Below are 55,247 nucleotides of genomic sequence, written 5' to 3' on the forward strand. Positions count from 1 at the left end.
GACCGGGCGATGGTTATCGGCGACATCCGCCTGCTCAGCAAACAGGGCGGCCGCTCCGGCCACTTTCAATGGGAGAACCCGCAATGATTCTGATCAACTACTTCGCCAGCTACCGTGACCGGCTCAATCTGGGCGGTGAAAAGATTCCGGCCAGCGACACCCTCGCCTGTGTCGAGGACGTGCGGCAGATGCTGATGCAGCGCGGCGATGTCTGGCGTGAAGTGCTCGGCGCCGGCAACCTGATGTGCGCGGTGAATCAGGAACTGTGTCAGCCGGATCAGGCAATCGAGGATTTCGATGAGATTGCGTTTTTCCCGCCGGTCACGGGGGGTTGAAACATGGGTGTTCGAGTCCAGCGTAAAGGCTTCGATGCCGGTCAGTTGATTGCCAATCTGCATGCGCGCAATCCACGGGTGGGCGCGGTGGTGAATTTCATTGGTTATGTACGGGATCTGAACGTCGGGCAGTCGGTGACCGAGCTGTTTCTGGAGCATTATCCGGGCATGACCGAGAAGGCTCTGGAGCAGATCGCCGAACAGGCCCGGGAGCGCTGGCCGTTGCTGGCGGTGGAGATTGTGCATCGGGTCGGCGCGCTGTCGGTGACCGAACCGATCGTGTTCGTTGGCGTCAGCAGCAAGCATCGGCATGCGGCGTTCGAGGCCTGTGCGTTCATCATGGATGTGCTGAAGACGCGTGCACCGTTCTGGAAACGTGAGACCACGCCGGAGGGTTCGCATTGGGTCGAGGCGCGGGAGAGTGATCAGAATGCGGCGGTTCGCTGGAGTTTGGCGCATGCCTGACGATCGAAAAGCCCTCACCCTAGCCCTCTCCCAGAGGGAGAGGGAACCGATTGGGGGATATTTCAGAAATACGCCGACCTGAACGTATAGCGTTGAATCCGGATGCCGGTATGAGCGCGTAGCACTGAATCCGGATGCCAGCCTGAAGGCAGTGTGCCGAATCCATAATCGACTCGGACGCTCAGGTCGATGTATGACGCAAGACACCTCGGTCGGCCCCCTCTCCCTCCGGGAGAGGGCTGGGGTGAGGGCAGCAATCTGGATACCACTCCTTAACAAAAGCCTGATTAGATAGCCGCTACACCACAACTCAACTCGGGAGCCACACTTGAGCCAGACACCAAAGGGCTTGCCCCGCCCCCAACCCATCACCCTGCGCCAGGCCTGGCCCTTCTGGCTGAAACTCGGCTGCATCGGCTTCGGCGGCCCCGCCGGGCAGATCGCGATCATGCATCAGGAACTGGTGGAGCGTCGGCGCTGGATTTCCGAGCGGCGCTTCCTGCATGCGCTCAACTACTGCATGTTGCTGCCCGGCCCGGAGGCCCAGCAACTGGCGACTTACATCGGCTGGCTGCTGCACCGAACCCGTGGCGGCATATTGGCCGGGGCGCTGTTTGTGATGCCCTCGTTGCTGATCCTGATCGCTCTTTCCTGGATTTATATTGCGCTTGGCGACGTGCCGGCGGTGGCCGGGGTGTTTTACGGGATCAAACCGGCGGTGACCGCGATTGTGCTGCACGCGGCCCATCGCATCGGCTCCCGAGCCTTGAAGAACAGCTGGCTCTGGGCGATCGCCGGAGCGGCGTTCGTGGCGATTTTTGCCTTCAACGTGCCGTTCCCGCTGATCGTGCTCGGCGCGGCATTGATCGGTTATTTCGGCGGACGCTGGGCGCCGCAGCGGTTCAGCAACGGCGGCCATCGCGGCGGCGAAAAATCCTTCGGCCCGGCGCTGATCGATGACGACACACCGCCGCCCGAACATGCGGGGTTCAACCTGCCGAAGCTGCTGCGTCTGGCGCTGATCGGTGCGTTGCTATGGTGTCTGCCCATGGCGTTGCTGACCGCGTTGTTCGGCTGGGACGGCACCTTCACGCAGATGGGCTGGTTCTTCACCAAAGCGGCGCTGCTGACGTTCGGCGGCGCCTACGCCGTGCTGCCCTACGTGTATCAGGGCGCGGTCGGGCATTACGGTTGGCTGACGCCAACGCAGATGATCGACGGCCTGGCCTTGGGCGAAACCACGCCGGGGCCACTGATCATGGTGGTGGCGTTTGTCGGGTTCGTCGGCGCTTACGTGCAACCGACGTTCGGCCCGGAACACGCGTTCGCCGCCGGAGCCTTGGCCGCGACGCTGGTGACCTGGTTCACTTTTCTGCCCTCGTTCCTGTTCATCCTCGCCGGCGGGCCGTTGGTGGAGTCGACGCACAATGAACTGAAGTTCACCGCGCCGCTGACCGCGATCACGGCGGCGGTGGTCGGGGTGATCCTCAATCTGGCGTGTTTCTTTGCCTGGCATGTGTTCTGGCCCAATGGATTCGCCGGGCAACCGGACGTTTTCTCGATCCTGCTGGCCGTGGCAGCCGCTATCGCCCTGTTCTTTTTCAAGCGCGGAGTAATCGAGGTGTTGATCGTTTGCGCCCTTATCGGGCTGGGGTTTTACCTGCTGCGCTGAACCGGGGTGCACGCCAACGCCTGCGGAAACAGGCGTTTACTTATCCGGGGATTCCCCCTTACTATCCAGCCACACCGGCCTGGCGGGACACTCCCGCCGCCGACGTTTTCCGCCAACGGAAACACGCGTCATGAGCACGTCACCACAACAATCAGAATCGTTGAACGTCTCTGCACTGTGCGCCCTCCTTCACAGGGGCCGCGCATGAATCGCATCGTCAATCTCCCCATGGCCCTGAGCCGTTCCAAGCTGCGTCACTCCGCACGCCCGCCGGATATCTGCCTGCCTGTCTGATCGCGCCGATAAAAAACCGCGACAGCTCCCCCTCTTTTTTCGATATCCCTGCCAGGACGTCCGCGCCTTTTGCCGAGCTGCGTCCGGCCCGAATCTGCGCGCCTGTGCGGCGCCACCGTGAGTGATTGATTATGAAATTCGCAGCCATTGAAGACGCCCGTCACTTTCTCGAGCAGAACCCCGACATCGACATGATCGAGCTGTTCATCCTCGACGCCAACGGCGTGCCGCGCGGCAAGCTGTTGCACCGCGAAGAACTGCTCGCCGTGTACGAAAGCGGCCGCCCGCTGCCGAGCACCATTCTCGGCCTGACCGTGCATGGCGAAGACGTGGAAAACTCAGGCCTGGTGTGGGACGTCGGCGACATCGACTGCCGCGCATACCCATTGGAAGGCAGTCTGGTGCGCCTGCCGTGGCGGCAGATTCCGACTGCGGCGGTGCAGGTCAGCATGCACCCGGAACAAGGCATGCCGGCGAGCATTGCCGACCCGCGTCACCTGTTGATCAAGGTCATCGACCGCCTGAAAGCCGAGGGCTACCACCCGGTGATGGCCTGCGAGCTGGAGTTCTATCTGCTCGACGCCAAACGCGATCACAACGGCCGTCCGCAACCGGCGCTGGATGCCGACGGTGGGCGACCGCGACACACGCAGGTCTACGGTTTGCGTGAGCTGGAGCAGATCGAACCGTTCCTTGCCGACCTCTACAGCGCCTGCAAACTGCACGGCATTCCGGCGCGTACGGCAATCTCGGAATACGCGCCGGGCCAGGTGGAAATCACCCTCGAACACGGCGATGCGCTGGAAGCAATGGACCAGGCCGTGCGCTACAAACGGCTGGTCAAAGCCGTGGCGCACAAGCACGGGATGCAGGCGACGTTCATGGCCAAGCCGTTCGATCACCTCGCGGGCACCGGCATGCATATGCACGTCAGCCTCGCCGATGCCGAAGGGCACAATCTGTTCGCCTCCGAGGATCCGGCCGGCACCCCGCTGCTGCGCACGGCGATTGGCGGGATGCTCGCCTCGTTGCTCGATTCGCTGCTGCTGTTCTGCCCGAACGCCAACTCCTACCGCCGTTTCCAGGCCAACAGCTACGCGCCACTGGCACCGACCTGGGGCGTCGACAACCGCACCGTCAGCCTGCGCGTGCCCGGCGGTCCGGCCAACACCCGGCACATCGAACACCGCATCTGCGGCGCCGATGCCAACCCGTATCTGGCAGCGGCAGCGATCCTGGCGGGCATTCATCGCGGGATAAAAGAGGACATCGATCCGGGTGAACCGGTGGAAGGCAACGGTTACGCGCAGGCGAAAGAATTGCTGCCGACCGACTGGCTGACCTCGCTTACGGCGCTGGAAAATTCGGTGTGGGCGCGGGATGCCTTGGGGCAGGAATTTCTCGGGGTGTATCTGGCAGTGAAACGCTCGGAATACCGGCAGTTCATGGCCGAAGTGGGTGAGCAGGACTGGCGCTGGTACCTCACAGAGGCCTGATCTTTCACAACTCCCCCTGTGGGAGCGGGCTTGCCCGCGAAGGCGTCGTCACATCCAACACTTCAGGTGACTGACACATCGCTTTCGCGAGCAAGCCCGCTCCCACAGGGTCCGTGCACCGACTCCCGAATCTGGACACTGAAATGACTGAACGCAGCAATTCCTACTACACCGCGACCCTCAACTGCGACACCGACTACCCGACCCTGCAAGGTCGGCACAAGGTCGATGTGGTGATCATCGGCGGCGGTTTTACCGGCGTCGCCACAGCCGTCGAGTTGGCCGAAAAAGGCCTGAAAGTCGCCATCGTCGAAAGCCACAAGATCGGCTGGGGCGCCACCGGACGCAATGGCGGGCAGGTCACGGGCAGCCTGTCCGGCGACGGTGCGATGCGCAAACAGATGCGCAACACATTGGGCGATGAGGTCGACGATTTCATCTGGCACCTGCGCTGGCGTGGGCACGAAATCATCAAGCAACGGGTCGAGAAATATGCGATCGATTGCGACCTCAAGCACGGCCATTTGCATGCGGCATACAAGCCAAGCCATATGGCCGGTTTGCGCAGCGACTACGACGAAGCCGTGCGCCGAGGCATGGGCGATGAGGTCAGCCTGCTCGACCGCAGCCAGGTCCGTGATCTGCTGCAAAGCGATCTCTACCACGGCGCCATCAAGAACACCCGCAACATGCACCTGCACCCGCTCAACCTGTGCATCGGCGAGGCGCGAGCGGCGCAAAGCCTCGGCGCGCTGATCTTCGAAAACAGCGAAGTGCTGGAGATCATTCACGGCGACAGCCCTGCCGTGCGCACCGCCCACGGCCGGATCGACGCCAATCAGGTGCTGCTGGCCGGCGACGTTTACCACAAACTCGAACCGGGCCAGCTCAAGGGCAAGATTTTCCCGGCCATGGGCGGCATTGTCACCACCGAACCATTGGGCGATCTGGCCAAACAGATCAACCCTGAAGACCTCGCCGTTTACGACTGCCGCTTCGTGCTCGACTACTACCGCCTCACCGCCGACGGTCGCCTGCTGTTCGGCGGTGGCGCCAACTACAGCGGCAAGGACTCACGGGACATCGCCGGCGAACTGCGGCCGTGCATCGAACAGACTTTCCCGGCGCTCAAAGGGGTGAAGATCGACTACCAGTGGAGCTGCGCGATGGGCATCGTCATCAACCGCATTCCGCAACTGGGCAAGCTTTCGGACAACGTCTGGTATTGCCAGGGCTACTCCGGCCACGGCATCGCCACGACCCACATCATGGGCGAAATCATGAGCCGGGCGATCACCGGGCAGATACAGCAGTTCGACACGTTTGCCGCGTGCTCGCACATTCGCGTGCCGATGGGGGATCTGCTGGGGAATCCGATGCTGGCGGCGGGCATGTGGTACTACCAGATGCTGGAAAAACTTCGCTGATCGAGCGGGCCCCATCGCCAGTGATGGGGCCTCTTTTTGCCGCAAAACCTCAGTCAAGCAACTGCGCCACCTCAATCCCCAACCGCCGATAATCCTCGACACTCCCCGACGCCACATGCCGTTCGGTGATCAGCGTGTGCAAGCGCTCGCACGGCGCGACCACAAACGGCTCCACCGCCCCGAGCTTGTCCGCCGTGGTCACGGCAATCACCCGCGCCGCGCAGTCGAGCAGCGCCTGCTTGACCGGCACTTCGTCGAAATGCAGCGAGGTGATGCCCACCTCCGGATGAATCGCGCAGACCCCGGTGATCGCCAGATCCGCCTTGATCCCCGACAGCAGCCGCAGCGCCTCGTGACCGCCAGCCGACATGGTTTTCGGATTGAGCTGCCCACCCGCCAGAATCACCTTGATGCCCGGATATTCTGACAACGCGATCGCCGTCATCGGTGACGCCGTGACCGCCGTGAGGTTGATATCCCTGGGCAACGAGCGCGCTACCTGCAACGAGGTGGAACCGGAATCGAACATCACCGTCTGCCCGTTCTGTACCTGCTGCGCCGCCAACTGCGCCAGGCGGATTTTCGCCTCGTCGATCTCGTCCAGCCGGGTGAAGTAATCCTTGCCGGTGTCCTTGGGCCGCGGCAGCGCGCCGCCGTGTACCCGCTGCACCAGTCCGGCGTTGTCCAGCTCGGCGAGATCGCGGCGGATGGTGTCTTCAGACACCGCAAAATGCTGGCTCAACTCGGACGCCATGACCTTGCCGTCACGTTCCAGGATGAGAAGGATTTTCTGCCGACGCAGGGAGGGAAGCTCGGAAGCGGAATGATCGTGCATGGTTTTGCCTGTTTGTGCTTGTCATTGCAGGTTTTCGCGAGCTTAGCCAAGCAAACAAGCAAACACAACGCCGGTATCAATGGCTTCGATCATTGGAATCACAAAGCCGAATTTTTTCTTTCGACCCGCCCCCGGCAGAATGGCCCCACTTTCAAAAGGACCAGGATGAACACCCCATGAACCTCAATTTCGCTTTCGCCTGCATGGTCGTCGTGTCGTTTGCCATCGCGCTCGGCCACGCTTGATTCACACCGACGCCGCCAAGTGTTCGCGCAACCATCTGTGCGCTGGATCACGATGGGATCGTTCGCCCCAGAACATCGCCATCTCGTAGCCCGGCACCTCCAGCGGCGCAGCGACCACTTGCAGTGCAGGGTTGTCACGCATCAGGCGTGACGGCAGCATCGCCACCAGATCAGTGCTGGCGAGCACCGACATCACCAACAGAAAGTGCGGCACCGACAGCACGACTTTTCTCGACAGGCCCACTTCGGCCAGCGCCTTGTCCGTCACCCCGAAAAAGCCCCCGCCCTCGCGCGACACCATGACGTGTTCCAGCGCGCAGAACTGTTCGCGAGTCGGTCTGGCGTTCAGGCCCGGATGCCCGACTCGTCCGGCCAACACATAACGCTCGGTGAACAGCCGGCGCTGATACAACTCCAGTGGCGCGTCTTCGGTGATGTGCAATGCCAGATCGAACACCCCCTGCTCCGCCTGCTTGACCATTTCTCTGGGCATCAGGTCGATCACCGCCAGCCGTGTGCCCGGTGCCTGCCTGCGCAAACCGTTCAGGCCCGGCAGGACAATGGTCGACCCGCCGTAGTCCGTTGCCGCGATTTTCCAGGTATTCGTCGCTTGCGCCGGGTCGAACGGCCTGGCCGGCGCCACCGCTCGTTCCAGCGCCTCCAGTGCGTCCCGCAACGGCTCGCGCAGCTCATCCGCCCGCGCCGTCGGACGCATGCCTCGGGGGCCGGGCAGCAACAGCGGATCGCCGAAGATGTCCCGCAACTTGGCCAGATGCACGCTTACCGACGGCTGCGACAGGTGCAGCCGCTGGGCGGCACGGGTGACGTTGTGCTCCGCGAGCAAAACATCGAGGGTCAGCAGCAGGTTGATATCCAGCCGTCTCAAATTATTCATGGCTATACCAGACATATCAGACATTCATTTCCAATATACCCGGCAAACGTCGATCCTGCTGTCACACAGCAACGGAACTTCAACATGAATGTACTTCTGGTCTATGCCCATCCCGAAGCGACCTCACTCAACGGCTCGCTCAAAGACTTCACCGTCCAGCGCCTGCAAGCCGCCGGCCATACCGTGCAGGTCTCCGACCTCTATGCGATGAACTGGAAAACCACCCTCGACGCCGATGACAGTCCCGGTCGCGACACGAGCCGGCCGTTTCATGCCTCCCTCGATTCGAAACTTGCTTTCGAGCAGGGCCGACAAGCCGCCGACATCGCCCGCGAGCAGGAAAAACTGCAATGGGCCGACGCACTGATCCTGCAATTCCCGCTGTGGTGGTTCTCCATGCCGGCGATTCTCAAGGGCTGGGTCGAGCGCGTGTATGCCTACGGATTTGCCTACGGCGTGGGCGAGCATTCCGATGCTCGCTGGGGCGACCGCTACGGTGAAGGCCACCTGAAAGGCAAGCGGGCCATGCTGATGGTCACCACCGGAGGCTGGGAATCACACTACAGCCCGCGCGGGATCAACGGCCCGATCGACGACGTGCTGTTCCCCATCCAGCACGGAATCCTCTACTACCCTGGTTTTGACGTGATGCCGCCCTTCGTGGTGTACCGCACCAGCCGGATGGATGAAGCCCGGTTTGCCCAGACCTGTGAGGCGCTGGGCACGCGGCTCGATGAACTGTGGAGCACGCGGCCGATCGCGTATCGGCAGCAGAATGGCGGTGATTACGAGATTCCGTCGCTGACCTTAAAGGACGACATTGCGCCAGGCAGCGAGGGCTTCGCCGCCCACCTCAAATGACACAGGGGGCTTATGCCCCCTGTTTTCATTCCGCCACCACCCGCGCCTTGCGCACGAACAACGCATGCACCTTGTCCCAGAAGTTGCCGCCCAGCACGAAAAAGCTGCCGATGAACATCAAGTCGCCCAGCGCCTGCAACTGCCAGAGATTGGGCCGCACGCCGGGGAAGAAGTTGTCGAAATAAGGTTCCAGGAATGACGACAGCAGCGGCAGGCAGAACATCACCACGCCGATCTTGTGGCGCAGCGGGCTGACTTCGGCCACCGGGGTCGGGATCACGCCGGAAATGTAGTGGCCGATCGTGCGCTTGAGTTCAGCGAACCCGGCCTTGCCCATCACCGCGATCACCAGCAGCAACAGCACTTTATTGCTGATGAACAACACCCCGGTCAGCGCCGCGACTTTCGAGCCCGGCACGTCGAGGGCGGCGGCGATCGGGACCATCAGCCACGAACCGAGCATCAGGCAGATGATTGCCACGCCGACCTTGAAACGCCAACTGGCGCTGGTGGGGGCAAGCGGTTCTTGAGCAGTGTCCATGGCTTCCTACCTTTTTATCCGGGGCGGGGTTCGGTGGCGTTCGCCTGAAAAAGCGTAGCAGCTGATTGCTTCGAACAACCCGCAATCTGCGGTCTATGCTCCAGTGACATTTCCCGCTGGGGCCTCCCGGTATGCCTGCAACGCCAGCCCTGCTGATCCGTCCCGGCCACCTGCTGTTGCTCGGTGCGCTGAGCCTTGGCGGCTGCCTGCGGCTGGGCCCGGATTTCCAGCCACCGGCGCAGGACTGGAGCAAGCAGTGGCAAAGTCCGGCGCTCGAGCAGGCCAGCGAACGCGGCACCGTGCCAGATCTGCGCCAGTGGTGGCAGGTGTTTGCCGATCCGATCCTCGACCGTTTGATCAGCGACGCCGAAGCCCGCAACAGCAGCCTGAAAATCGCCGGCCTGCGGGTCCTCGAAGCCCGCGCGCAACTGGGCATCGCCGACAGCGGTCGCTACCCGCAGGTGCAACAGGCCAGCGCCGACAGCCTGTACATCGACCGCCGTCAGTCCGGCGGCAACAACCCGCAGGACTTGCACTTCTGGCAGCACAGCGCCGCATTCGATGTCGGCTGGGAACTGGATTTCTGGGGTCGCTTCAGCCGCGCCATCGAGTCCGCCGACGCCAGCTACTTCGCCGCCCAGGCCAACTACGAAGACGCCCTCGTGCTGCTGCGCGCTCAAGTGGCCGATACCTACTTTGCCCTGCGCACCACCGAAGCCCGGCTGCGGGTCGCACGGGAAAATGCCACCCAGCAAAAACGCAATTTCGAGATCACCGAAAAACTCTTTCGCAGCGGCCAGACCGCCGAACTCGACCTGCAACAGGCCAGAACCCAATACCTCGGCACCCTGAGCAGCATTCCGGCGTTCGAAGACCAGTTGCTACGCACCCGCAATGCGCTGGCGGTGCTGGTCGGCCAGCCGCCCGGTGGCGCGGCGTTTCTGGCGGAACAACCGGGGCTGATTCCGCTGGTGGATCGCGCCGTGTTGCAGGACGTCCCGGCCAACCTGCTGCTGCGCCGTCCCGATGTGCGCGCGGCAGAGCTGAACGTGGCCGCGCAATCGGCGCTGGTCGGCGTGGCTGAAACCGATCTGTACCCCTCGCTGACCCTGCTCGGCAGCATCGTCTGGTCCAGCGACACCCTCGGCAGCACCCCGCGCAGCCTCGACCTGATCGGCGGCCCGAGCCTACGCTGGAACCTGTTCGATTACGGCCGCATCCACAACAACATCCGCGTACAGGATGCGCGCTTGCAGCAACTGATCGAAGCCTATCGCGACAAGGTCCGCCAGGCTGCCCGCGAGGCCGACGACGCCGCCAGCGGCCTGACCAAAGCGCTGGAGCGCGAACGCATTCTCGGCGAGGCCGAAGGCGCGGCGCGACGTTCGCTGGTGTTGGCCAACACCCAATATCGCGAAGGCTATTCAGACTTTCAGCGGGTGCTCGACGCCCAGCGCGCGTTGCTGGAGCTACAGGACAACTATCTGGTCAGCCGCAGTAACGCCGTGAGCAATCTGATCGCCCTGTACCGTGCCGTCGGCGGTGGCTGGCAAAGCGCCGGGCCGCAGATTGATCCAGCGACCCGGCAGCAGATGCAGCAACGAACCGACTGGGGCGATCTGCTGAGCGCCCCGCCGCCGCAACCGACCTATCCGATTCCCTCGCAGGTAGACCGCCATGAGTGATGAAGCGCCACCGGATCCGGCAAAAAAAGGCATCCGCTGGGTGCTGCTGGTGATTGTACTGAGCCTGGTCTGGTATCTGCTGGCCGACCGTTTTACGCCCTATACCCAGCAGGCGCGGGTCGGCGCGTTCGTGATCCCGGTGGCAGCGGAAGTCGCGGGCCGGGTGATCAAGGTCAACGTGCGCAACAATCAGGACGTGCAGGCCGGCGACATTCTTTTCGAACTCGATCCGCAGCCGCTGCAAATTGCTGTCGACCGGGCCCGCGCCGATCTGGAAAACACCCGGCGCACGGTCGGCGCCAGCACCGCGGGCATCGCTTCGGCACAGGCGTCGTTGCGGGCCGCGCAAGCCAATGAACTCAAAACGCGCCAGGACAATCGACGGCTGGAAGGCTTGTACAAAGAAGATCCGGGCACGGTTTCGGTTCGGCTGCTGGAAGTGTCCCGGGCCAATCACGAGGCCGCTGTCAGCCAGGTTGCCGCCGCCCGGGCCGAAGTGCTGCGCGCGCAGGAGCAGGAAGGCGGCAACACCGACACCAACGCCAAACTGCTCAGCGCCGCCGCCACGCTGGCCAAGGCCGAACTGGATCTGGCCAACACCCGCATTGGCGCGCGTTCGGCGGGCCTGATCACCGACCTGCGCACCGATGTCGGCCAGTTCGCCGCTGCCGGCAGCCCGGTGATGACGCTGATCACGATCCAGGACGTGTGGGTCAGCGCCGACCTCACCGAAAACAATCTCGGCCGAATCAAGCCCGGCACGCCAGTATCGATCATCCTCGACGCCCTGCCCGGCGAAGTGCTCGATGGCCGGGTGCGCAGCGTCGGTTATGGCGTCAGCGTCGGCCAGACGCCGCCGCCCGGCACCCTGCCGACGATCCAGAACAGCCGCGACTGGTTGCGTCCGGCCCAGCGTTTTCCGGTGATCATCGAGTTCAGCGAAGAGGCGAAAAAACACTTGTTCGAGAGTCGTTCGATTCGCGCCGGCGGGCAGGCGGAAGTCATGGCGTTTCCCAGCGAAGGCAATCTGCTCAATCCACTCGGGCGAGTGTTTGTCTGGTTGATGAGCTGGCTATCGTATGCCTACTGAACGCAGCGTTCCGGCGCAACGGGCCTTGCGCCTGGCCTGCGGCACGGCGTTGTGTACCGCCGCCAGTTACGGCCTCGCTCTGCCGCTGTCGTTTCTGTCGCCGGTGTTAGCGGTGTTGCTGCTGGCCAGCATGCCTCGGCCGTTGCCGGTGAAAATGGCGCTGGTGCTGACGTTGGTCGCCGCATTCACCACCAGTCTCGGGCTATTGCTGGTGCCGTTGCTACGTTATTACCCGGTGTGCGGCGTGCTGCTGATTGGTGTAGGGCTGTTTATGGTGTTCACCTACGGCTTGCGCGGCGGCAACGTGCTGATCATGACGTTTCTGGTGATCGGCATGACCATGATCTCCGCCGCCGGTTTCGCCTCATTCGAACTGGCCATGGCGGTGATCGGCGCGCTGGTCAAAGGCCTGTTGCTGGCCGTCGTCATCGTCGGCCTGAGCCACGTCCTGTTCCCGGAACCGGCCAACAGCCCCGCGCCACCACCCGCTCCCGCCCTGCCCGCCGAAGACGTGCCCCGCGTAGCGATGTGCGCAACGCTGATCGTGTTGCCGACCTTCCTGCTGGTGCTGATCGACCCGGCCAGCTACCTGCCGATCATCCTCAAAGCCGTCAGCCTCGGTCAGCAAAGCACCACGACCCGCACGCATCACGCCGGGCGCGAACTGCTCGGTTCGACCTTGCTCGGCGGGCTGCTGGCGGTGCTGTTCTGGTGCGCGTTGAGCCTGTTCGTGCACCTGTGGATGTTCTTTCTGTGGATGCTGCTGTTCGGGCTGTTGGTGGCGCGCAAACTCTATCGGCTGCACCCGACGCAACTCACGCCGGGGTTCTGGCTCAACACCCTGATCACCATGATCATCCTGCTCGGCCAGTCCGTTGAGGACAGTGCCGCAGGCAAGGACGTCTACACCGCGTTTGCGGTGCGCATGGGGTTGTTCATTCTGGTGACGCTCTACAGCGGCGTGATGATGCATCTGCTCGTCGCGCACCGGGAAAACCGTCAGGGCGTGACCTGATAACCCCGTCCTTGCAGGCAACCGGTGTAGGCACTTGAACTGGCTGAAGCATCGGTCCGACGCTGCTCGCGCCGATCCTGCCGCTGCCGCGCACCGCCAACCACCGCACCCGCCGCAGCCGTCTCTTTGGCTCGGTTCTGGCGGTAATCCTGCTTGCGGTCATCGTCCACGGCTTCGTAAAACTCGTCGTGCTGACGGCCGCGCACTTCAGCGGCGGTGGCGCCGGCAGCGGCACCCACTGCGGCGCCCTTCAACCGACCGCCGGCCTGGGGTGTCGACGTGGTTGAGGTGGACGCGATGGAATGGCAATCGTTGATGTCGATCTGGGTTTGCTGGGAAGTCTGGCCCTTGAGCGGGACGACGGATTCAGCGCTGGCCTGCGTGGCGCACAGGCACGCTGCGATGAACAGTGAATGGCGGAACATGATGACCTCCGACGCGGCGGGGTTTGCCTGGGGGGCGGGGTAATCTGGGAGTGTAGTTCACTGGAAATCACAACTCCGGGCGAACGCATCAATGGTTCGCACCCCGCTTGTTGGGTACCATCCCGGCACGCCAATCTCCTTGTGTCCCCCATCCCGATGAATCTACTTAGCCGAATCATGGCTTTTCGTGAAACCCGCGAGCCGAAAGCTTTTTGCCGGTTACAGCGAGCAAGCGCTCCAGACCCGATTCGCCTCACCGTTACCAAGCGCCAGCCTGCCGAAACTATCGACGGTGGTATCTGTAGCAGCGTCCGGGATCAATGCTTATTACAGCTCCCTTCTGATGGTCGCCGATGACCTTTGCAAGTTTCAGCGACTGGTGGAATCACATTTCCAAAAGATCGACGAGCGCAGATTCAAAGACCTGACAGCTTTTGAATACGAAGATGTCACGAAACAGGAGCTGTTGATTTACTTCGCCTCCACCACCGAGTTCAACGCGCTGACCATTCGTATCTTGACCAACAGCGTCGAGTTTCTGAGTAGCCTTGGAAATCAGACCTTTTGCGTGCCTCCGCCCTGGATCGCCTTCGACGGTTACCCCGCGTCGTGGTGGGGCGGCAATATGCAGGGCACGCAGGGTTTCTATAACGAAAACTACTTTCTTCCGTATTTCATCCGACTCGGTGATGCAGAGAAACAAGCGTACTTTGCAAGATTCCAAGCTTCTACCGAGTGGATCGAACAGTTAGCGCTGATGTATGCCGACGAATGTTGAACCCCGAAGGACGGTCATTGAGGTCTCCGGTCAGACGCCCTCCCGCCCCCGCCGAACCTGCACCAGCAACGCCGGCGCGAAGTGCAGCACCACCATCCGCGCCAGATGGTGGGTGAGGATAAACACCACATTCAGCCCGCCGGCGAACGCCACGATTGCGATGGTCTCGATGGCCCCCGGCATGTAGGCGAGCCACAGCGACAACGCATCGCTGCCCAGCAACCGTGCCGCCGCCAATGCAAAAACCGCCGCGACCAAAATCATCAAACCCACCGACACCAATGCCGTGCGACCATGACGTCCCAGTTCCGCGAGGCCCAATCCCTGGAATCGCGAGCCGATCCGTACTCCGAGAATCAGCGCCGCCAGATTCAAACTCCAGTCCGGCATGTGAAAGCCCTGCAGCCATCCTGATTTCACGAATACGGCGGTGATGATGATTGCCGTCAGCATGAACGGCGCCGGCACGCCAACGGCCAGCAGCAAACGACCGACCACCACGCTCAAACCGATCACCGACAGCACGGTCAGCGCCATGCCCGTCGACAGCGGATCGACCTCGACCGCCGCAACCGGTGCCGTTCCGGGAATCAGCAAACTCACCAGCACCGTGATCAGCAGCAGCCGCATCAAGTGCACGATGATCACCTTGCTCGACGCCTGATGCGATTCCAGCAAATCGAACACCGCCGCCAGCGCACCCGGATACACGGCCAGCAAAGCATCCGTGCGATTCCACCCTGCCCCGCGCGCCAGCCACCATGCGGCCAGCGCCACTTGCACAGCCAGACACAGCAGCAACACGCCGAGGCTCGGCAACATCGTGGAGACGGTCGCGCTGTCCCACGCTTCAAACATCAGCCCGGTGGCGATGCCCAGCGTGACCTGGATGTAGCCCAGACCATAGGGCGTCGCTGGCGCGAATTTGAATTTGGTGACGACCAGTGCCGTCACGAGAATAGAGCCCAACAGCAAACCGTGGGGCAAGCCTTCGAACTGCAACAGCGCGCCGAAGCCGGCAGCAATCAACAAACACAGAATGGATTTCATGGTCGCCTTCCTGGCTATTCAAGGTGCTTTTCAGTTAAGTCAGGCGCGCAACCGTCCAATCGCCCGCCGGTATTTTTCGATCCGCTCCAGATCCTCCCAACTCGGCGAGGCAATCCGCGACAGGTCGCTGTTCTCTTCCAGATCCGCCAGCTTCACCACCCGCCCGATCGGGTTCTGCGCCGCGCGCTCGACGAAATCCTCGTAGGATTCACCCGGCACTTTGGTCACCGATTCGATGGCGGACAAAACGGCTTCGCTGAAGCCTTCCTTGCGCAAATCCTCCAGGCTGATGCCGCAGTCCTCGACCACATCGTGCAGCACCGCGACGATGCGCTCTTCCAGGCTGCTCATGCGCAACATGACTTTCAGCGGATGCAAAATGTACGGCGCACCGCCCTTGTCCACCTGCCCCGCGTGGGCCGTGGCGGCAATCGCGATGGCGCGTTCCAGTGTCTGAGTCATGGGCTTTTCCTCGGGTCAGACGCCGTACCGGCCGCCAATATAGAAGTGACGCTTGAACCAGCGCCTAATCGCCTGCAAACGCCCGGCTGGCTGCGCCGGCTCGGCATAGCGCTGGAGGATCAGCGAGACCAGATCAGCCTGACTCTCCCCCGAACGCGCGTCCAGCAACTCGGCCACCCAGGCACATCCGGCCTTCTTCAAATGCTCACGCCATTCACCGGGCCAGCCATCCAGCTCATCCAGCGCCAACCACCGCGCACCGCCCTGCTCGCCATGCCCACCGCCAATCGATTGCTCGAAGCAGAACGGGGTGGCCGGGCGGGACAGGTCGATGCTGAAGATGTAGATGTCCTGGGTTTTGTGCTGCGGCGTGGGGCCGTTGTTGCGGCTGCCGATTTGAATCATGCGCACTGCTCCAATCCTTGGGTGCTAAGTGTGTCCGATTGTTTCTCACTCTGTGCGCCCGGCGCAAATCAAAATCCTGATGGAACCTCCCGCGCCCGCCCCATCTCGAAACCATAAGCGCCCCGCTCACGATCAAACACGGGGCCATGGGAGAGTTCCGCGATGAACATCCGACTGTTGCTCCTGATCGCCACATTCAGCGTTGTCCCAACCTGCGTCATGGCCGAGGGCTGCGACGTCAAGACCCGCTCCTCCAGCCCCTCGGTGCCCGCCGTCGAGACGCACAGCTGCTACGAATACGAAGGCATGCCGGTCAACGCCATCGACTGGTCATGCAGCAACGAAAGCAAGGACATGCTCAACAGCAGCAAAACCAAAGTCGAACACTGCGCCGACCACTATCAGGCCTCGTGCATTGCCACCCTCACCCAGGAATCCCTGGCCAACCCACACTCCACCAGCAAAGACAAAAACGCCAAGGCCCTGAACATTCCGGACAGTGCGCAAGTGACCACCTATTACTATGACGTAGAGCATCTGCCGCAGGCGCGGATTGATTGCGAGAACGGAGGTGGACATTGGAAGGCGAAATAACGGCGTTCAAGCGCGCATGAAAAAGGGACACCGATGGGTGTCCCTTTTGGTTCTAAATGGCGGGTGGATTCAGCGTTTCATGGCTTCACACTGACTGCGCAGATCATGATCGCCAATTGACGAACAACTACTGCCCTTCTTCGCTTCACAAAACGCACGTTGGTCATGATCACCGATGCTTGAACATGAACTGCCTTTCTCCGCTTCACAGGCCGCGCGCAGGTCGTGATCGCCGATGGAGGAACAACTGCTGCCCTTTTTGGCTTCGCAATAAGCGCGTTGGTCATGGTCGCCAATGCTTGAGCACGAACTGCCTTTCTCCGCTTCGCAGGCCGAACGCAAATCGTGGTCGCCGATGGAAGAACAACTGCTGCCTTCCTCCCTGGCCTGGCAATAACTGCGTTTGTCGTGATCACTGATGCTGGAGCAACTGGCGGAAACGTAACCGCTGAACAGCAACAACATCGCAAGAATCAGTTTCATCTCACACTTCCTTGGGCTTGCCGGGAAACAGCCTGGCACTGGGTGACTCGTTCGAAATGAGCGTCGCGACACGCCATCAAATTGACATCAGCTTTAAGGAAAGTTCCGGGGCGGGGATGGAGGCTGGATTCGCTGTGCAAGATGTGCAAGATGTGCAAGATGTGAAGGATGTGAAGGATGTGAAGGATGTGAAGGATGTGAAGGATGATTAGCGACGGCGGAATTGATATTCAAATCACAACGTATGCCACAACGTCTAATTAACATCTTAAAAGTTAATTTGTAATTATAAAAAATTCTAGAAACCTGTCAGATCCTACAGGTGCCATTCCTGCGAATTTCATTGACTCTGCCTTGGCGAATAACAAAAGTTTACTTCGCAAAAATGCAAGATAATTTTAATAAAGGAAAAATCATGAAAATCAATAAAAAATCCATCATCCTTCCCTCACTATTTTTCGCAATGAGTAGTATCGGGTGCGCAGGCATAGCGTTGGCTAGCCCTGCAAGCACCGAGTTGTCTGTGAAAGAGCAAAAAGTGATTTATGCAGAGCAATGCCAAGAAAAGGACAAAGTCGACGGTTATTGTCCTCGAAAATAACGACAGAAGAAGAGAAACCGCACTTTTGCGGTTTCTCTTGAGAACTTATTAGATGCACTATGGACTGATAAAATCCGAACTCAAAAATTCGCCGGCGTATTCGCACTAATAATCTCCGCCTCATCCGCCCCAATATTCCGGAACTTATGCGGCAGCGTCGTCGGAAAATAATACCCATCCCCCGCACTCAACACGCTCACCTGCCCGTCCACCGTCAACTCCACGGTGCCACGGGTCACCAACCCACACTCCTCACCTTCCGCGTGAACAATCGGCTCTTCCCCGGAACTCGCGCCCGGCGCGTATTGCTCGCGCAGCAAGCGCATCTGGCGGCTGGGGACCGAGGCGCCGATGAGCAGCAGGCGCAGGCCGTGGCGGCCGAGGTCGGGTTGTTCGTTGGCGCGGAAGACGTATTGGTGTTCGCGGGGGGGCTGGTCGAAGGTGAAGAAGTCGGCCAGGGACATCGGGATGCCTTCGAGCAGCTTTTTCAGTGAGCTGACGGAAGGACTGACACGATTCTGTTCGATCAGGGAGATGGTGGCATTGGTCACGCCGCTACGCCGGGCCAGCTCGCGCTGGGAGAGTTTGTAGCTTTCGCGTACTAGTTTGAGTCGAGAACCCGTATCCATGACAGCCTTATGTGAGAACGACTTAAGGGCGATGGGGGTGGGTGGCGGGTGCCGCGCAAGGCGCGCGGATCACGTTGCTCCCGTGTCCCGGAACCGTGAAAGGCGGCTATTAAATCACGTTTGTCGGTGTTGCTCAGCAGGTTCGATGGACGGCACATGAAAAAGCCGGCGACGCCCTTTTTGGGGGCGCCACCGGCGAGGTTAATCAGATGCCGAAACGGTCGCGCAGCGAGTAGTACACTGCGCCGAGAGCGGTCAGCGGCGCGGAGAAGGTGCGGCCGCCAAGCATCGGCATGTGTGGCAGGGAAGCAAAGGCGTCGAAGCGTTCGGCATCACCGCGGATCATTTCCGAGATCAGTTTGCCGGCCAGGTGCGAGCAGGTGACGCCGTGGCCGCTGTAGCCCTGCATGTAGTAGGCGTTTTTCTCGATGCGGCCGAATTGCGGCATGCGTGACATGGTCAGCAGGAAGTTGCCGGTCCAGCGGTAGTCGATTTTCACGTCCTTGAGCTGCGGGAAGGTCTTGAGGATCTTCGGGCGGATCAGGGTTTCGATGTCGTCCGGTTCACGGGCGCCGTAGACCACGCCGCCGCCGTAGAGCAGACGGTTGTCGGCGGTCAGACGGTAGTAGTCGAGCAGGTAGTTGCAGTCTTCGACGCAGTAGTTGTTGGTGATCAGGCTGCGTGCCTGTTTCTCGGTCAACGGTTCGGTGACGCAGATCTGCGAGCCGCACGGCATGCTCTTGGCGGTCACACGGTTGTCGAGGCCTTGCGGCAGGTAGGCGTTGCCGGCGATCAGCAGGTACTTGGCGCGGACCTGGCCTTTGGCGGTGCGTACGACGTTGGGCTCGCCGTATTTGATTTCCACCGCAGCGGACTGCTCGTAGATCTTGCCGCCCAGACGCACGATGGCGGCGGCTTCACCGAGAGCCAGGTTCAGCGGGTGGATGTGGCCGCCCTGCATGTCCAGCAGGCCACCGACGTAGGCGTCGGAGCCGACTTCGCGGCGGATGTCCGCAGCGTCGAGCATCTTCAGGTTTTTATTGCCGTAACGTTCCCAGCTACGTTTTTGCTCGGCGAGGCCCTTGAGCTGTTTGTTGTTCATCGCCGCGAAAATACCGCCCGGGCGGTAGTCGCACTTGATGTCGTATTCCTTGATGCGCGAACGGATGATGTCGGCGCCTTCGAAGATCATGCTGCCGAGGATTTCGGCGGTCTTGTCGCCGTAACGCTCTTCGATCACGTCGACGTCGCGGCTGTAGGAGTTGACCAGTTGGCCGCCGTTGCGACCGCTGGCGCCATAGCCGACTTTCGCCGCTTCCAGCACCGTCACCTTGTAGCCGGCTTCGGTCAGGAACAGCGCCGAGGACAGCCCGGTATAGCCGGCGCCGATGATGCAGACATCGCAGTCCACCGACTCTTCAAGCGTCGGGAAGTCGATGACTTCGTTGCGGGTGGCGGCGTAATAACTGTTGACGTGTTGTTGTTTCATTATTGTTCTCCGAGGGACGCCGGAAAAACCGGCGTCCACCGTTGTAAATAGAATTAGAGCTTGATCCAGGTCGCTTTCAGCTCGGTGTACTTGTCGAACGCGTGCAGCGATTTGTCGCGACCGTTGCCCGACTGCTTGAAGCCACCGAATGGCGCAGTCATGTCGCCGCCGTCGTACTGGTTGACCCACACGCTGCCGGCGCGCAGGCCACGGGCGAAGGTGTGGGCCTTGCTCAGGTTGCTGGTCCAGACCCCGGCGGCGAGGCCGAAGATGCTGTCGTTGGCGATGTGCAGCGCTTCTTCAACGGTGTCGAAGGTGATCAGCGACAGCACCGGGCCGAAGATTTCTTCCTTGGCGATGGTCATGGCGTTGGTCACGCCGTCGAAAATCGTCGGTTCGATGTAGGTGCCGCCGGTTTCTTCGAGGGTGCGGCGGCCGCCGGCGATCAGCTCGGCGCCCTGCTCCCGGCCGATGCTGATGTAGCGCAGCACGTTGTCCAGTTGACGCTGATCGACCACTGCGCCGACGGTGGTCGCCGGATCCAGGGCGTGCCCCGGTTTCCACGCTTGCAGCGCTTCCACCAGCAGCGGGATGAATTGCTCGCGGATCGAACGCTCCACCAGCAGGCGCGAGCCGGCGGTGCAGACTTCGCCCTGGTTGAACGCAATGGCGCCGGCCGCCGCTTGTGCTGCCGCGCGCAGGTCCGGTGCGTCGGCAAACACCACGTTCGGGCTCTTGCCCCCTGCTTCGAGCCAGACGCGTTTCATGTTGCTTTGGCCTGCATAAATCATCAGTTGCTTGGCAATCGCCGTGGAGCCGGTGAAGGCCAGCACGTCGACGTCCATGTGCAGCGCCAGCGCCTTGCCGACGGTGTGGCCGAAGCCTGGCAGGACGTTGAACACGCCTTTCGGAATGCCCGCGTCCAGCGCCAGTTGCGCGATGCGGATCGCGGTCAGCGGGGATTTTTCCGAAGGTTTGAGGATGAACGAGTTACCCGCCGCCAGCGCCGGGGCGAATTTCCAGCTGGCCATGATCAGCGGGAAGTTCCACGGCACGATCGCAGCAACCACGCCGGACGGCTCGCGGGTTACCAGGCCGAGTTGATCGTGCGGAGTAGCAGCGACTTCGTCGTAGATCTTGTCGATGGCCTCGGCGCTCCAGCGGATCGCGTTGGCGGTCGCCGGGATGTCGATGCTCATCGAGTCGCTGATCGGTTTGCCCATGTCGAGGGTTTCGAGCAGCGCCAGTTCTTCCTGGTGTTGCAGGATCAGGTCGGCGAAGCGGATCAGGATGCGCTTGCGTTCGGCCGGGGCCTTGTTCGCCCACACGCCGGAATTGAAGGATTGGCGCGCGGCTTCGACGGCGAGGTTGGCATCGGCTTCATCGGTGCTGGCGACGGAGGCCAGAAAACGGCCGTCGACGGGGCTCAGGCATTCGAAGGTTTCGCCGCTGATGGCCGGGCGATATTCGCCGTTGATGAAGGCACGGGATTCGAGGGTCAGGGACTGGAAGCGTTGTTCCCAGTCGTTGCGGGTCGTTGTCATGGTGGTGGCTCGACGCGGGGGAATTTGGGGGTGTCTGGGTGTGTGTCCGGCTTGAGATGGCTGCCCTCACCCTAGCCCTCTCCCAGAGGTAGAGGGGACCGACCGAAGTGTCTCGGGAGATGCACCGACGTGAACGACCGAGTCGAATATGGATTCGGTAAAAATCGTTCAGGTCGACGGATTTCTAGAGCATCCCCGGGTCAGTCCCCTCTCCCCTTGGGAGAGGGTTAGGGTGAGGGGCTTTTGAAGGCCTCACACCGTATGCAGATACCAGTTGTACTCAAGGTCAGAGATCGAGTTTTCGAACTCGGCCAGCTCGCTTTCCTTGCACGCGACGAACACGTCGATGTACATCGGATCGATGTAGCGGGCCATGACTTCGCTGTCGTCCAGCTCACGCAGGGCGTCGCGCAGGTTGTTCGGCAGGCTCTGTTCGTTCTGCTCGTAGCTGTTGCCTTCGACTGGAGCGCCCGGCTCGATTTCGTTGGTCAGGCCGTGGTGGATACCGGCCAAAACGGAAGCCATCAGCAGGTACGGGTTGGCGTCGGCACCGGCGACACGGTGCTCGATGCGCACGGCATCCGGCGAACCGGTCGGCACGCGGACGGCCACGGTGCGGTTGTCGATGCCCCAGCTCGGCGAGTTCGGCACGTAGAACTGCGCGCCGAAGCGGCGGTACGAGTTGACGTTCGGGCAGAGGAAAGCCATTTGCGCAGGCAGGGTCTCCAGCACACCGCCGATCGCGTGGCGTAGCGCGGCGTTCTGCTCGGGATCCTCGCTGGCGAAGATGTTGTTGCCTTCTTTGTCCAGGATCGAAATGTGCACGTGCAGACCGTTGCCCGCCTGGCCCGGATACGGCTTGGCCATGAAGGTGGTGTCCATCTCGTGGTCGTAGGCGATGTTCTTCACCAGACGCTTGAGCAGGACGGCGTAGTCGCAGGCCTTGATCGGGTCGGACACGTGGTGCAGGTTGACTTCGAATTGCGCCGGGGCGCTTTCCTTGACGATGGCGTCGGCAGGAATGCCCTGCTCCTTCGCGCCTTCGAGGATGTCTTGCAGGCAGTCGACGTACTCGTCGAGGTCGTCGATCAGGTAGACCTGGGTCGACACCGGACGCTTGCCAGAAACCGGCGAACGCGGCGATTGCGGACGGCCGTTCACGTTGTCCTGGTCGATCAGGTAGAACTCGAGTTCGAACGCGGCGCAGATGGTCAGGCCCAGTGCGTCGAACTTGCGCACCACGTTGGCCAGCACTTCACGCGGGTCGGCAAAGAACGGCTCGCCTTCCAGTTCGTGCATGGTCATCAGCAGTTGCGCGGTCGGACGCTTCTGCCAGGGCTCGATGCTCAGGGTGCCGGGGATCGGGTAGCAGATGCGGTCGGCGTCGCCGATGTCCAGGCCCAGGCCGGTGCTTTCCACCGTGGAGCCATTGATGTCGAGGGCAAAGAGCGAGGCCGGCAGGTTGATGCCTTTCTCGTAAACCTTGTGAAGACTGGTGCGCTCGATGCGCTTGCCGCGCACCACACCGTTCATGTCTGCAATCAGAAGGTCTACGTACAAAACCTCAGGATGTTTCTTAAGGAATGCGTTTGCTTCGTTGAGTTGAACGGCACGCAGAGGGACCGACATGATGCACCTATTTAGCTGTTAATTATTATGTTCACTGCTGTTTCGCGGAGCCAGTCAACCCGAACGGCAAAGTGAAGTCAATAGCGAACACAGGGCCGCTCAGCGTTTATTTTTCGGGCTTTTTTTAACACTCACGTGCCAATGGCGGCACCAGAGGCCCGTGAATCATGAAGATTTGATGAACGGCGTTTAGAATTTTTTACATGGGAGTTGTTAATTAAAATCAACGACGCTAAGCTCCGGAAAAGCTCGTTCAAGTGTCAAACTTCGAGGTGAATAAAAATGGCATTCAAGCCATTGATCGGCGTTACTGCGTGCGTCAAACAGATTGGCCTGCACCCCTATCACATCAGCGGCGACAAGTACGTTCGCGCTGTCAGCGTTGCGGCGCTGGGGTTGCCCGTCGTCATTCCTTCCCTTGGCAAACTGACTGAAATCGAAGACCTGCTGGGTCAGCTCGACGGTCTGTTGCTGACCGGCTCGCCGTCCAATGTGGAACCCTTCCACTATCAGGGCCCGGACAGCGCTCCCGGCACGGATCACGATCCGGCGCGGGATGCCACTACCCTTCCTCTATTACGTGCAGCCATCGCGGCGGGCGTTCCGGTACTCGGCATTTGCCGCGGCTTTCAGGAAATGAACGTGGCGTTCGGCGGCAGCCTGCACCAGAAGGTGCATGAACTGCCGGGCATGCTCGATCACCGCGAAGCCGACAGCCCGGACGTCGCCGTGCAATACGCCCCGGCCCACGCCGTGAAGGTATTGCCGGGTGGCGTGTTCGAAGCGCTGGAGCTGCCGGGTGAATTCCAGGTCAACTCGATTCACAGTCAGGGCATCGACCGCCTCGCGCCCGGCCTGCGCGCCGAAGCCGTGGCGCCGGATGGCCTGATCGAGGCGGTCTCGGTGGAGCACAGCCCGACCTTCGCCCTCGGCGTGCAATGGCACCCGGAATGGCAAGTGCTGGACAACCCGAACTACCTGCGGATTTTCCAGGCGTTCGGCGAGGCCTGCCGCCAGCGTGCGGCGCGACGCAACCAGCGCTGACACCACCCAACGATTGCAAAACCATTTACTGCCCCCGCGGGGTCGGCGGCTGCGCGCTTGCGCATCCGTCATCCGCGATCAGCAACACACCGCGAAAACAAAAAGCACCACCCGGCAGCCAGGACGGCGGCGCCGAACAACCCGCACGGTGCGGGTCTGCAATCCACTCTTAAGCCAGGCCGCGTTGGCCCGGCGACTGAAACCTGTTGGGAGTTTCACATGGCAAACGCCTCCAGCACTTACAGGAAGGCTCTTGAAGGTCATCAGCAACCGAAAAAGGTTCTGGTGAAGGTCGATCGAGTCACCAAGAAGTTCGACGAAACCACGGCGGTGGACGATGTGTCCCTGGAGATCCATCAGGGCGAAATCTTCGCCCTGCTCGGAGGCTCCGGCTCCGGCAAATCAACCCTGCTGCGCATGCTCGCAGGTTTCGAACGGCCGACTGAAGGACGCATTCTGCTCGACGGTGTCGACATCACCGACATGCCGCCGTACGAGCGGCCGATCAACATGATGTTCCAGTCCTACGCCCTGTTCCCGCACATGACTGTCGCGCAGAACATCGCCTTCGGCCTCAAGCAGGACCGTTTGCCGGCCAGCGAAATCGACGCCCGCGTCGAAGAAATGCTGCGCCTCGTCCACATGACCCAATACGCCAAACGTCGTCCGCATCAACTGTCCGGCGGCCAGCGTCAGCGCGTGGCCCTCGCCCGCTCACTGGCCAAGCGGCCGAAGCTGTTGCTGCTCGACGAACCGATGGGCGCGCTGGATAAAAAACTGCGTTCGCAGATGCAGCTGGAACTGGTGGAAATCATCGAGCGCGTCGGCGTGACCTGCGTGATGGTGACCCACGACCAGGAAGAGGCCATGACCATGGCCGAGCGCATCGCGATCATGCACCTGGGCTGGATCGCCCAGATCGGCAGCCCGGTCGACATCTATGAAGCGCCGGTCAGCCGCATGGTCTGCGAATTCATCGGCAACGTGAACGCCTTTGACGGCACCGTGGTCGAGGACCTCGAAGGTCACGCGATCATTCACAGCCCGGACTTGCAGCAAAAGATCTACGTCGGTCATGGCGTCAGCACTTCGGTGCAGGACAAGTCGATCACCTACGCGATCCGTCCGGAAAAAATGCTCGTCAGCACAATCAAGCCAGAGACCCGCTACAACTGGTCCGAAGGCAAGGTGCATGACATCGCCTACCTCGGCGGCCACTCGGTGTTCTACGTCGAACTGCCGAGCGGCAAGATCGTCCAGTCGTTCATGGCCAACGCCGAACGCCGTGGCGCGCGGCCGACCTGGGACGACAAGGTCTACGTCTGGTGGGAAGACGACAGCGGCGTGGTACTGCGCTCATGAGAACCTTCAATCAGCAATTCCTGCGCCTGGTGCCCAGCGGGCGAAAGTTCGTCATCGGCATCCCGTTCATCTGGCTGTTCCTGTTCTTCATGCTGCCGTTCTTCCTGGTGATGAAGATCAGTTTCTCGGAAGCCGCGCTGTCGATCCCGCCGTACTCGGAGATTTACACCTACGCCGAACAGAAATTCCAGCTGTTCCTGAACATCGGCAACTACACCCTGCTCGGCGAAGACGAGCTGTACCTGTCGGCGTATCTCGGTTCGCTGAAGGTGGCGTTGCTCAGTACGCTGATGTGTCTGGTGATCGGTTTCCCGATGGCCTACGCGATAACCAAGACCGGCAAGGAAACGCAAAACGTCCTGCTGCTGTTGATCATGATGCCGACCTGGACCGCAATCCTGATCCGCGTGTATGCGTGGATGGGCATCCTCAGCAACAACGGTCTGCTCAACGCGTTCCTGATGTGGACCGGGCTCACCGATCACCCGATCGAGATCCTCAACACCAACACGGCTGTGTATATCGGTGTGGTCTACGCCTACCTGCCATTCATGGTGCTGCCGCTCTACGCCAACCTGGTGAAGCACGACGGCAGCCTGCTGGAAGCCGCGCAGGATCTGGGTTCGAGCAACTTCAACAACTTCTGGAAAATCACCGTGCCGCTGGCCAAGAACGGCATCATCGCCGGCTGCATGCTGGTGTTCATTCCGGTGGTGGGCGAGTTCGTGATTCCGGAACTGCTGGGTGGCCCTGAGACCCTGATGATCGGTCGCGTGCTGTGGCAAGAGTTCTTCAATAACCGCGACTGGCCGGTGGCGTCCGCCCTGGCGGTGGTGATGCTGTTGATCCTGATAGTGCCGATTCTGCTGTTCAACCGCAGCCAGGCCAAAGAGATGGAGGCACGGGGATGAAACGCTTCGGTTTTGCAAAGTTCATGTTGATCTTCGGCCTGACGTTCATTTATCTGCCGATGCTGATTCTGGTGATCTACTCGTTCAACGCCTCGAAACTGGTGACGGTCTGGGGCGGCTGGTCGGTGAAGTGGTACGTCGGCCTGCTCGACAACACCCAACTGATGGGCTCGGTGGTGCGCTCGCTGGAAATCGCCTGCTACACCGCGATCGCCGCCGTTGCGCTGGGCACCCTCGCCGCTTTCGTGCTGACCCGCGTGACACGCTTCAAGGGTCGTACGCTGTTCGGTGGTCTGGTCACCGCGCCGCTGGTGATGCCTGAGGTGATCACCGGTCTGTCGCTGTTGCTGCTGTTCGTCGCGATGGCGCAACTGATCGGCTGGCCGCAGGAGCGTGGCATCGTCACCATCTGGATCGCCCACACCACGTTTTGTGCCGCTTATGTGGCGGTGGTAGTCTCCGCCCGCTTGCGCGAGCTGGACCTGTCGATCGAAGAAGCGGCGATGGATCTGGGCGCGAAACCGTTCAAGGTGTTTTTCCTGATCACCATCCCCATGATCGCGCCGTCGCTGGCAGCGGGCGGCATGATGTCGTTCGCCCTGTCGCTGGACGATCTGGTGTTGGCGAGCTTCGTGTCGGGCCCGGGTTCGACGACCCTGCCGATGGAAGTGTTCTCGGCCGTGCGTCTGGGTGTGAAGCCCGAGATCAACGCCGTGGCCAGCCTGATTCTGCTGGCGGTGTCGCTGGTGACCTTCCTGGTCTGGTACTTCGGCCGCAAGGCAGAAGCCAACCGCAAGCGGGCGATTCAGGAAGCGATGGATCAGACCGCCAACGAATCGTGGCAGCAACCGCAACCTCAACGAGTGGCAGCGACGGCCTAGGGCCGTCGCGTTTTACGGCTTTGCGCTTTGGCTTAAAAGCTTTTGAATAAAAAGAATGGAGTTTCACCGATGAAAATGTTTGGCAGGACTCTGCTGACACTGTCCTTATTGGGCGCAATCGCCACGGGCGCCCAGGCCAACGACAAGGTGCTGCGCGTTTACAACTGGTCGGATTACATCGCCCCGGACACCGTCAAGAAGTTCGAGGACGAGACCGGCATCCGCGTGACCTACGATGTGTTCGACAGCAACGAAACCCTTGAGGCACGTTTGCTCGCGGGTAAGTCCGGCTACGACATCGTGGTGCCGTCCAACAGTTTCCTGGCCAAGCAGATCAAGGCCGGGGTCTACCAGACTCTGGACAAATCGAAGCTGCCAAACTGGAAAAACCTCAACCCGGTGCTGTTGAAAAACGCCTCCGCCAGTGATCCGGACAACGCCCACGCGTTCCCGTACATGTGGGGCTCGATCGGCATCGGCTTCAACCCGGACAAGGTCAAGGAAGTGCTCGGCAAGAACGCGCCGACCAACTCCTGGGACCTGCTGTTCAAACCGGAGAACGCCGAGAAGCTGAAGGCCTGCGGCATCAGTTTCCTCGACTCGCCGACCGAAATGCTCCCGGCCGCCCTGCACTACCTGGGTTATCCGGTGAACGACAAGGACGTGAAGCACATCGCCGAAGCCGAAGCGCTGTTCATGAAAATCCGGCCGTCGGTGGCGTATTTCCATTCGTCGAAGTACATCTCCGATCTGGCCAACGGCAACATCTGCGTGGCCGTCGGCTACTCGGGTGACGTGCTGCAGGCCAAGGCCCGCGCGGTGGAATCGGGCAACAAGGTCGAGATCGACTACAGCATTCCCAAGGAAGGCGCCGGCAGTTTCTATGACATGGTCGCCATCCCGCGCGATGCCGCCAACGTCGAGAACGCCTACCTGTTCATGAACTTCCTGATGCGCCCGGACATCATCGCCGAAGTCACCAACAGCATCGGCTACAGCAACGCCAACGAAGCTGCGACGCCGCTGGTGGACGAAGCGATCCGCAACGACCCTGGCTCGTACCCGCCGCAAGCGGTGATGGCCACGTTGTATGCGGTGCCGGATCAGCCGATTGCCACGCAACGGATCATGACCCGGGGCTGGACCCGCGTGAAACTCGGCAAATAAACACACATCGATTTCCGTTCATGCAGCGCCTTACCACCGCTGCCCCCTGCTCTGAACGGCCTCACCTGGCTTCCTCGGTTCAGGTGAATTCAGGCGCCCTCGGGCGCCTTTTTTTGTCGGCTCAGATCAGTGGCCAGTCGGCCAGCGAGCGATAACGGCCCTTGTGGGATTCGAACAACGCAAAGCGTTCAGCGCGCAGGAAAAACTCTGGCGCAGTGGCGGATTCCGGTTCCGGCGCCCGATAGTCGCGGGCCAGCGTCAGGTGCGGACGATACTCCCGCGTCGCCTCTTCAAACCCGAACGGCAACATCGCCTGCTCCAGCGCGTAAACCAGCTGCAACAATCCCTGCGAAGCCTGCTCCGGCGCCAGCGACAACACCCCGGCACGCCGCCAGACCTGCAACCGATCCAGCGAAATCCTCAGCGCCTCCCCCGGTGTTCGCACCTTCGCCGCCGCCTCGCAGACTTCGCCAATCTGCGCCAGCGGCACCGCGCCGAGAAACAGCAAGGTCAGGTGAAAGTTGTCGGCCGGCACCGGTTTGCCGGTACGCAAACCCAGCTCGCTGCGCCACTGGGCAATCGCCTTGCGCTGTGCCGGCGGGCAGTCCAGGGCGAAGAACAGCCGCTTGACCGGTTGATCCCCGCGCGTTTCGTCCGTCATGGCCCCGCTCCTTCGTTCGTCGAGATCCCTGGATTCTACACGCCCGTTTCTGGCGACTCTCGGCATGGGGTTTATAGTTCAACGATTGCCATCAACCGGAGGACGTCATGCGCGAGATCCTCAGCAAAGAACCCTGGTGGGCCCGACCGCCGAATCCCGGGCAGGATGAGAGCGAACTGGAATGGGGCTGGCTGGTGCATTACAGCGAAGGAGAGCCGCGTTTCGAATTCGTCCGCGAGCGGCCGACGGATGAGCAGATCCGCAACCGCAAAGGTTGCCGGATCACCCCGTCGGCGGAGTGACCCGGCAGCGCGGCATCAAGGCTCGAGAATGTCCTTGAAGCCACCGAAGATCATCCGCTGCCCATCGAACGGCATCGGGTTGACGTCCGGTTGCATGCGCGGGTCTTCCATCATTTTCGCCATGCCGGCGTCGCGGGTGGCCTTGTCCGGCCAGACCAGCCAACCGGCCGATACGACTTCGCCTTCCTTGAGTTTTACGGCCATCGGGAATGAGGTGACCTTGCCGTCCGGCACGTCATCGCCCCAGCCCTGAATCACCTCCAGCGCGCCGTATTCCTTGAACAGCTTCGCGGCGATTTCGCAGTGTTTTTTGTACTGTTCGCGGTTGGCATTCGGCACGGGCGCCACGAAAACATCGATGTAAGCCATGATCATTCTCCTTGCAGGGTGGGTTCGATCTGCTGAGTAGTCGACTCGGGCGGCCGCCATTCGACACGGTTGACGCCCAACCCGACCGACGGCTCGTCCCGCCCGCCCAGATTGCCCTCGACCTGCGCCGCCATGTGCAGCGTGCCGGCCATCACGCCGGTGGTCGGGTTTTGCACCAGTTTCAGCCAGGCCTTGTCGAAGGTGTTGCCCAGGCTGCTGCGGATCAGCGCTTCACTGTCCGGGCGGTCGTTGGCCTGAATGATTGCGCGCACGCCCGCCACGCCGACCGAAATCAGCGCCCCGGCCAGTTTGCCTGCCGCTGCCGCCACCGCACTGGCCGCGCCGCGCGGGGCCATTTCCGCCTCCATGCGCTGACTGGCGCGCTTGGCCACCGGCGCCATGGCCGACTCAGTCGAGGTCACGCCTTTGGAGCCGCCGTCGGTGTGAATCTTGTCGATCAGCGCCGCGTAGGCCGGCAGCGTGTTCAACGGTTCAGTGCTGACAACCTGATACAGCGAGGCGTCCCGGGCCGGCGGTGGGCCAAGGGCGATGGCGGGGATTTTCTGCAACCGCCCGTTGAGCTGGGCAATGGGCACACCGTGGCGCTGGGCGATGACCGGCATCTGCTGCGCCATCAGTTGTGCGTAGAACGCGGTGGACTGGCCGAGGATCGCGTCCGGGTCGATCTCCACCGCCACCGGCGCCAGCACGCGTTCCTGATATTGCTCCAACAGATAGGCCGCCAGTCGCTTGGCCGAGGCATCCTGCTCGCCGCTGGCACTGATCGTGTACCAGCTGACCTTCATCGATAGCCATTCCTGGGTCCAGTAGCTGCTGAACCACGGGATGAAATTTTCTTCAGTTTGCTCATAGACCCGAATGCGCCAATGTTCCATCGAGCCACGGGCGAACAGCTTGACCTGCTCGGTGGCCTGCTTCGAGGCGCTGACGATTTCCCGGTCGATTTGCTGCCAGGTGGCCGGCGAGACCACCACTGCCGGCGCGGTCACCGGGGCCCGCGCCGAAGTGGCACAGCCGGCCAGCAACACCAGTGCGGCGACGAGCAGCGCACGCAGGTTCACGGTGGCGGTCCTTATCTGTTCTTCGGTCGCAAGACCTGAAGAATCCGGAGAGAGATGACATGAGTATAGGTGCGTGCGGTGCGCCGTTTATCCGCTGGTCAGGGCCGCGCCGGTCCAACCATCAATGCCGTCGATATTCACCATCGCGACGATTGCCTTCCGCATGTTGCTCGCCAAAGGCACGATTAGCCCATCCGAAACACACAGCACGAGGAGTTCACATCATGATCAATACCGTCACCCTCGCCGTGAGTTTCCCGGTCTTCGGCAGCAACTACTACGATCAGCACGCCGTGTCGCGCAAGACACAAGCGCTGGTGTTCGACGAAGCCTTCGAAGATCTGTTGATGCCCGCCGCCAGCAATCATTTCAGCAATGAAGTGGTCGGCCTCAACGATCAGTTCCGTTTTCTGAGCGACATTCTCGCCACCCATTTGCTGGACATCGAGGCCTCAGTGCCTGCGCGATCCAGCGTCCGGGCGAGCGCTCATTTTTAATACTTGCAACAAGCGGTTTGCACGCGAGGAGTCACCAATAGGCCAGTGTCCTGTTTGTGGCCTCGCGGGCCTGGAGCAAAACTCTCATGTGGGCAGATATGGCTACCGCTTTCGGCGACAACCTGGAAAACCCACTTACAACAAGTCCTTTCTGTACATGACAAACGTCAGTAACAAAAACACAACGACCTGCCAGAATAATTTGTGATCTTCATAAGACTCAACTTTGGCAGCATAGGCCTGAGTACATTCGCCATATCCCAAGTGAATGATATTGTAGTACTGAACAAACTTATCAATATCATGCAACGGATTTTCAGTATCTTTAAAGCGAACAAGAAGATCCGGCTCCTGCATCATTTCAAGAATCAACTTGATATGGTCACTCGCCGCCTCAACCACCATAACGCCCTTCTCATCGCGGTCCGGCTTTGCGGATCTTACCCGCGCATCGAAATCAAGAATCTTAAATCTGGTATCGATCATTTTCTGGGTGAGTGGTATGAAGCCTGTCGTCGCCTTGAAGAACTCCTCTCTGTGCGACTCATCAACACATATAGCGTTCATGCCTTCCGTCATTTTTCCGACGTCTGTCGCCATTTCAGAAATCGCAAAAAGAAGGGTTTTCGAGGTTGTTATCTCATAGAGATTGACTATTTCCCGATGAAAATCGAGCAAGGTATTTATATAGTTCTGATCGATTGTCCTCTCACCCTGAGCGGTGTCCAGTTGGTTAAAGTAGTTTCTTTCCCTGATCACCCGTATGACCTGTTGCTGTTTGTACTGCAACTCCGACATCGGCTGGTACAGCTCACTCTCCCGACGTTGAAACTTCTCACCCTCGGGAAAAATAACTTTGTCAATAAACAGCTGAGCAATGGAAATGACCGCAACCCACCCACACAGCAACAACTTCTTATTTAAAAAATCAAAACGCCGCAGAGCACTGAATAAATTGTAAAAAGATCGATTCACTGAACACACCCGCTGAAAAATGGATTTATTGCTTTCGGCTTGCCTGACCAATCACCGTTTCCAACACTCGGCGTAGCGCGAGCAAACGTTGTATTGCGCATCCATTTTTGCCATGCGGTCCATGTGATGGCTCACAGCTTCCAATGTCACTGCCCTGGACATCTGGAAGTAATACACAATCATCGATTTTTCCTGATCGGCGGGTGCTGCGTTGCCAGGTTTGCCAGAGGTCTCATCTGCACGCGACCACTCTTTGAGTTGCTTGTCTTCAGCGCTGCGCAGGCGATGCCGATACTCATTGGTGGAGCGCTCCAGGGTTTGAGCTTGAGTGGCCGCCGTCTCGTTACCGAATTCGATCAGGTTCTGGCGATACAACGTCCAGTAATCCTCTGGCAGGTCAAAACCCAGTTTGACCTTGCGTTCGCTGATCAGCGCATCAAGTTTTTCGGGAGTAAAGGCCGCCACAGGCTTTTGATCCGACCCGGACTTCATGAGTACGAACGCACTCCCGTCGATGATACGGTCGATCATCGCCGTGCGCTCCGGCGTATCGGGCAACAGCGCGGGTGGTTTCGGAAAGATCGGGTTGCGACCCTCACAAGCGGCAAATCCATCGCGCCTGATGGTGACGGGTGTACGCACATCCTTGCCATCAACCCGTTGCAGTCGCTGCATCAATGTCGAGCATTGGCTGCCCTTGAGTTCGAAGGTGAGTTCATACTCCGTTGCGCGCTCGGGTCTGAAACTGAATACCGCGCCACACACGCCATAGCCCACCTGGGTATTGACCTGCAGGAACACTTCCTTCTCGGGCGGCAACTTCACTTCCAGATAACCACGGGCCTTTTCCGGAGGCGCCACGGTCATGCCCACCCGCCGCGGACTGTCTCTGACAAATAAATTGTTCAGGATGCCGGTGGTCATGCCATCGCAATGCTCGGCGTCGAAGTAATTGACGGTGGCATTGTCAGTGTTGGCCACGAAACGCATCTTGGCGGCGTCTGGCCCGGTGGCGTCCTGATAGGTTCCCGTCAGTGCGCAACCGACAAGACCAGATAGGGACACCATCAAGCCGAAAAATGCCGAAGAACGGCGAAGGAGCGAGGTAACTGGCATGTTCATCCTTGAGGGAGAGGTCGGAAAAAGCCGCGATGCTACTGAATCGCCACTATTGCGTCCATTCCCTCAAAACCTGCCTGCTCAGCTTTGATCAGTCATCATCCCGGTCGCGGTGATAACGACGCCCGTCGCGGCGGTCGTCATCGCGGTCGTCCCAGCGCCGGTCATGATCGTAATAACGGCCATGATCGCGGTCGTAATGCCGGCCATGGCGATGGTCATCATCGAAATCCGCCACACAGCCGCCCAGCAGTACAGCGGCGGAAACGGTCAGCAGCAGGCTTGTTGCACGCATCATTCAGAATTTCCCTAAAACCAAGGTCTTGACGACGGAAACGGCAGCGCTGCCCGCACCGAAGAGGCGCGGTGTGCGCTGCCGCAGATACGACCGGGGAAAACGACGATGATTCACCGACCGCCGATGACCGTTGATCGCCTCGCCCGCCTCGCCCGAGCGGCGGCCAAATGCCACCTATACTGCTTGCAACGCGCAAAGGATCTGCCCCTCAAAAACAACAAGTAGAGGTGCGACATGGTCTGGCAACAAGTCTATGACCCGTTCGGCAATCCGGTGATTTCCACGATCATGGCCGCCGTTCCAGTGGTGGTGATGCTGGCGGCGCTGGCCTTCTTTCATGTGAAGGCGCATCTGGCCGCACTGCTGGCGCTGGCCTCGGCACTGCTGATCTCGATCTTCGCCTTCGGCATGCCCGCCAACATGGCCGGTTCTGCGGCGCTGTTCGGGGCGGCCAATGGGCTGCTGCCGATTGGCTGGATCGTGCTCAACATCATTTTTCTGCATCGCCTGACCACCGAGAACGGCTCGTTCAAGGTGTTGCAGGATTCGCTCGCCCGCATCACCGACGACCGGCGCCTGCAATTGCTGCTGATCGCCTTCTGTTTTGGCGCCTTCTTTGAAGGTGCCGCCGGGTTCGGCACGCCGGTGGCGGTGACCGGGGCCATTTTGATCGGTCTTGGTTTTTCGCCACTGGCAGCGTCCGGTCTGGCGCTGATCGCCAACACCGCGCCGGTGGCCTTCGGCGCACTGGGCACACCGATCATTACGCTGGCCAAGGTCACCGGGCTGGATGAGATGGAGCTCTCGATGATGGTGGGACGGCAGCTGCCGTTTTTTTCGGTGCTGGTGCCGTTCTGGCTGATCTGGGCATTCGCCGGGTGGCGCAAGATGCTGGAAGTATGGCCGGCGATTCTGGTGGCTGGCGTCAGTTTCGCCATCCCGCAGTTTCTGGTTTCGAACTACCACGGGCCGATGCTGGTGGATGTGATCGCCGCGCTGATTTCCATGGCCTGCCTGACGTTGTTCCTCAAGGTCTGGAAACCGGCAACCGTCCACACCTCGGCCGCGCTGTCGGGGCGGCATGACGACTCGAAGGTCGAAGAAGAAAAGGTCACGGCCAGCGCCGCATTCAGCGATCAGGCGCGCCCGGCAGTGATGCGCGCGTGGATGCCGTGGATCATCCTCACGGTGTTCGTGTTTGCGTGGGGCACCCAGGGTTTCAAGAGCATGTTCGACACTCGTCCGGCGATTGATCCCGTTACCCAATCGGCCAGGCTTGATCCGCAGGGCAAACCGCTGCGCGAGGCCAATCCGGTGTTCGCCCCGGCCGTGACTTTCAGCTCCCTGCATCTGCAGATCGAAAAAGTCCCTCCGGTGGTCGCCGCGCCGAAAGCTGAAGAGGCGGTGTACAAGTTCACCTGGTTCACTGCCACCGGCAGCGGCATCCTGCTCGCGGCGATTGTCGGTGGGTTGCTGATGGGCTACTCGATCCCGCAACTCATCAAACAGTACCTTCGCACACTGTGGGTGGTGCGCTTCTCGCTGATCACGATTGCCGCGATGCTGGCGCTGGGATTCCTGACCCGCTACTCGGGACTGGACGCGACCATGGGGCTGGCATTCGCTGCCACGGGGATTTTCTATCCGATGTTCGGCACCTTGCTCGGTTGGCTTGGCGTAGCGCTGACCGGGTCGGATACCGCGTCCAACGTGCTGTTCGGCGGCTTGCAACGGGTGACGTCGGAGCAGTTGGGCATCAGCCCGGTCCTGATGGCGGCGGCCAACAGCTCCGGCGGAGTGATGGGCAAAATGGTCGACGCGCAGTCGATCGTGGTCGCCTCGACCGCGACACGCTGGTACGGGCATGAAGGGGAAATCCTGCGTTACGTGTTCTTCCATTCCATCGTGCTGGCAATCCTGGTCGGCGGTCTGGTGACGTTGCAGGCATATGTGGCGCCGTTTACGTCCATGGTGGTCGGCGCGCATTGAGATCGCGGGTGCCTCGGTTGTGAGAGCGATCTGACTCACAGCCAAGGCACCCACCTTCATTCCGTCGATTCATGAAGCGTGCGCATGAGGCCATGCGCAAATCAAAGAAAACCTTTTCCTCTCCAGCGTGGTCACTCCTAGAACAGAGCGAGACTGGCAACCACGCCAGCGTACCCGTGCGGGTCTTTCACACCCTGCCGACCTGATAGAGGAAGCCAAGCCAATGAACGACCATCCGCCAATGGCGATCTCCCGACGCCGTTTCCTGATTCTCGGTGCCGTGACCGCAACCGCGTTCGCGATGCCCCCTTTCATCAGCCTCAAGGCCTACGCGGCCAGCCTGGAGCAACCGGCCATGGCCAAAGTAACCATCGAAGTCAACGGCAAGCCACAGGCGCTGGAGGTTGATACGCGCACCACCCTGCTCGACGCCCTGCGCGAACACCTGCAGCTGACTGGCAGCAAAAAGGGCTGCGACCACGGCCAGTGCGGCGCCTGCACGGTGATCGTCGATGGTCGGCGAATCAATTCCTGCCTGACCCTGGCGGTAATGCAGGACGGCGCCAAAGTCACCACCATCGAAGGCCTCGGCATGCCGGACCACCTGCACCCGATGCAGGCCGCGTTCATCAAGCATGACGGCTATCAATGCGGCTACTGCACGCCGGGGCAGATCTGTTCGGCGGTGGCGGTGCTCCAGGAAATCCGCGACGGCATCCCCAGCCACGCCAGCGCCAGCCTCACCGACGCACCGCAACTGATCGCCAGCGAATTGCAGGAACGCATGAGCGGCAACATCTGCCGCTGCGGCGCCTATTCGAACATCATCGAAGCCATCAGCGAAGTCGCGGAGGTGCCAGCATGAGAGCGTTCAATTACAGCCGCGCCGACTCTCCCGCCGCAGCCGCCGCTCAAGCTGCACAAATCGAAGGTGCGCGTTTCATCGCCGGCGGCACCAACCTGCTGGACTTGATGAAGCTCGACATCGAAACGCCGCAGCAGTTGATCGACGTCAATCACCTGGGCCTCGACCAGATCGAAGCCAGCGAAGACGGCGGCTTGCGCATCGGCGCACTGGTGCGCAATACCGATCTGGCCGCCGACAGCCGCGTCCGGAAAGACTACGCGCTGCTGTCCCGCGCCTTGCTCGCCGGCGCATCGGGCCAGTTGCGCAACATGGCGACCACCGCCGGCAATCTGCTCCAGCGCACGCGCTGCCCGTATTTCTACGACACCAATCAAGCCTGCAATAAACGCAATCCCGGCAGTGGCTGCGCGGCGATTGGCGGGGTCAGTCGACAACTCGGCATTATCGGCGTCAGCGACGCCTGCATTGCGACCCATCCGAGTGACATGGCGATTGCGATGCGGGCGCTGGATGCCCAGGTCGAAACGATCAAGGCCGACGGCAGCACGCGGCGCATCGCCATCGCGGACTTCCACCAGCTGCCCGGCACCACACCGAATGTCGAAACCAGTCTGACGCCGGGCGAGCTGATTACCGCCGTCACCCTGCCCGCGCCAGTGGGCGGCACCCATGTCTATCACAAGGTGCGCGACCGCTCGTCGTACGCCTTCGCCCTGGTTTCCGTCGGCCTGATCCTGCAGAAGGATGGCAGCGGCCGCATCGCCGTCGGTGGCATCGCGCCGAAACCCTGGCGAGTCGAAGCGGCGGAAGCGCTGTTGCCGCAAGGCGCGAAAGCCGTCACCGCACGCCTGCTCGACGGCGCCACGCCTACTTCTGACAACCAGTTCAAAGTGACATTGGTCGAGCGCACGATTGCCTCGGTGCTGGCCCAAGCGAGGGACGAAGCATGAAATTCGACACGCCCGCCACGACCAACCCGATTGATCAGTTGAACGTCATCGGCAAACCCACCGACCGCATCGAAGGCCCGCTGAAGACCAGCGGCCAGGCGCCTTACGCCTACGAGCAACATGAGGCGGTCAAGAATCAGGCCTATGGCGTGATGGTCGGTTCGGCCATTGCCAAGGGTCGCATCACCCGCATGGATCTGGAGGCCGCCCGCGCCGCCCCGGGCGTGCTGACCATCGTCACCGCCGCCAATGCCGGCAAGCTCGGCAAAGGCCAATACAACGCCGCGCACCTGCTGGCCGGGCCGCAAGTGCAGCACTATCACCAGGCAGTAGCGCTGGTGGTCGCCGAAACCTTCGAACAGGCGCGGGCTGCCGCGCAGTTGGTCAACGTCGAGTACGCGGCCGACAAAGGTCAATTTGATCTGGCCAGCGTGCGCGATCAGGGCGTGGAGCCGAAAGACGAATTGCCGGACGTCACACACGGCGATTTCGCCAGCGCTTTTGCCGCCGCGCCCGTGCAGTTCGACCAGACCTACACCACGCCGGATCAGTCCCACGCGATGATGGAGCCCCACGCGACACTTGCCGCGTGGAAAGGCGATCAACTGACGCTCTGGACCTCCAACCAGATGATCGCCTGGAGCGTCGGCGACATCGCCACCACCCTCGGCCTGCCCAAGGAAAACGTGCGGCTGATCTCGCCATACATAGGTGGCGGTTTCGGCGGCAAGCTGTTCATTCGTGCCGACGCGATCCTCGCCGCCCTTGGCGCACGTCTGGCGAACCGGCCCGTGAAGGTCGCCCTCGCCCGCCCGCAGATCGCCAACAACACCACCCACCGTCCGGCTACCATTCAGCGGATTCGCATGGGCGCCACGGCTGACGGCAAACTCACCGCCATCGCCCATGAAGGCTGGTCGGGCAACCTTGCCGACGGCAAGGTCGAAGTCGCGGCGCAGCCGAGTCAGTTGCTCTACGCCGCAGAAAATCGCCTGGTGACCATGCGCCTGGCGCCGCTGGATCTGCCGGAAGGCAACGCCATGCGTGCACCGGGTGAAACGCCGGGGCTGATGGCGCTGGAGATCGCCATGGACGAGATGGCGGAACAGCTCAAACTCGATCCGATCCAGTTCCGCATCCTCAACGACACGCAGGTCGATCCGGTGAAAACCGAGCGGCCGTTCTCCCAGCGGCGTCTGATCGAATGCCTGCAAACCGGCGCCGAGCGTTTTGGCTGGGATAAGCGCAATGCGGCGCCTGGCACCCGTCGCGAAGGTCGCTGGCTGATCGGCATGGGCGTTGCGGCGGCGATTCGCAACAACCTGCTGGTGAAGTCCGGCGCACGGGTACGACTGGAGCGCGACGGCAAGATCACCGTTGAAACCGACATGACCGACATTGGCACCGGCAGCTATACGATCATTGGTCAGACTGCAGCGGAAATGATGGGAGTCAGCCTGGACGATGTGGTGGTGCGACTCGGCGATTCGAATTTCCCGGTGTCGGCGGGCTCCGGCGGCCAGTTCGGCGCCAACTGCTCGACCGCCGGGGTTTACGCGGCGTGCATGAAGCTGCGCGGAGCGATCGCGACCAAACTGGGCATGAACGCGGGTGAAGCGCAGTTTGTCGACGGCCACGTGCGGCTGGGCAACCAGAACGTGCCGTTACGTGAGGCCGCGCAACACGCCGCGATCGAAGTCGAGGACAGCATCGAATTCGCCGACCTCGCCAAGCAATATCAGCAATCGACCTTCGGCGCGCACTTCGTCGAAGTCGCGGTGGATGCCGCCACCGGCGAAGTTCGCGTGCGGCGCATGCTCGCGGTGTGCGCCGCCGGGCGGATTCTCAATCCGAAATCGGCCCGCAGCCAGGTAATCGGCGCCATGACCATGGGTGTTGGCGCGGCGTTAATGGAAGAACTCGCGGTGGACCAGCGCCACGGCTTTTTCGTCAACCATGACCTGGCCGGCTACGAAGTGCCGGTGCACGCCGACATCCCGCATCAGGAGGTGATTTTCCTCGATGAAACCGACCCGATTTCATCGCCGATGAAAGCCAAGGGGGTCGGTGAACTGGGGATTTGCGGCGTGAGTGCGGCGGTGGCGAATGCGATCTACAACGCCACGGGCGCGCGGGTGCGGGAATACCCGATTACCTTGGACAAGATTCTCGCGTCACTGCCGGAGATGATTTGATTTGTGGACTGGCCCCACGGTGAAGACGTTCGGTCTCACCGTGGGCGACTTGTTGATTATCGGAGGTCGGGATACTCCGACTCTCCCACCTGCTCCATCCAGTCCACCACTTTGCCATCAAGCACCTCAGCAATGGCGATATGCGTCATGGCCGTGGTCGGCGCCGCACCGTGCCAATGCTTCACGTCGGGCGCGATCCACACGGTGTCGCCTGGCCGAATCACCCGCACCGGCTGCCCCCATTCCTGCACGAAGCCTGACCCAGCGGTAACAATCAGCGTTTGCCCCAACGGATGGGTGTGCCACGCCGTACGCGCTCCCGGCTCAAAGGTCACGGTGGCGCCGCTGATCCGCGCCGCATCGCTGCCCTTGAACGGCGCATCGACCCGTACCGTCCCGGTAAACCAGTCGCTCGGGCCTTTGGCCGACGGTTGTGAGCCGTTGGGGGTAACGGTCACGCGAGATGTTTCGCTGGCCTGGACTTCGCCCGCCAGCAGGGAAAGGGTCAGCGCCGAAGCGGCGATCGGATTCATGTTGAGGCTCTCCAGAAAAGGGACAGCCTCCACTTTAACCAGCCCGACTCTTCAGATAATCGACTAGAATTCAAAAAAACTTATGCAGGGTACTCATTAATGCTTCGGGAAAATGCCAGTGATCTGCTCGCTTTCCTCGCCGTGGCGCGTGAGCGCAGTTTCACCAAAGCAGCTGCCAAACTTGGCGTTTCGCAGTCGGCGCTCAGTCATACGATCCGCAGCCTTGAAACCCGGCTGGGCCTGCGCCTGCTGATCCGCACCACCCGTAGTGTCTCTCCCACCGAGGCTGGTGAGCACTTGCTGCAAACCATCGGCCCGCGCTTCGAAGAGATCGAATCGGAACTGGCCGCCCTTAGCAACCTGCGGGAAACGCCCGCCGGCAAGATCCGTCTCAGCGCCACCGATCACTCGCTGAACTGGCTGTTGCGACCGGTCCTCAAAGAATTTCTTATGCAATACCCGGACATCTCCGTCGAAGTCAGCTGCGACTACAGTTTCGTCGACATCGCAGGTCAGGGTTTCGATGCCGGCGTACGGCTGGGCGAGGATGTCGCACAAGGCATGATCGCCACTCGTATCGGCCCGGACATGCGCATGGCGGTGGTCGGCTCGCCCGCCTATTTCGCCAGACGTTCCGTACCGAAAACCCCGCGTGATCTGACCGACCACGCTTGCAATAACTTGCGCCTGCCTACCAACGGCGGTCTATACGCCTGGGAGTTCGAGAAGGATGGCGAACGCCTGAAGGTGCGAGTCTGTGGACAGGTCACCCTCAACGGCGTCTATCCATTACTGGACGCCGCACTCGACGGTTTCGGCCTGAGTTACATCCCGGAGAACATCGTCGCCCCCTGTCTGGCTGAAGGTCGCCTGATACAAGTACTGGAGGATTGGTGCCCGGTGTTTTCCGGATATCACCTCTACTACCCGAGCCGGCGCCAGACAGCGCCGGCTTTTGCATTGTTGCTGGCGGCGCTGCGCTATCAAGGCTGAAACCGTCTAGTCCACCAGCGCAATCAACTGCTGACGCTGCGCATCGGTCAGCATCAGCCCGAACCCGGCACCGGCATTGTCGGCCATGTACAGCGGATTGCTGGTGCCGGGAATCACACAGGTCACCGCCGGATGCGCCAGCAGAAATTTAAGTGCCAGTTGCGGCCAGCTCTTCGCCCCCACCTGAGCTGCCCAACCCGGCAGCGGTTTGCCCTTGAGCCGCGCGAGCAGGTCGCCGCCACCGAACGGCCGGTTGCAGATCACCGCCACCCCGCGTTCGCGGCACAGTGGCAGGATGCGCTTCTCGACCCCGCGATCATCGAGCGCGTAGTTGATTTGCAGGAAATCCAGCGGCTCGGCCTTGAGCACCGCTTCGACCCCGTCATAGGCCGACGGCGTGTAGTGGGTGATGCCGATGTAGCGGATGCGGCCCTGCTCTTTCCAGTCGCGCAGGGTCGGCAGATGGGTTTGCCAGTCGAGCAGGTTGTGGATCTGCATCAGGTCGATGCGCTCGGTGCGCAGCAGGCTGAACGACTGCTCCATCTGCGCAATGCCCTCCTCGCGACCACGGGTCCAGACCTTGGTCGCCAGAAATGCCGGCGAGCGCGGTTCGTGGATCGACAGTAATTCACCGGTGGTTTCTTCGGCGCGGCCGTACATGGGGGAGCTGTCGATCACCGTGCCGCCCTTTTTGAACAGCTCGCCGAGCACCGCCGGCAATTGCTTGTAGACCGGATCGCCAGGGGCGACGTCGAAACCGCGATAAGTGCCCAACCCCACCAGCGGCAGTGGCTCGGAGCTCGAAGGGATGGCGCGGGTCTGCATGGTCTGGGCTCCTGTGGCGTTCGGCGACGTAATGGCGGCCAGCGCCCGGTCAAAGGTAAAAACCGCTGACACGCCGGCTGCCAGTGTCAGCAACCGGCGGCGGGAATATCCCTCAGTGTGGTTCATGCTGGCGCCCTTGCCCTGTGGATCTGTTGCACCTTGTGTTTTGATGCAGCCCGCAAAACCGTTGGACTACACTGCGACAGCCAACCTGCGCGCCCGGTTAACGTTAGTCGAATGTCCAGAACCCTGTTGTCACTCGTCGCATTGATCCTCGCCGTGTACTTGATCCTGTGCGCGGCGCTGTTCGTGTTTCAGCGGGCGCTGATTTATTTTCCGCAGCCCGCCAGCCTCGATTCGCCGGAGTCACGGTTGACGCTGGCCATGCACGACGCCGAGATCCGCGTGACGGTGCGCGAGCGCGCCGGCCCCAGAGCGCTGATCTATTTCGGCGGCAATGCCGAGGATGTTTCGCGCAATCTGCCGGAGTTTTCCGAGGCGTTTCCTGACTATTCGTTGTATTTGCTGCATTACCGGGGATTTGGCGGCAGCGGCGGTTCGCCCTCCGAAGCGGCGATTGCCGAGGATGCGCTGGCGCTGTTCGATCAGGTGTATGCCAGTCATCCTCAGGTCGCGCTGCTGGGGCGCAGCCTCGGTTCCGGCGTCGCGGTGCGGCTGGCCAGCCAGCGACCGGTGGAACGGTTGATTCTGGTCACGCCTTACAACAGCCTCGAGGAAATCGCCGCCCGTCAATACCCGTGGGTGCCGGTGCAGTGGTTGCTCAAGGATCGTTTCCGGTCGGGCCAGTACGCGGCGCACATCCGCGTGCCGACGCTGCTGCTGGCGGCGAGCGACGACGAGGTGATTCCACGGGCCAGCACCGAACGCTTGCTGCACAGCTTCCCCGACGGTGTGGCCACGCTCAAAGTGGTGGCGGACGCGGCGCACAATTCGATTTCCGAACGGCCGCAATACCTGCAATGGATCGAGGATGCGTTGAATCGCTGAGTACTTCGTCGGCAGCCGTAGAAACCCGGCGTCGCCTCGTGAACCAAGTGCAAAAAGGCCAGTCCTACCCGCGCCGCGTTCTGCGGTTCACTTTCCTTCAGCCTTGTTTTTGTTCAGAGCTTTGCGTCCCATGCGCCACGCCGTTCGTTCGTCTCGCTTCGTTTCGCTGTGCCTGTTGATCCTTTCTCCCCTGCTCGCCCCCTCTGCCCACGCCGGTGCCGAGCGGCAACTGGTGGCCGCCATCAATGACTACCGCGCCCATCCGCAACGATGTGACCGACGCCCGGCCCAACGGCTGGCGCCGCTGACACTGAAGTCGAACCTGGCGTTGCCGGTCGGCTATGGCTACGGCGGTGGATTGCGCGAACGATTGAAAGATTCCGGCTACGCAGCCGTGGCGGTGCGCAGCATCCGGATTGTCGGCGCGCAGGACGCCGAAGAGGCGTTCGATCTGCTGCAAAGCGATTACTGCGGCGCACTACTGGACGGTCAATACGCTGACATCGGCATCAGCCGCGCCCGCAGCGAATGGCAAGTGGTGCTGGCCCGGCCGGTGCTTGACAGTCGTGTCGGCGACACCCGCAGCGTCGGCAAGGCCTTGCTGGCCGAGGTCAACGCCGCCCGCGCCCGACCGCGAATGTGTGGTCGCCAGCGCTTCGCCGCCGCCCGGCCCTTGAGCTGGAATCCGGCGCTCGGCGCCGCCGCCCAGGGGCACAGCAAGGCCATGGCCTACGGCAACTACTTCGCCCACCGCGACCCGGACGGCGACGGCCCGGCAGATCGCGCCCGTGCGGCCGGCTACCGTGGCCGGCAGATCGGCGAAAACATCGCCGCCGGACAAAGCTCACCGGGCAAGGCCATGGCCGGCTGGCTGGCCAGCCCCGGACACTGCGCAAACCTGATGAACCCGATGTTCACCCAGGTCGGCGCCGGGTTTGCCAGTGAGGCGCGCAGTGATGAAGGGGTTTACTGGACGATGCTGTTCGGGGCGCCTTGATCCGGTGTCATCCGAAAATGTCGAAGAGCACTGCAAGTCGCAACTCGACGTCGGATAGTCAGACCGGAGAAATCGTGGCAAGAACGCCAATCATGATGGTCAACACAAGAAAGCCGCCGAGGAAAATCGCCATCTTAGCCATGAAGGCCTCCTGAATACTCAATGTCCGGCGCACCGGGCGCTTCGGAATGAAGCGCGTCGCGTATGGCCGAACGGCAGGGCCATTTTGGGCCCGTGGCTGAGATGGTTACAGATGCAGATTCGATATGAAAAAGCGGATCAGATGGATCGGGCTGGCGCATGGGTCGATATTCAGATCGGTACAGAGGGTTTCCATTGCGCCGCTTTGATCTAGAGTCATGGGCGCCGCGCCAAAAACAACAAAAAATACAGGAGTGAAACCTTGTCCGATTTGAACCTGCACCCAAACGCCGCCGAATCCCTGAACCGCTGGCACGAGATGATCCGCACCGGCAACCTCAAGGCCCTGCCAGAACTGCTCGATCCCAAAGCGGTTTTCCGCTCGCCCATGGCCCACACGCCTTATCCAGGCGCGCCGGTGGTCGCGATGATCCTCAATACCGTGTTCGAAGTGTTTGAAGACTTCAAATACCACCGTGAACTGGCGACGGCCGACGGTTTGAATGTGGTGCTGGAATTCGGCGCCAAAGTCGGAGCGAAAGAGCTCAAGGGCATCGACATGATTCGTTTCGATGAACAGGGCAAGATCGTCGAGTTCGAGGTGATGGTGCGGCCGTTGAGTGGGTTGCAGGCGTTGGGCGAAGAGATGGGACGGCGGTTGGGAGCTTATCTGGCGGCCGCCAAGGCCTGAAACCCGGACACAAAAAAGCCCACTGACCGTCGCCGGTTCAGTGGGCTTCGTGTGTCTGGCGTCTAGTTACAGAGCCATGTCACGTGCAGCGCTTTCTTTCGGCGCCGGGGCTTTTTCAGCCGAGGCGTCCGCCGCTGGAGCTGCAACCTGGCCAATCACCGGAGGGGTTGGCAGTTGCAGGATCTTGGCGGTGTAAGCCCACTCTTCAACCACTTTGGCTGGATCGTTGTTCAGCTGGGTGCCGTAGCTTGGAACGATCTGGTGCAGCTTGGCTTGCCACTCAGGGCTGGCGACTTTGTCTTTGAAGACTTTCTGCAGCACGCTCAGCATGATCGGTGCAGCGGTCGATGCGCCTGGGGATGCGCCCAGCAGACCGGCGATGGAGCCGTCTTTGGAAGCAACGATTTCGGTGCCCAGTTTCAGCACGCCGCCAGCAGCTTCATCACGCTTGATGATTTGCACGCGCTGGCCGGCTTGCCACAGGCGCCAGTCTTCGGCTTTGGCGTTCGGGAAGTATTCCTTCAGCGCGTTCAGACGGTCTTCATCCGACAGCATCAGTTGACCGGCCAGGTACTCGACCAGCGGGTATTCCTTGATGCCGACCCGGGTCATAGGCCAGATGTTGTGGGTGGTGGTGCTGGTCAGCAGGTCCAGGTACGAACCTTCTTTCAGGAACTTGGTGCTGAAAGTCGCGAACGGGCCAAACAGGATGACGCGCTTGCCGTCCAGGACACGGGTGTCCAGGTGCGGAACGGACATCGGAGGCGCGCCAACCGAAGCTTTACCGTAGGCCTTGGCCAGGTGCTGTTCGGCGATGGCCGGGTTATCGGTCACCAGGAACGAACCGCCGACCGGGAAGCCAGCGTATTCCTTGGCTTCTTCAATACCGGACTTCTGCAGCAGGTGCAGGGCACCGCCGCCGGCGCCGATGAACACGAACTTGGCGTCGGTTTCAGTCTTGGTGCCGTCTTTCAGATTCTTGTAGCTGACGCGCCAGGTGCCATCTGCATTCTTGGTGATGTCTTGCACTTCGCTCGACAGCTTCAAGTTGAAGTTAGGCTTAGTCTGCAGGTAACCGGCGAACTGGCGGGTGATTTCGCCGAAGTTCATGTCGGTACCCAGCGGGCTCCAGGTGGCCGCGATTTTCTGGTTCGGGTCACGCCCTTCCATCATCAGCGGAACCCACTTCTTGATCACAGCCGGGTCTTCGGAGTACTGCATGCCGGCGAACAGCGGGCTCGCTTGCAGGGCTTCATAGCGCTTTTTCAGGAACTTGATGTTGTCATCGCCCCACACGAAGCTCATGTGCGGAGTGGTGTTGATGAACGAACGAGGGTCCTTCAGGACGCCTTGACGAACCTGCCAGGCCCAGAACTGACGGGAGACCTGGAACGCTTCGTTGATCTCGACGGCTTTCGGGATGGTGACATTGCCCTTGTCGTCTTCCGGGGTGTAGTTCAGCTCGGCGAGCGCCGAGTGACCGGTACCGGCGTTGTTCCAGCCGTTGGAGCTTTCCAGGGCGACGCCATCGAGGCGCTCGACCATTTCCATCGACCAGGTCGGTTCCAGCTCATTGATCCACACACCCAGGGTGGTGCTCATGATGCCGCCGCCGATCAGCAGGACGTCGACTTTCTTTGCTTCCTCGGCATTGGCGGAAGACATCCCCATCGCCAAAGCCAGCCCCAGCAAGGCTGTGTTCACTTTTTTAAACATCCGTTGCACCTATGATAAAACGCCTTCCGCCCGCCGCTGTTGTACGTATGAGGTCCCCTCTTTCGCGACACTCAGGCCAGCGTCGCGGGTTCCGGCACACTTCAATTTTGACGGGTGGGCACACAAGGCCGACAGGCATTGTCGACCTCAGTTATATGTCCCTTCTGAACTGACTTCTTATCATTATTGGCTTCAGCTACTTGAGCGACAGGGGTTCTGCCTGGCCCGCCGAAAAGCGCACCAGACTGAATTGGGTCAAAACAAGTGGCGCGAAGAATATCACGTCATGGCAAACCCGCGCGTCTGTTCGCGACCGGATAGTTTTCGATTGGTTCCTCAAGCGCTTTCTAACGCCGATGAATTCCTGCTAAGTTGTACGACGACTGACAAATGATCCAGTCGTTCCGAAACCTACAACAACAAGGAATACCCATGAACAAAACCAGATTGCTGCTCGTTCTCGCCTGCCTCTTCAGTGGTTACGTCGCCGCCGCCCCGGCGGAACAGGATGTCGCCCAGGCCGTCGATCACCTGACCCAGGCGATGCTGCACAAGGACATCGCCGAACTGAACGCCCTGACCGCCGACAACCTCACCTACGGCCACTCCAGCGGCAAGATCCAGGACAAGAAAGCCTTCATCGCCGATATCGAAACCGGCAAGAGCGCGTTCAAGACCCTGGAGATGCAAAACCAGACCATCACCCTGTCCGGAGATACCGCGCTGGTACGCCATCACTTCTCGGCGCAGGCCCTCAAAGGCACCGAAGTCGTGCCGACGGAAATCGAGAACTTCCAGATCTGGCAGAAGCAGGCTGGCAAGTGGTTGCTGGTGGGGCGTCAGGCGTACAAGTTCTGATGCATGAGCTCTGCCGCCAATGCGGCGGCAGAGCCTGCTCTCACAACCGAAACCGATCCACCGACTGCGCCAGCCGCCCCGCCAGACTCGACAGTTCGTCCGTGGTATTGGCCGTCTGGCCGATGACCTTGCTGTTGCCCTCCGACATGCCCGCGATCATCTCCACCTGATGGGCAATTTCGTTGCTGGCCTGGCTCTGTTCGCCGATGGTGCGGGTGATGTCGTTGACCAGTTGCGTGGTGCTCAGGGTGGCGTCGAGGATTTCGCGGATGGCGCGCTCGACGTCGGCTGTGACCGCCATGCCTTTGTCGACCTGGGCGACGCCCGCCTCCATGCTGCTGACGGCCTCGCGGGTGCTGTTCTGGATGCGCGCGACCATCGCGGCGATTTCCTGAGTTGACGCACTGGTGCGCGCAGCCAGACTGCGCACCTCATCGGCCACCACCGCAAAGCCCCTGCCCTGCTCGCCCGCCCGGGCTGCCTCGATGGCTGCGTTGAGCGCCAGCAGGTTGGTCTGGTCGGCGATGCTCTTGATCACCTGGATGATGTTGAAAATGCCTTCGGACTCCTGATCGAGGGTGCGGATCACCTGCGCCGATTGCTGGGCGGAACGGGCGATGTCGTCCATGTCGCTGACCACTTGATGGATCACCTGTCCGCCGTTCTTCGCCAGTGACTCGGCCTGGCTGGCCATGTCCAGTGCACGCTCGGCGTGCCGGGTGATTTCCTCGATGCTCGCGGTCATCTGGCTCGCGGCGGCGGCCATGGTGCCGGCGGCGGTGCTTTGCTGCTGACTGCTGTCGGCCACCTGATGGCAGCCGTGGCTCAATTGTTCGCTCATGCCGCTGACGCCGTGGGCGTTGCGTCGCACCACGTCGATCATGTCCCGCAGGTCGCGCTGCATCGTGGCCAGCGTGCGGATCAGCGCACTGGCTTCGTCCTTGCCGGACGGTTCGGCGATCGGCTCGCTGAGGTTGCCATGGGCGATGCTTTCGGCGATGCGGCTGGCGGATTTCAGCGGCCCCATGATGCTCAGGATCACCCACCGGCCCTGGGCCAACAGCAGCAACAGACTGGCGACCAGGACAATGCCGAGGGCGATATTGGCATTGTGGATCGCCGCCTCGGTGCCTTCGCTGGTGTGCCGGGTATTGGTTTCGATCAGCTCGCTGAGGGCGGCCATCTGTTCTTCGAGCTGGCTGAACGCGGTATTGAAGGTCCCCAGTTGCTGCTGGGCGCTGTCCGGATTTTCCAGTGCAAGACCGACGATCTGCTCGCCGGCGCTGATGTAGGTGTCGAGGCTTGGCTTGATCTGCTCGAGCGCGGACTTGATCGTCGGATTGACCGGCAGCTTGAGGTTTTCACCCAGCACTTCGCGAAAATGCGCCGCATGCTCTTCGACCGAACTGCGCATCTCGTCCGCCGAACTGGTGCTTTTGCCCAGCCCCACCAGCATCGCCGAATACACGTCCGCGCGCAGGGCGTCGTGCATCATGTCGGCTTCCATGTGGTTGCGCAGCGCGCTCATGCTGACCGCGTTGTCACTGACCGCCGAAGCCATCCGCTGATTGCCGACGTAACTGACCAGGCTCACGATCAGCGCCGTCAGCAGGCTGGTCGCAATCAGCAACACCAAACGCAGTTTGATCGACACCGTGATTTCCTCCCAGGTCGCGCCACGCGGCGCCTTTCAACGCTTCAGTTAAGCCTATTTCCATGAACCCGCTGCGTTAGAGCGTCTCAGCGTGTTTCGTTACATCCAGTAAAAATGCCGCACTGTGCGACGGTTCTCATTCCGCCCCCTACGGCCTGAGCCGACTTACGGAACTCCCGTGCCCGCCGACACCTCTCACATTATGTGGTACTTCCTTTTCGCTTTACGCTGCTGGAGGAACACCGTCATGCGTCGTTTACTACTGGTTTCGTCTCTTATGCTGTGCCTGCCTTTCGGTTCGGCTTTCGCCCGCGTGGATGCGGGGGATGTCGCCACTTCGGCCGGCGTTTCCGCCTCGCTGTATTCCACGTTCAAGGATCACAAAATGGTGATTCCGGCCCGTGACGACTTGTCGGCATTCGTCGCCAGCGGTGGAACGATCCGTGGCGTGTACCTCGAATCGGTACTGCAGCAGGTGCGTCAGGACAATCCTGGCCTGAACGCCAGCGATGAAGAGCTGGCCAATGCCATCCTGGTTCAGTACGAAGGTCTGTCGCAGTAACCACGGCACGTTCGATGATGATGGTGGCTGACGGACTTGCCACCGTTACGCCCTGCCGATGGACGGCTGGCGAACGACCATGGGCAAAACCGTCGAACGGCCTCTATGATGGAGGCCATGACGATTTCCGCCTCACTCCGCTCCCCTTGCCCGCCGGGTCTGTGCATCTGCGGGCGTGATCCGCTGCTGGATACGCCCGGCGCGGATGTGCGCATCCTGTTGCTGACCCGCGAGGAAGAAAAGCGTCTGATCGAGCGACTGGAAAACCTCAAAGACCTCGCCGACCTCCAGCGGCTGCAAGGCAAGATGTTCGATCAGCTAGGCATTCGGGTGCTGATCGCGCCAAAGTTCGGTGAAGTGCGGACTGTGCGAGGCGGCATCGAAATCGAGGTCGAAGAGCTTCCAGGGCTCTGCCGCAAAACCCGAAAAACCATCCCGGCCGCCATCCGCCGTGGCCTGGAAAACAATCCGCAAGTCGCCTTCGATCTGCTCAACGCCCACGACTTGCTGCGCGACACCTGATCATTTCTTTATGCCCACCCGCTTGCGCATCTCGGCCGTGATGCTCTGCCGGGTTTTCTTCAAATCCGCCCAAGGCTCATCGCCCACGTCCGCCAGCCGTTCGTGAACGTTGTGCACGGTCCATTGATCGGCACCTTTGATCTCGCCGACCTCCTCCCGAAACAGCGGCACCGACACCGGCAACCCTTCACGGGTACGCGCCGCGTAGGCGCAAATGGTGGTGGCGCCCAAGCCGTTGCGCAGGTAATCGATGAAGATCCGCCCTACGCGATTTTTCGGCCCGGACACCGCAGAAAAACGCTCCGGCAACAATTTCGCCATGTGCGTGACGATGGCGTGGCTGAAATCCTTGACCTCGTCCCAGCCATGCTTGCGGGTCAGCGGCACCACCAGATGAATGCCCTTGCCGCCGCTGGTCTTGAGAAACGCCTTGAGGCCCAGCTCATCCAGCACGGTCAAGGTCAGTGCTGTGGCTTCGACCATGCTTTTCCACGGCAGCGCCGGGTCCGGGTCGAGGTCGAGGACAAAGCGGTCGGGCTTGTCCAGATCGGTGGTGGTAGCGTTCCAGGTGTGCAGCTCGACCGTGCTCATCTGCACCGCGCCGATCAAGGCTTCGGCGTTGTTGATCAGCATCACCGGCTGGCCGGTCAGTTCCTTGTCGAGCGTGCGGATGCCGGGGATCGCCAGGTTCTCGGCGTTTTTCTGGAAGAACAGCTCACCGGCGATACCGTCCGGGGCGCGCACCAGCGCTACCGGGCGGTCCTTGAGCTGCGGCAGAATCCATTCGGCGACGCTGGCGTAATACTCGGCCAGCTGCATTTTGGTGGTGCCACTAATGGGATCGATCACCCGGTCGGGATGAGTGATCCGCACCTTGCCGTCGGCCAGGCCGGATTGCGACGGCGAGGTAGATTCAGTCTTTGAAGTCTTCATGGGCTTGGCGCGCTCCTCGGTGATGTCCTTGGCCGGTTTGTCGTCGCGCAAGCCATGAAAAACGGCGTGACGCACTGAGCCGTCCTGGGTCATTTCGGCGAAGGCCACTTCCGCCAGCAGACTCGGCTTGAGCCAGTGCACACCCTTGGCTTCGAACCCTGTGGGCGGGTTGGCCACTGCCGGTTTTTTCACTCGCAACGGTTTCAACTGCGCGAGGATGCTCTTGAGAGTGGTTTCATTGAATCCGGTGCCGACCTTTCCGGCGTAACGCAACTCGCCGCTGTCGCGATCATGCAGCCCCAGCAGCAACGCGCCGAATGAACTGCGCGCGCCTTTCGGATCGGTATAGCCGACGATCACGAATTCCTGGCGATGCTTGCACTTGAGCTTGATCCAGTCGCTACTGCGGCGCGACACGTAAGACGAGCCGAGGCGTTTACCGATCAGGCCTTCCATGCGCATCTGGCAGGCGCTGTTGAGCAACGCCTGCGGGGTTTCGTCGAACGCTTCGGAAAAACGCAGCAGCGGGTCTTGATGGTTTTTCAGAACAGTGGCCAGCGCTGCGCGCCGTTCCTCCACCGGCACCTCGCGCAGGTCGACACCGTTCAGATACGGCAGATCAAACAGGTAATAGACGATTTTTTCGCTGCGTCCCGAATCGAACGCGTTTTGCAGGGCCTGAAAGTCCGGCACGCCGTCCGCGTCGGCGACTACCATCTCACCATCCAGCCACGCCGACTCCAGGCCCAGCGCCGCCAGGGCTTGCGCCTGTTTCGGCAATTTGTGCGTCCAGTCATGGCCATTGCGGGTGAACAACTGCACCTGGTCCTGATCGATACGCGCCATGATTCGATAGCCGTCGAACTTGATTTCGTATTGCCAATCCCCTTCCGGCGCGCTCTCCACCAGAGTCGCCAGTTGAGGTTTCAACTGCGCCGGGATACTCGCCTTGTGGGCGCCAGTGAGTTTGCCCGAAGCTGGCTTGCGCGGTGCTTTCGCCGGGCCTTTCAGTGGTTTGACCTGCTTCGCACTGAGCCGGGGTTTGTCGACGATCGTGCGCTCGCTGAGCACACTGTCGGGCTCGGCGACCAGCACGTCGTAATCGCTTTGCGGGCGTGCGGCGCTGTCCTGATGCTTGATCAGAAACCACTGCTCTTTCTTGCCCGGCATGTGGGTGCGCACCAGGTTCCAAACCCCGGCGAGCTTCTCGCCGCGCAGTTCGAATTTGAGCTTGCCCTTGGCGTAGGCTTTCTCCGGTTCTTCCAGCGGAATCCACACGCCGCGATCCCAGACGATCACATCGCCGGCACCGTAATGCCCTTCGGGAATGCTGCCCTCGAACGTCGCATAGTCCAGCGGGTGATCCTCGACGTGCACCGCCAGCCGCTTGACCTTGGGATCCAGCGACGGGCCTTTTGGCACCGCCCAGCTCTTGAGCGCACCGTCGAGTTCCAGGCGAAAGTCATAATGCAGGTGCGAGGCGTCATGCTTCTGGATGCAAAATTGCAAAGCCTGCTCACCGCCGAGCTTCTTGCCCCGTCGGTGGTCGGCTGCCGGTTCCGAGGTCGCCGAGAAGTCACGCATCCGGTTGTAGTCGTCGAGATTCCTGCTCATCCTGCACCTGCCTTGTTTCAACCTGTTCGAGTCACCGTCAGCGCGACCACGGCAATCCGGTCGACGCGCTGATAGCCGGGATTCAGCAACTCTTCGCCGAACACATCGGGATCGAGTTCGCGGTAGGTCCAGCCGAACCGTTTTTCATCCAGCCGTGGCAATACCGTGTCGAGGAAAGGATCGCGGCCATCGACCATCGCCACGCCGGTGTACAGCAGCAGCGAACCACCGGGGGTCAGGTGATTGAGCGCCTGTTCGACGATGCGCAACGACAGCCCCGCCCCCAGCGTCCCACCGCCATGGCGGTAAGCTCGTCCGGCCGGATCGGCCATGTACGGCGGGTTGGCGACGATCAGGTCGAATTCACCGTCCACGCCTTGCAATACATCACTGGCGCGCACCTCGACGTTGGCCACTTCGGCCAGCGCCGCGTTGATCGTGGTCAGGCGCAGCGCAGCGGGGTTGATATCCACCGCCAGCACTTGCGCTTCGCGCCGGGCACGGCCAATCAGGATCGCGCCGACTCCGGCGCCACAACCGATGTCCACCGCCCGGTGAATAGGCGCAAAGTTCTGCTGCAAATGGCTGTGGATCAGTTGGGCAAAGCGATAGGTGTCCGGGCCGAAGAACACCGAATCGGCGGCATCGGTGGGAAACCCCGAATGCACGAACAGCAAGTCATCCAGGCTCGACCAGCGCACCCGGCTCTTCAAGCGCCCGTCGAATGCGTCAATCACCTGAGCGTCCTGCAATTGTCGCTGTTCATCGGCAGACAGCAGGCCCGGTTCGAACGGGCGCGACCATCCGAACACATCCCGCAGGCAATCGGCGGCCTGCCCTTCGTCGCGCTGATTGACCCGTTGATGGGTCAGCGGCGTCGGGGTGATGAAACGATAGCCGTCGGCCTGCAGGCGCCTCCCCAGTTGCAGCAGCACCAGATCGTTGGCAGACAGTTGTTCTTCCTGATTCATTGATGATTTCCTTAACGCAGGCCAGATTTGAGTTGGATGAAATGGCGAGTGGCAAGCAGCCCGGCCGGATGCGCGTGCCGGGCCGGTGCGAGCCAGGGGATCAACGTTGCGATTTGGCTGTGAACGTCCTGCCCTTGCAGTGCCGCATTCAGGCGCTGCACATCGGGGTCCTGTTCGGGCACCTCGATCGGCGCAGGGACTGAGGGGCGGCGGCGGAATGCGACGGCTTTGTCCGCAGAAATCCAGTCACCGGCTATCCAGTCGTGCACCAGTTGTTTTTCATAGGCGCTGAACACGCCGAACATCGCCGCGCCATCGCCATCGATCAATTGCCAGAAGCGGCTGCCCTGTGGATCTTGGTGGCGCTTGATCCAGCCCTTGTCCTGCATGGCCTGCAGGAACCCGGACAGCTGCTGCGGATCGGCCAGCCACTGATTGACGGTCTTGCCTTCGAAGCGGCAATAGTCGGAGTGCATGTGTTGAGCGAACGGACACTTGCGTTCAAGCATCGCTAACAGTTCGCGCTCCAGCTCGAACCCCTCGATGATTGCGCGGCTGCCCTGTCCCAGGTCATTGAGCCGATAGCCCAGCGATACCCGGCGCAGGAAATCGCGGCGATCAGCCTCCAGAGGCAGCAGATCCAGAACGGCCTGCACGGCTTTTTGCGCATGGCCGGTGCTGGCGTTGTCGATGGTCACGTGCAGGGTGAAATAGTACGGATCGATCCCCAGTTCACTGAGCTCGTAACTGCTGATCAACAGGTGCAAGGGCAGTTGTTCGTAGCCAAGGTTGTAACCGATCACCTCCGGCAAAAAATCCATGCCGCCGGCACCCAGGGCCAATTGCAGCGCGCCTTGCAGATAGCGTTCGTCGGGCAGGGGACTGCCCGGCTCGAGGCCCTGTTCGGCGAGCAGCTGGCGGTAGATCACGACGTGGTTCTGGGCCGGATTGCCCTCGCCCAGTTCTTCCAGATAAGTGCTGATCAGGCTGCTGAAGCGCGGATCGCGCCACTGTCCGAGCAAGCCGTAGAGCCAGGCGCCATCGACCAGTTTGGTCGGCGCCACCGCTTGCAGGAAATACAGCGCATGAGCCTTGCAACTGAAGAACTGCCGCGCGCCTCCAGCCTTGCGTTGTTGCAGGTAGTCGGCGTATTGCCGGGCGACATCGGCACAGTGCTCGGCCACCCAGGCATGCCACTGCGCGGGGTCCGATGGCAGCTCATCCTCCAACTGCGCGGCTTGCAGCAGTTGATCTTCCAGAAAGGCACGCGCCAGCGGCTGCGGATGTTCCTCGGATAAAAGTGCTTCATGGATACGCCGCAACTCAGTCAGAGAGTCGAGCGGACGCGATGGGGCGGGGCCAGCTTGCAGGTGAGTCAGGACAGTCATGGCAATATTCTCGATCGATTGGCAGGACGCTCAGTCACTCGCCTCTAATGAAGCAGAGAGGCTTGGCGCGTCAAAAATTCAATCGGCTTGAAAATTGCCCTGACGGACGGAGCCTTCGGCTCGCTCCTTGCTTGAACGGAACGGTCGAAGGCTTTGAGAGGAGAGGGTCAGGCCGTGCCCTTGGCCTGCTGTTCGAGGTGAACCTGCAACTCGGGGTCGATCTGCA

General features: G+C 61.1%; 58 protein-coding genes and 1 pseudogene (2 of these 59 cut by a window edge). 32 read left to right on the forward strand and 27 right to left on the reverse strand.

Translation table 11 applies throughout. The features are described from left to right. From moaC to L6D74_RS23650, 6 genes are all read left to right on the forward strand, one after another. Nucleotides 1-87, forward strand: the final stretch of a protein-coding gene (gene moaC / locus L6D74_RS23625) for a cyclic pyranopterin monophosphate synthase MoaC (protein WP_039770876.1). It extends 399 nt beyond the left edge of the window; the window shows 87 of its 486 coding nt (coding positions 400-486); its start codon lies beyond the left edge, outside the window; the stop codon is at nt 85-87. Further along, entirely contained in the window at nt 84-335 is a 252-nt protein-coding gene (locus L6D74_RS23630) for a MoaD/ThiS family protein (RefSeq protein ID WP_007957033.1), read from the forward strand. Before moaC ends, L6D74_RS23630 begins: the two co-directional genes overlap by 4 nt. A 3-nt stretch (nt 336-338) precedes the next feature. Continuing rightward, entirely contained in the window at nt 339-800 is a 462-nt protein-coding gene (moaE, locus tag L6D74_RS23635) for a molybdopterin synthase catalytic subunit MoaE (protein WP_236190636.1), read from the forward strand. 328 nt (nt 801-1,128) lie between these two features. Further along, nucleotides 1,129-2,472, forward strand: a complete 1,344-nt coding sequence (gene chrA / locus L6D74_RS23640) for a chromate efflux transporter (protein WP_236190638.1) — start codon at nt 1,129-1,131, stop codon at nt 2,470-2,472. Nucleotides 2,473-2,897: 425 nt separating this feature from the next. Beyond that, complete coding sequence (locus tag L6D74_RS23645) at nt 2,898-4,262, forward strand: glutamine synthetase family protein (RefSeq protein ID WP_236190640.1); 1,365 nt, start codon at nt 2,898-2,900, stop codon at nt 4,260-4,262. A gap of 143 nt (nt 4,263-4,405) precedes the next feature. Further along, nucleotides 4,406-5,689 (forward strand): NAD(P)/FAD-dependent oxidoreductase, encoded by a 1,284-nt coding sequence (locus L6D74_RS23650; protein WP_236190642.1) that lies wholly within the window; start codon nt 4,406-4,408, stop codon nt 5,687-5,689. A 49-nt stretch (nt 5,690-5,738) separates the two neighbouring features. Here L6D74_RS23650 and L6D74_RS23655 read toward each other — a convergent pair whose 3' ends face one another. Both L6D74_RS23655 and L6D74_RS23660 read right to left on the reverse strand, forming a co-directional pair. After that, nucleotides 5,739-6,524, reverse strand: a complete 786-nt coding sequence (locus L6D74_RS23655) for a DeoR/GlpR family DNA-binding transcription regulator (protein ID WP_236190643.1) — start codon at nt 6,522-6,524, stop codon at nt 5,739-5,741. Nucleotides 6,525-6,770: 246 nt separating this feature from the next. Further along, the gene (locus L6D74_RS23660; RefSeq protein ID WP_236190645.1) at nt 6,771-7,664 is read right to left on the reverse strand and encodes a LysR family transcriptional regulator; all 894 of its coding nucleotides are present in this window, start codon (nt 7,662-7,664) and stop codon (nt 6,771-6,773) included. An 84-nt stretch (nt 7,665-7,748) separates the two neighbouring features. On the opposite strand from L6D74_RS23660, the gene L6D74_RS23665 reads away from it, so the two are divergent. Then, on the forward strand, nt 7,749-8,525 hold the full coding sequence (locus L6D74_RS23665) for an NAD(P)H-dependent oxidoreductase (protein WP_064595425.1): 777 nt from the start codon (nt 7,749-7,751) through the stop codon (nt 8,523-8,525). Between the two features lie 25 nt (nt 8,526-8,550). On the opposite strand, the gene L6D74_RS23670 is transcribed toward L6D74_RS23665, so the two are convergent. Continuing rightward, nucleotides 8,551-9,066 (reverse strand): transporter suffix domain-containing protein, encoded by a 516-nt coding sequence (locus tag L6D74_RS23670; protein ID WP_074687832.1) that lies wholly within the window; start codon nt 9,064-9,066, stop codon nt 8,551-8,553. Nucleotides 9,067-9,197: 131 nt separating this feature from the next. Between L6D74_RS23670 and L6D74_RS23675 the strand changes: the two genes are divergently transcribed. From L6D74_RS23675 to L6D74_RS23685, 3 genes are read left to right on the forward strand one after another with little or no spacing between them, the layout of a single operon-like run. After that, nucleotides 9,198-10,751 (forward strand): TolC family protein, encoded by a 1,554-nt coding sequence (locus tag L6D74_RS23675; RefSeq protein WP_236190647.1) that lies wholly within the window; start codon nt 9,198-9,200, stop codon nt 10,749-10,751. Then, nucleotides 10,744-11,841 (forward strand): HlyD family secretion protein, encoded by a 1,098-nt coding sequence (locus L6D74_RS23680; RefSeq protein WP_236190649.1) that lies wholly within the window; start codon nt 10,744-10,746, stop codon nt 11,839-11,841. Before L6D74_RS23675 ends, L6D74_RS23680 begins: the two co-directional genes overlap by 8 nt. Further along, nucleotides 11,831-12,856 carry a DUF2955 domain-containing protein gene (locus L6D74_RS23685; RefSeq protein ID WP_236190651.1) on the forward strand — a complete coding sequence of 342 codons (1,026 nt, stop codon included), beginning with the start codon at nt 11,831-11,833 and terminating at the stop codon, nt 12,854-12,856. The genes L6D74_RS23680 and L6D74_RS23685 overlap by 11 nt, the downstream gene beginning before the upstream one ends. Here L6D74_RS23685 and L6D74_RS23690 read toward each other — a convergent pair. After that, nucleotides 12,841-13,281: a YMGG-like glycine zipper-containing protein gene (locus L6D74_RS23690; protein ID WP_007957067.1), complete on the reverse strand. Its 441-nt coding sequence runs from the start codon at nt 13,279-13,281 to the stop codon at nt 12,841-12,843. The two genes, L6D74_RS23685 and L6D74_RS23690, sit on opposite strands and share 16 nt — an antisense overlap. Before the next feature lie 187 nt (nt 13,282-13,468). On the opposite strand from L6D74_RS23690, the gene L6D74_RS23695 reads away from it, so the two are divergent. Then, nucleotides 13,469-14,059: a hypothetical protein gene (locus L6D74_RS23695; protein WP_236190653.1), complete on the forward strand. Its 591-nt coding sequence runs from the start codon at nt 13,469-13,471 to the stop codon at nt 14,057-14,059. Nucleotides 14,060-14,089: 30 nt separating this feature from the next. Here the strand turns inward: L6D74_RS23695 and L6D74_RS23700 are convergent, their stop codons facing one another. From L6D74_RS23700 to L6D74_RS23710, 3 genes are read right to left on the reverse strand one after another with little or no spacing between them, the layout of a single operon-like run. Then, a complete protein-coding gene (locus L6D74_RS23700) occupies nt 14,090-15,109 on the reverse strand; it encodes an AbrB family transcriptional regulator (RefSeq protein WP_236190655.1) in 1,020 nt (339 codons plus the stop codon). 39 nt (nt 15,110-15,148) lie between these two features. Beyond that, nucleotides 15,149-15,571 (reverse strand): HD domain-containing protein, encoded by a 423-nt coding sequence (locus L6D74_RS23705; protein ID WP_064382327.1) that lies wholly within the window; start codon nt 15,569-15,571, stop codon nt 15,149-15,151. Nucleotides 15,572-15,586: 15 nt separating this feature from the next. Next, nucleotides 15,587-15,976, reverse strand: a complete 390-nt coding sequence (locus L6D74_RS23710) for a hypothetical protein (RefSeq protein WP_236190696.1) — start codon at nt 15,974-15,976, stop codon at nt 15,587-15,589. A 162-nt stretch (nt 15,977-16,138) separates the two neighbouring features. Between L6D74_RS23710 and L6D74_RS23715 the strand changes: the two genes are divergently transcribed. Then, nucleotides 16,139-16,570 carry a hypothetical protein gene (locus L6D74_RS23715; RefSeq protein WP_236190657.1) on the forward strand — a complete coding sequence of 144 codons (432 nt, stop codon included), beginning with the start codon at nt 16,139-16,141 and terminating at the stop codon, nt 16,568-16,570. A gap of 69 nt (nt 16,571-16,639) precedes the next feature. On the opposite strand, the gene L6D74_RS30355 is transcribed toward L6D74_RS23715, so the two are convergent. After that, nucleotides 16,640-17,053 (reverse strand): hypothetical protein, encoded by a 414-nt coding sequence (locus L6D74_RS30355; protein WP_064595408.1) that lies wholly within the window; start codon nt 17,051-17,053, stop codon nt 16,640-16,642. A gap of 56 nt (nt 17,054-17,109) precedes the next feature. On the opposite strand from L6D74_RS30355, the gene L6D74_RS23725 reads away from it, so the two are divergent. Together L6D74_RS23725 and L6D74_RS23730 are read left to right on the forward strand one after the other, a co-directional pair. Continuing rightward, complete coding sequence (locus L6D74_RS23725) at nt 17,110-17,265, forward strand: hypothetical protein (protein WP_236190660.1); 156 nt, start codon at nt 17,110-17,112, stop codon at nt 17,263-17,265. A 203-nt stretch (nt 17,266-17,468) separates the two neighbouring features. Next, nucleotides 17,469-17,654 (forward strand): hypothetical protein, encoded by a 186-nt coding sequence (locus L6D74_RS23730; RefSeq protein WP_064595400.1) that lies wholly within the window; start codon nt 17,469-17,471, stop codon nt 17,652-17,654. Nucleotides 17,655-17,734: 80 nt separating this feature from the next. Here the strand turns inward: L6D74_RS23730 and L6D74_RS23735 are convergent, their stop codons facing one another. From L6D74_RS23735 to L6D74_RS23750, 4 genes are all read right to left on the reverse strand, one after another. Further along, nucleotides 17,735-18,283: a cupin domain-containing protein gene (locus tag L6D74_RS23735; protein WP_011333561.1), complete on the reverse strand. Its 549-nt coding sequence runs from the start codon at nt 18,281-18,283 to the stop codon at nt 17,735-17,737. 205 nt (nt 18,284-18,488) lie between these two features. Beyond that, nucleotides 18,489-19,772 carry an NAD(P)/FAD-dependent oxidoreductase gene (locus tag L6D74_RS23740; RefSeq protein ID WP_236190662.1) on the reverse strand — a complete coding sequence of 428 codons (1,284 nt, stop codon included), beginning with the start codon at nt 19,770-19,772 and terminating at the stop codon, nt 18,489-18,491. Between the two features lie 53 nt (nt 19,773-19,825). Beyond that, nucleotides 19,826-21,316, reverse strand: a complete 1,491-nt coding sequence (locus tag L6D74_RS23745; protein ID WP_064595397.1) for an aldehyde dehydrogenase — start codon at nt 21,314-21,316, stop codon at nt 19,826-19,828. 252 nt (nt 21,317-21,568) lie between these two features. After that, nucleotides 21,569-22,945, reverse strand: a complete 1,377-nt coding sequence (locus tag L6D74_RS23750) for a glutamine synthetase family protein (RefSeq protein ID WP_011333558.1) — start codon at nt 22,943-22,945, stop codon at nt 21,569-21,571. A gap of 282 nt (nt 22,946-23,227) precedes the next feature. Between L6D74_RS23750 and L6D74_RS23755 the strand changes: the two genes are divergently transcribed. The 5 genes from L6D74_RS23755 (at nt 23,228) to L6D74_RS23775 (ending at nt 28,310) form a co-directional block, all read left to right on the forward strand. Continuing rightward, nucleotides 23,228-23,989, forward strand: a complete 762-nt coding sequence (locus L6D74_RS23755) for a gamma-glutamyl-gamma-aminobutyrate hydrolase family protein (protein ID WP_085613021.1) — start codon at nt 23,228-23,230, stop codon at nt 23,987-23,989. A gap of 219 nt (nt 23,990-24,208) precedes the next feature. Continuing rightward, nucleotides 24,209-25,351, forward strand: a complete 1,143-nt coding sequence (gene potA, locus L6D74_RS23760) for a polyamine ABC transporter ATP-binding protein (RefSeq protein ID WP_007957110.1) — start codon at nt 24,209-24,211, stop codon at nt 25,349-25,351. Continuing rightward, a complete protein-coding gene (locus L6D74_RS23765; protein WP_039770920.1) occupies nt 25,348-26,262 on the forward strand; it encodes an ABC transporter permease subunit in 915 nt (304 codons plus the stop codon). The genes potA and L6D74_RS23765 overlap by 4 nt, the downstream gene beginning before the upstream one ends. Continuing rightward, nucleotides 26,259-27,143 (forward strand): ABC transporter permease subunit, encoded by an 885-nt coding sequence (locus tag L6D74_RS23770; protein ID WP_007957119.1) that lies wholly within the window; start codon nt 26,259-26,261, stop codon nt 27,141-27,143. The genes L6D74_RS23765 and L6D74_RS23770 overlap by 4 nt, the downstream gene beginning before the upstream one ends. A gap of 69 nt (nt 27,144-27,212) precedes the next feature. Next, on the forward strand, nt 27,213-28,310 hold the full coding sequence (locus L6D74_RS23775; RefSeq protein ID WP_039770922.1) for a polyamine ABC transporter substrate-binding protein: 1,098 nt from the start codon (nt 27,213-27,215) through the stop codon (nt 28,308-28,310). Between the two features lie 121 nt (nt 28,311-28,431). On the opposite strand, the gene thpR is transcribed toward L6D74_RS23775, so the two are convergent. Continuing rightward, a complete protein-coding gene (gene thpR / locus L6D74_RS23780; RefSeq protein WP_236190665.1) occupies nt 28,432-28,971 on the reverse strand; it encodes an RNA 2',3'-cyclic phosphodiesterase in 540 nt (179 codons plus the stop codon). A 107-nt stretch (nt 28,972-29,078) separates the two neighbouring features. Here thpR and L6D74_RS23785 point away from each other — a divergent pair, with 107 nt between their 5' ends. Further along, complete coding sequence (locus tag L6D74_RS23785; RefSeq protein WP_007957125.1) at nt 29,079-29,273, forward strand: hypothetical protein; 195 nt, start codon at nt 29,079-29,081, stop codon at nt 29,271-29,273. 15 nt (nt 29,274-29,288) lie between these two features. On the opposite strand, the gene L6D74_RS23790 is transcribed toward L6D74_RS23785, so the two are convergent. Beyond that, nucleotides 29,289-29,642 (reverse strand): DUF1428 domain-containing protein, encoded by a 354-nt coding sequence (locus L6D74_RS23790; RefSeq protein ID WP_064595389.1) that lies wholly within the window; start codon nt 29,640-29,642, stop codon nt 29,289-29,291. A gap of 2 nt (nt 29,643-29,644) precedes the next feature. Next, nucleotides 29,645-30,724 (reverse strand): hypothetical protein, encoded by a 1,080-nt coding sequence (locus L6D74_RS23795; RefSeq protein ID WP_236190667.1) that lies wholly within the window; start codon nt 30,722-30,724, stop codon nt 29,645-29,647. 224 nt (nt 30,725-30,948) lie between these two features. Between L6D74_RS23795 and L6D74_RS23800 the strand changes: the two genes are divergently transcribed. After that, nucleotides 30,949-31,221 carry a hypothetical protein gene (locus L6D74_RS23800; protein WP_039770930.1) on the forward strand — a complete coding sequence of 91 codons (273 nt, stop codon included), beginning with the start codon at nt 30,949-30,951 and terminating at the stop codon, nt 31,219-31,221. A gap of 135 nt (nt 31,222-31,356) precedes the next feature. Here L6D74_RS23800 and L6D74_RS23805 read toward each other — a convergent pair whose 3' ends face one another. The 3 genes from L6D74_RS23805 to L6D74_RS23815 form a co-directional block, all read right to left on the reverse strand. Continuing rightward, a complete protein-coding gene (locus L6D74_RS23805) occupies nt 31,357-32,196 on the reverse strand; it encodes a hypothetical protein (protein WP_236190668.1) in 840 nt (279 codons plus the stop codon). 51 nt (nt 32,197-32,247) lie between these two features. Further along, nucleotides 32,248-33,312 carry a hypothetical protein gene (locus L6D74_RS23810; RefSeq protein ID WP_236190670.1) on the reverse strand — a complete coding sequence of 355 codons (1,065 nt, stop codon included), beginning with the start codon at nt 33,310-33,312 and terminating at the stop codon, nt 32,248-32,250. 94 nt (nt 33,313-33,406) lie between these two features. Continuing rightward, nucleotides 33,407-33,613 carry a hypothetical protein gene (locus L6D74_RS23815; protein WP_064382340.1) on the reverse strand — a complete coding sequence of 69 codons (207 nt, stop codon included), beginning with the start codon at nt 33,611-33,613 and terminating at the stop codon, nt 33,407-33,409. 234 nt (nt 33,614-33,847) lie between these two features. Between L6D74_RS23815 and L6D74_RS23820 the strand changes: the two genes are divergently transcribed. The 4 genes from L6D74_RS23820 (at nt 33,848) to paoC (ending at nt 39,615) form a co-directional block, all read left to right on the forward strand. After that, a complete protein-coding gene (locus L6D74_RS23820; RefSeq protein ID WP_085648870.1) occupies nt 33,848-35,602 on the forward strand; it encodes an L-lactate permease in 1,755 nt (584 codons plus the stop codon). 241 nt (nt 35,603-35,843) lie between these two features. After that, on the forward strand, nt 35,844-36,467 hold the full coding sequence (gene paoA, locus L6D74_RS23825) for an aldehyde dehydrogenase iron-sulfur subunit PaoA (RefSeq protein ID WP_236190697.1): 624 nt from the start codon (nt 35,844-35,846) through the stop codon (nt 36,465-36,467). Beyond that, nucleotides 36,464-37,420: an FAD binding domain-containing protein gene (locus tag L6D74_RS23830; protein ID WP_236190672.1), complete on the forward strand. Its 957-nt coding sequence runs from the start codon at nt 36,464-36,466 to the stop codon at nt 37,418-37,420. Before paoA ends, L6D74_RS23830 begins: the two co-directional genes overlap by 4 nt. Further along, nucleotides 37,417-39,615 carry an aldehyde oxidoreductase molybdenum-binding subunit PaoC gene (gene paoC, locus L6D74_RS23835; protein WP_236190673.1) on the forward strand — a complete coding sequence of 733 codons (2,199 nt, stop codon included), beginning with the start codon at nt 37,417-37,419 and terminating at the stop codon, nt 39,613-39,615. Before L6D74_RS23830 ends, paoC begins: the two co-directional genes overlap by 4 nt. Before the next feature lie 56 nt (nt 39,616-39,671). Here paoC and L6D74_RS23840 read toward each other — a convergent pair whose 3' ends face one another. Then, entirely contained in the window at nt 39,672-40,148 is a 477-nt protein-coding gene (locus L6D74_RS23840) for a (R)-mandelonitrile lyase (RefSeq protein ID WP_236190675.1), read from the reverse strand. A gap of 99 nt (nt 40,149-40,247) precedes the next feature. On the opposite strand from L6D74_RS23840, the gene L6D74_RS23845 reads away from it, so the two are divergent. Next, nucleotides 40,248-41,141 (forward strand): LysR family transcriptional regulator, encoded by an 894-nt coding sequence (locus L6D74_RS23845; RefSeq protein WP_236190677.1) that lies wholly within the window; start codon nt 40,248-40,250, stop codon nt 41,139-41,141. 6 nt (nt 41,142-41,147) lie between these two features. Here L6D74_RS23845 and L6D74_RS23850 read toward each other — a convergent pair whose 3' ends face one another. After that, nucleotides 41,148-42,092, reverse strand: a complete 945-nt coding sequence (locus L6D74_RS23850; RefSeq protein WP_236190678.1) for an aldo/keto reductase — start codon at nt 42,090-42,092, stop codon at nt 41,148-41,150. A gap of 111 nt (nt 42,093-42,203) precedes the next feature. Here L6D74_RS23850 and L6D74_RS23855 point away from each other — a divergent pair, with 111 nt between their 5' ends. The 3 genes from L6D74_RS23855 to L6D74_RS23865 all read left to right on the forward strand — a co-directional run bounded on the left by L6D74_RS23855 (nt 42,204) and on the right by L6D74_RS23865 (nt 44,803). Next, complete coding sequence (locus L6D74_RS23855; RefSeq protein WP_236190680.1) at nt 42,204-42,974, forward strand: alpha/beta hydrolase; 771 nt, start codon at nt 42,204-42,206, stop codon at nt 42,972-42,974. A 130-nt stretch (nt 42,975-43,104) separates the two neighbouring features. Beyond that, entirely contained in the window at nt 43,105-43,971 is an 867-nt protein-coding gene (locus tag L6D74_RS23860) for a CAP domain-containing protein (RefSeq protein WP_236190681.1), read from the forward strand. A 403-nt stretch (nt 43,972-44,374) separates the two neighbouring features. After that, on the forward strand, nt 44,375-44,803 hold the full coding sequence (locus L6D74_RS23865; protein WP_236190683.1) for a nuclear transport factor 2 family protein: 429 nt from the start codon (nt 44,375-44,377) through the stop codon (nt 44,801-44,803). 66 nt (nt 44,804-44,869) lie between these two features. Here the strand turns inward: L6D74_RS23865 and mqo are convergent, their stop codons facing one another. Beyond that, entirely contained in the window at nt 44,870-46,519 is a 1,650-nt protein-coding gene (gene mqo, locus L6D74_RS23870; protein ID WP_236190685.1) for a malate dehydrogenase (quinone), read from the reverse strand. A 432-nt stretch (nt 46,520-46,951) separates the two neighbouring features. On the opposite strand from mqo, the gene L6D74_RS23875 reads away from it, so the two are divergent. Continuing rightward, nucleotides 46,952-47,377 carry a nuclear transport factor 2 family protein gene (locus L6D74_RS23875; protein ID WP_221399367.1) on the forward strand — a complete coding sequence of 142 codons (426 nt, stop codon included), beginning with the start codon at nt 46,952-46,954 and terminating at the stop codon, nt 47,375-47,377. A 40-nt stretch (nt 47,378-47,417) separates the two neighbouring features. Here L6D74_RS23875 and L6D74_RS30180 read toward each other — a convergent pair whose 3' ends face one another. Both L6D74_RS30180 and L6D74_RS30185 read right to left on the reverse strand, forming a co-directional pair. After that, nucleotides 47,418-48,281, reverse strand: a complete 864-nt coding sequence (locus L6D74_RS30180; protein WP_373874487.1) for a methyl-accepting chemotaxis protein — start codon at nt 48,279-48,281, stop codon at nt 47,418-47,420. Then, nucleotides 48,273-49,031: pseudogene (locus L6D74_RS30185) on the reverse strand (MCP four helix bundle domain-containing protein); the annotation flags it as partial. The gene L6D74_RS30180 and the pseudogene L6D74_RS30185, both read right to left, overlap by 9 nt. A gap of 247 nt (nt 49,032-49,278) precedes the next feature. Between L6D74_RS30185 and L6D74_RS23885 the strand changes: the two are divergent. Together L6D74_RS23885 and L6D74_RS23890 are read left to right on the forward strand one after the other, a co-directional pair. Continuing rightward, nucleotides 49,279-49,593 (forward strand): DUF2388 domain-containing protein, encoded by a 315-nt coding sequence (locus L6D74_RS23885; RefSeq protein ID WP_011333537.1) that lies wholly within the window; start codon nt 49,279-49,281, stop codon nt 49,591-49,593. A 117-nt stretch (nt 49,594-49,710) separates the two neighbouring features. Beyond that, nucleotides 49,711-50,115: a hypothetical protein gene (locus tag L6D74_RS23890; protein WP_236190688.1), complete on the forward strand. Its 405-nt coding sequence runs from the start codon at nt 49,711-49,713 to the stop codon at nt 50,113-50,115. Here L6D74_RS23890 and ligD read toward each other — a convergent pair whose 3' ends face one another. The 4 genes from ligD to L6D74_RS23910 form a co-directional block, all read right to left on the reverse strand. Continuing rightward, nucleotides 50,116-52,662 (reverse strand): DNA ligase D, encoded by a 2,547-nt coding sequence (gene ligD, locus L6D74_RS23895; RefSeq protein WP_236190690.1) that lies wholly within the window; start codon nt 52,660-52,662, stop codon nt 50,116-50,118. It lies immediately after the preceding gene. Between the two features lie 17 nt (nt 52,663-52,679). Then, complete coding sequence (locus tag L6D74_RS23900) at nt 52,680-53,633, reverse strand: methyltransferase (protein WP_039770963.1); 954 nt, start codon at nt 53,631-53,633, stop codon at nt 52,680-52,682. An 11-nt stretch (nt 53,634-53,644) separates the two neighbouring features. Then, entirely contained in the window at nt 53,645-55,021 is a 1,377-nt protein-coding gene (locus L6D74_RS23905; RefSeq protein ID WP_236190693.1) for an iron-containing redox enzyme family protein, read from the reverse strand. Between the two features lie 167 nt (nt 55,022-55,188). After that, the coding region annotated (locus tag L6D74_RS23910; RefSeq protein ID WP_236190694.1) for a tellurite resistance TerB family protein crosses the window boundary (this coding region is incomplete at its 5' end): on the reverse strand, nt 55,189-55,247 show 59 of its 509 nt. Its footprint extends 450 nt past the window's final position.

This window comes from Pseudomonas pharyngis (assembly GCF_021602345.1).
GTDB classification, from domain to species: Bacteria; Pseudomonadota; Gammaproteobacteria; order Pseudomonadales; family Pseudomonadaceae; genus Aquipseudomonas; species Aquipseudomonas pharyngis.

Bases quoted from the DNA above. Each gene is read 5' to 3' on its own strand.
- L6D74_RS23630 (WP_007957033.1), top strand. From the start codon at position 84: ATGATTCTGATCAACTACTTCGCCAGCTACCGTGACCGGCTCAATCTG.
- moaE (WP_236190636.1), top strand. From the start codon at position 339: ATGGGTGTTCGAGTCCAGCGTAAAGGCTTCGATGCCGGTCAGTTGATT.
- L6D74_RS23645 (WP_236190640.1), top strand. From the start codon at position 2,898: ATGAAATTCGCAGCCATTGAAGACGCCCGTCACTTTCTCGAGCAGAAC.
- L6D74_RS23650 (WP_236190642.1), top strand. From the start codon at position 4,406: ATGACTGAACGCAGCAATTCCTACTACACCGCGACCCTCAACTGCGAC.
- L6D74_RS23655 (WP_236190643.1), bottom strand. From the start codon at position 6,524: ATGCACGATCATTCCGCTTCCGAGCTTCCCTCCCTGCGTCGGCAGAAA.
- L6D74_RS23660 (WP_236190645.1), bottom strand. From the start codon at position 7,664: ATGAATAATTTGAGACGGCTGGATATCAACCTGCTGCTGACCCTCGAT.
- L6D74_RS23665 (WP_064595425.1), top strand. From the start codon at position 7,749: ATGAATGTACTTCTGGTCTATGCCCATCCCGAAGCGACCTCACTCAAC.
- L6D74_RS23670 (WP_074687832.1), bottom strand. From the start codon at position 9,066: ATGGACACTGCTCAAGAACCGCTTGCCCCCACCAGCGCCAGTTGGCGT.
- L6D74_RS23675 (WP_236190647.1), top strand. From the start codon at position 9,198: ATGCCTGCAACGCCAGCCCTGCTGATCCGTCCCGGCCACCTGCTGTTG.
- L6D74_RS23680 (WP_236190649.1), top strand. From the start codon at position 10,744: ATGAGTGATGAAGCGCCACCGGATCCGGCAAAAAAAGGCATCCGCTGG.
- L6D74_RS23685 (WP_236190651.1), top strand. From the start codon at position 11,831: ATGCCTACTGAACGCAGCGTTCCGGCGCAACGGGCCTTGCGCCTGGCC.
- L6D74_RS23690 (WP_007957067.1), bottom strand. From the start codon at position 13,281: ATGTTCCGCCATTCACTGTTCATCGCAGCGTGCCTGTGCGCCACGCAG.
- L6D74_RS23700 (WP_236190655.1), bottom strand. From the start codon at position 15,109: ATGAAATCCATTCTGTGTTTGTTGATTGCTGCCGGCTTCGGCGCGCTG.
- L6D74_RS23705 (WP_064382327.1), bottom strand. From the start codon at position 15,571: ATGACTCAGACACTGGAACGCGCCATCGCGATTGCCGCCACGGCCCAC.
- L6D74_RS23710 (WP_236190696.1), bottom strand. From the start codon at position 15,976: ATGATTCAAATCGGCAGCCGCAACAACGGCCCCACGCCGCAGCACAAA.
- L6D74_RS23715 (WP_236190657.1), top strand. From the start codon at position 16,139: ATGAACATCCGACTGTTGCTCCTGATCGCCACATTCAGCGTTGTCCCA.
- L6D74_RS30355 (WP_064595408.1), bottom strand. From the start codon at position 17,053: ATGAAACTGATTCTTGCGATGTTGTTGCTGTTCAGCGGTTACGTTTCC.
- L6D74_RS23725 (WP_236190660.1), top strand. From the start codon at position 17,110: ATGAGCGTCGCGACACGCCATCAAATTGACATCAGCTTTAAGGAAAGT.
- L6D74_RS23730 (WP_064595400.1), top strand. From the start codon at position 17,469: ATGAAAATCAATAAAAAATCCATCATCCTTCCCTCACTATTTTTCGCA.
- L6D74_RS23735 (WP_011333561.1), bottom strand. From the start codon at position 18,283: ATGGATACGGGTTCTCGACTCAAACTAGTACGCGAAAGCTACAAACTC.
- L6D74_RS23740 (WP_236190662.1), bottom strand. From the start codon at position 19,772: ATGAAACAACAACACGTCAACAGTTATTACGCCGCCACCCGCAACGAA.
- L6D74_RS23745 (WP_064595397.1), bottom strand. From the start codon at position 21,316: ATGACAACGACCCGCAACGACTGGGAACAACGCTTCCAGTCCCTGACC.
- L6D74_RS23750 (WP_011333558.1), bottom strand. From the start codon at position 22,945: ATGTCGGTCCCTCTGCGTGCCGTTCAACTCAACGAAGCAAACGCATTC.
- L6D74_RS23755 (WP_085613021.1), top strand. From the start codon at position 23,228: ATGGCATTCAAGCCATTGATCGGCGTTACTGCGTGCGTCAAACAGATT.
- potA (WP_007957110.1), top strand. From the start codon at position 24,209: ATGGCAAACGCCTCCAGCACTTACAGGAAGGCTCTTGAAGGTCATCAG.
- L6D74_RS23765 (WP_039770920.1), top strand. From the start codon at position 25,348: ATGAGAACCTTCAATCAGCAATTCCTGCGCCTGGTGCCCAGCGGGCGA.
- L6D74_RS23770 (WP_007957119.1), top strand. From the start codon at position 26,259: ATGAAACGCTTCGGTTTTGCAAAGTTCATGTTGATCTTCGGCCTGACG.
- L6D74_RS23775 (WP_039770922.1), top strand. From the start codon at position 27,213: ATGAAAATGTTTGGCAGGACTCTGCTGACACTGTCCTTATTGGGCGCA.
- thpR (WP_236190665.1), bottom strand. From the start codon at position 28,971: ATGACGGACGAAACGCGCGGGGATCAACCGGTCAAGCGGCTGTTCTTC.
- L6D74_RS23785 (WP_007957125.1), top strand. From the start codon at position 29,079: ATGCGCGAGATCCTCAGCAAAGAACCCTGGTGGGCCCGACCGCCGAAT.
- L6D74_RS23790 (WP_064595389.1), bottom strand. From the start codon at position 29,642: ATGGCTTACATCGATGTTTTCGTGGCGCCCGTGCCGAATGCCAACCGC.
- L6D74_RS23800 (WP_039770930.1), top strand. From the start codon at position 30,949: ATGATCAATACCGTCACCCTCGCCGTGAGTTTCCCGGTCTTCGGCAGC.
- L6D74_RS23810 (WP_236190670.1), bottom strand. From the start codon at position 33,312: ATGCCAGTTACCTCGCTCCTTCGCCGTTCTTCGGCATTTTTCGGCTTG.
- L6D74_RS23815 (WP_064382340.1), bottom strand. From the start codon at position 33,613: ATGATGCGTGCAACAAGCCTGCTGCTGACCGTTTCCGCCGCTGTACTG.
- L6D74_RS23820 (WP_085648870.1), top strand. From the start codon at position 33,848: ATGGTCTGGCAACAAGTCTATGACCCGTTCGGCAATCCGGTGATTTCC.
- paoA (WP_236190697.1), top strand. From the start codon at position 35,844: ATGGCGATCTCCCGACGCCGTTTCCTGATTCTCGGTGCCGTGACCGCA.
- L6D74_RS23830 (WP_236190672.1), top strand. From the start codon at position 36,464: ATGAGAGCGTTCAATTACAGCCGCGCCGACTCTCCCGCCGCAGCCGCC.
- paoC (WP_236190673.1), top strand. From the start codon at position 37,417: ATGAAATTCGACACGCCCGCCACGACCAACCCGATTGATCAGTTGAAC.
- L6D74_RS23840 (WP_236190675.1), bottom strand. From the start codon at position 40,148: ATGAATCCGATCGCCGCTTCGGCGCTGACCCTTTCCCTGCTGGCGGGC.
- L6D74_RS23845 (WP_236190677.1), top strand. From the start codon at position 40,248: ATGCTTCGGGAAAATGCCAGTGATCTGCTCGCTTTCCTCGCCGTGGCG.
- L6D74_RS23850 (WP_236190678.1), bottom strand. From the start codon at position 42,092: ATGAACCACACTGAGGGATATTCCCGCCGCCGGTTGCTGACACTGGCA.
- L6D74_RS23855 (WP_236190680.1), top strand. From the start codon at position 42,204: ATGTCCAGAACCCTGTTGTCACTCGTCGCATTGATCCTCGCCGTGTAC.
- L6D74_RS23860 (WP_236190681.1), top strand. From the start codon at position 43,105: ATGCGCCACGCCGTTCGTTCGTCTCGCTTCGTTTCGCTGTGCCTGTTG.
- mqo (WP_236190685.1), bottom strand. From the start codon at position 46,519: ATGTTTAAAAAAGTGAACACAGCCTTGCTGGGGCTGGCTTTGGCGATG.
- L6D74_RS23875 (WP_221399367.1), top strand. From the start codon at position 46,952: ATGAACAAAACCAGATTGCTGCTCGTTCTCGCCTGCCTCTTCAGTGGT.
- L6D74_RS30180 (WP_373874487.1), bottom strand. From the start codon at position 48,281: ATGCAGCGCGACCTGCGGGACATGATCGACGTGGTGCGACGCAACGCC.
- L6D74_RS23885 (WP_011333537.1), top strand. From the start codon at position 49,279: ATGCGTCGTTTACTACTGGTTTCGTCTCTTATGCTGTGCCTGCCTTTC.
- L6D74_RS23890 (WP_236190688.1), top strand. From the start codon at position 49,711: ATGACGATTTCCGCCTCACTCCGCTCCCCTTGCCCGCCGGGTCTGTGC.
- ligD (WP_236190690.1), bottom strand. From the start codon at position 52,662: ATGAGCAGGAATCTCGACGACTACAACCGGATGCGTGACTTCTCGGCG.
- L6D74_RS23900 (WP_039770963.1), bottom strand. From the start codon at position 53,633: ATGAATCAGGAAGAACAACTGTCTGCCAACGATCTGGTGCTGCTGCAA.
- L6D74_RS23905 (WP_236190693.1), bottom strand. From the start codon at position 55,021: ATGACTGTCCTGACTCACCTGCAAGCTGGCCCCGCCCCATCGCGTCCG.